This window comes from Caproiciproducens galactitolivorans, from assembly GCF_029266045.1.
In the GTDB taxonomy this organism is placed as follows: Bacteria; Bacillota; Clostridia; order Oscillospirales; family Acutalibacteraceae; genus Caproiciproducens; species Caproiciproducens galactitolivorans.
The window spans coordinates 1-57,671 of record NZ_JAJUFJ010000012.1; the positions used below are offsets into that span (position 1 = coordinate 1).

Annotated in this window: 48 protein-coding genes, 1 tRNA gene and 1 pseudogene (1 of these 50 running past the window's edge); 28 read left to right on the forward strand and 22 right to left on the reverse strand. The window is 47.4% G+C overall.

Annotated features, from left to right (window positions below; genetic code table 11):
* Positions 1-141 precede the first annotated feature (141 nt).
* The 4 genes from P9B68_RS09135 (at position 142) to P9B68_RS09150 (ending at position 3,096) form a co-directional block, all read left to right on the forward strand.
* Positions 142-1,044 (forward strand): type IV secretory system conjugative DNA transfer family protein, encoded by a 903-nt coding sequence (locus P9B68_RS09135; protein ID WP_277668926.1) that lies wholly within the window; start codon positions 142-144, stop codon positions 1,042-1,044.
* Positions 1,045-1,111: 67 nt separating this feature from the next.
* Entirely contained in the window at positions 1,112-2,035 is a 924-nt protein-coding gene (locus P9B68_RS09140) for a helix-turn-helix domain-containing protein (protein ID WP_277668898.1), read from the forward strand.
* A gap of 72 nt (positions 2,036-2,107) precedes the next feature.
* Positions 2,108-2,440: an AbrB/MazE/SpoVT family DNA-binding domain-containing protein gene (locus tag P9B68_RS09145; protein ID WP_135658015.1), complete on the forward strand. Its 333-nt coding sequence runs from the start codon at positions 2,108-2,110 to the stop codon at positions 2,438-2,440.
* Positions 2,437-3,096, forward strand: a complete 660-nt coding sequence (locus P9B68_RS09150) for a hypothetical protein (RefSeq protein WP_135658017.1) — start codon at positions 2,437-2,439, stop codon at positions 3,094-3,096. The genes P9B68_RS09145 and P9B68_RS09150 overlap by 4 nt, the downstream gene beginning before the upstream one ends.
* 1,066 nt (positions 3,097-4,162) lie before the next feature.
* On the opposite strand, the gene P9B68_RS09155 is transcribed toward P9B68_RS09150, so the two are convergent.
* Positions 4,163-4,238 (reverse strand) — tRNA-Val (locus tag P9B68_RS09155).
* Positions 4,239-4,396: 158 nt separating this feature from the next.
* Between P9B68_RS09155 and P9B68_RS09160 the strand changes: the two genes are divergently transcribed.
* From P9B68_RS09160 to P9B68_RS09180, 5 genes are all read left to right on the forward strand, one after another.
* Positions 4,397-5,272 (forward strand): patatin-like phospholipase family protein, encoded by an 876-nt coding sequence (locus P9B68_RS09160; RefSeq protein ID WP_135658019.1) that lies wholly within the window; start codon positions 4,397-4,399, stop codon positions 5,270-5,272.
* Between the two features lie 86 nt (positions 5,273-5,358).
* The gene (locus P9B68_RS09165; RefSeq protein WP_277668899.1) at positions 5,359-6,237 is read left to right on the forward strand and encodes a metal ABC transporter substrate-binding protein; all 879 of its coding nucleotides are present in this window, start codon (positions 5,359-5,361) and stop codon (positions 6,235-6,237) included.
* A 10-nt stretch (positions 6,238-6,247) separates the two neighbouring features.
* On the forward strand, positions 6,248-6,991 hold the full coding sequence (locus tag P9B68_RS09170; protein WP_277668900.1) for a metal ABC transporter ATP-binding protein: 744 nt from the start codon (positions 6,248-6,250) through the stop codon (positions 6,989-6,991).
* Entirely contained in the window at positions 6,988-7,833 is an 846-nt protein-coding gene (locus P9B68_RS09175; RefSeq protein ID WP_135658025.1) for a metal ABC transporter permease, read from the forward strand. The genes P9B68_RS09170 and P9B68_RS09175 overlap by 4 nt, the downstream gene beginning before the upstream one ends.
* A gap of 85 nt (positions 7,834-7,918) precedes the next feature.
* Complete coding sequence (locus P9B68_RS09180) at positions 7,919-9,142, forward strand: DUF1015 domain-containing protein (RefSeq protein WP_135658027.1); 1,224 nt, start codon at positions 7,919-7,921, stop codon at positions 9,140-9,142.
* 114 nt (positions 9,143-9,256) lie between these two features.
* On the opposite strand, the gene P9B68_RS09185 is transcribed toward P9B68_RS09180, so the two are convergent.
* Together P9B68_RS09185 and P9B68_RS09190 are read right to left on the reverse strand one after the other, a co-directional pair.
* On the reverse strand, positions 9,257-9,853 hold the full coding sequence (locus tag P9B68_RS09185) for a hypothetical protein (protein ID WP_277668901.1): 597 nt from the start codon (positions 9,851-9,853) through the stop codon (positions 9,257-9,259).
* 27 nt (positions 9,854-9,880) lie between these two features.
* Positions 9,881-11,164, reverse strand: coding sequence for an amidase domain-containing protein (locus tag P9B68_RS09190; RefSeq protein ID WP_277668902.1), 1,284 nt, complete (start codon positions 11,162-11,164; stop codon positions 9,881-9,883).
* A 353-nt stretch (positions 11,165-11,517) separates the two neighbouring features.
* On the opposite strand from P9B68_RS09190, the gene P9B68_RS09195 reads away from it, so the two are divergent.
* Together P9B68_RS09195 and alr are read left to right on the forward strand one after the other, a co-directional pair.
* On the forward strand, positions 11,518-15,285 hold the full coding sequence (locus P9B68_RS09195) for a phosphoribosylformylglycinamidine synthase (RefSeq protein ID WP_277668903.1): 3,768 nt from the start codon (positions 11,518-11,520) through the stop codon (positions 15,283-15,285).
* A gap of 17 nt (positions 15,286-15,302) precedes the next feature.
* Complete coding sequence (gene alr, locus P9B68_RS09200) at positions 15,303-16,490, forward strand: alanine racemase (RefSeq protein WP_277668904.1); 1,188 nt, start codon at positions 15,303-15,305, stop codon at positions 16,488-16,490.
* 178 nt (positions 16,491-16,668) lie between these two features.
* Here the strand turns inward: alr and P9B68_RS09205 are convergent, their stop codons facing one another.
* The 3 genes from P9B68_RS09205 to P9B68_RS09215 form a co-directional block, all read right to left on the reverse strand.
* Positions 16,669-18,189, reverse strand: a complete 1,521-nt coding sequence (locus tag P9B68_RS09205) for a lipopolysaccharide biosynthesis protein (protein ID WP_135658037.1) — start codon at positions 18,187-18,189, stop codon at positions 16,669-16,671.
* Between the two features lie 171 nt (positions 18,190-18,360).
* A complete protein-coding gene (gene trpS, locus P9B68_RS09210) occupies positions 18,361-19,377 on the reverse strand; it encodes a tryptophan--tRNA ligase (RefSeq protein ID WP_135658040.1) in 1,017 nt (338 codons plus the stop codon).
* A gap of 15 nt (positions 19,378-19,392) precedes the next feature.
* Complete coding sequence (locus P9B68_RS09215) at positions 19,393-20,586, reverse strand: aminotransferase-like domain-containing protein (protein WP_277668905.1); 1,194 nt, start codon at positions 20,584-20,586, stop codon at positions 19,393-19,395.
* 213 nt (positions 20,587-20,799) lie between these two features.
* Between P9B68_RS09215 and P9B68_RS09220 the strand changes: the two genes are divergently transcribed.
* Positions 20,800-23,133 (forward strand): SpoIIE family protein phosphatase, encoded by a 2,334-nt coding sequence (locus P9B68_RS09220; protein WP_277668906.1) that lies wholly within the window; start codon positions 20,800-20,802, stop codon positions 23,131-23,133.
* Between the two features lie 176 nt (positions 23,134-23,309).
* Positions 23,310-23,978, forward strand: a complete 669-nt coding sequence (locus tag P9B68_RS09225; protein WP_135658045.1) for a YjgB family protein — start codon at positions 23,310-23,312, stop codon at positions 23,976-23,978.
* 64 nt (positions 23,979-24,042) lie between these two features.
* On the opposite strand, the gene P9B68_RS09230 is transcribed toward P9B68_RS09225, so the two are convergent.
* Positions 24,043-24,423: a desulfoferrodoxin family protein gene (locus P9B68_RS09230; RefSeq protein WP_135658048.1), complete on the reverse strand. Its 381-nt coding sequence runs from the start codon at positions 24,421-24,423 to the stop codon at positions 24,043-24,045.
* A 211-nt stretch (positions 24,424-24,634) separates the two neighbouring features.
* Here P9B68_RS09230 and P9B68_RS09235 point away from each other — a divergent pair, with 211 nt between their 5' ends.
* Positions 24,635-26,251 (forward strand): peptide ABC transporter substrate-binding protein, encoded by a 1,617-nt coding sequence (locus P9B68_RS09235; RefSeq protein WP_277668907.1) that lies wholly within the window; start codon positions 24,635-24,637, stop codon positions 26,249-26,251.
* A 60-nt stretch (positions 26,252-26,311) separates the two neighbouring features.
* On the opposite strand, the gene P9B68_RS09240 is transcribed toward P9B68_RS09235, so the two are convergent.
* The 5 genes from P9B68_RS09240 to P9B68_RS09260 all read right to left on the reverse strand — a co-directional run bounded on the left by P9B68_RS09240 (position 26,312) and on the right by P9B68_RS09260 (position 30,796).
* A complete protein-coding gene (locus tag P9B68_RS09240; RefSeq protein ID WP_135658052.1) occupies positions 26,312-26,743 on the reverse strand; it encodes an ACT domain-containing protein in 432 nt (143 codons plus the stop codon).
* A 40-nt stretch (positions 26,744-26,783) separates the two neighbouring features.
* Positions 26,784-28,088 carry a phenylacetate--CoA ligase family protein gene (locus P9B68_RS09245; RefSeq protein WP_135658054.1) on the reverse strand — a complete coding sequence of 435 codons (1,305 nt, stop codon included), beginning with the start codon at positions 28,086-28,088 and terminating at the stop codon, positions 26,784-26,786.
* Positions 28,089-28,103: 15 nt separating this feature from the next.
* Positions 28,104-28,688 carry an indolepyruvate oxidoreductase subunit beta gene (locus P9B68_RS09250; RefSeq protein WP_135658056.1) on the reverse strand — a complete coding sequence of 195 codons (585 nt, stop codon included), beginning with the start codon at positions 28,686-28,688 and terminating at the stop codon, positions 28,104-28,106.
* Entirely contained in the window at positions 28,685-30,427 is a 1,743-nt protein-coding gene (iorA, locus tag P9B68_RS09255) for an indolepyruvate ferredoxin oxidoreductase subunit alpha (protein WP_277668908.1), read from the reverse strand. The genes P9B68_RS09250 and iorA overlap by 4 nt, the downstream gene beginning before the upstream one ends.
* Positions 30,428-30,673: 246 nt before the next feature.
* On the reverse strand, positions 30,674-30,796 hold the full coding sequence (locus P9B68_RS09260) for a hypothetical protein (RefSeq protein ID WP_277668909.1): 123 nt from the start codon (positions 30,794-30,796) through the stop codon (positions 30,674-30,676).
* A gap of 284 nt (positions 30,797-31,080) precedes the next feature.
* Here P9B68_RS09260 and P9B68_RS09265 point away from each other — a divergent pair, with 284 nt between their 5' ends.
* From P9B68_RS09265 to P9B68_RS09280, 4 genes are all read left to right on the forward strand, one after another.
* Positions 31,081-31,341, forward strand: a complete 261-nt coding sequence (locus P9B68_RS09265) for a hypothetical protein (protein ID WP_277668910.1) — start codon at positions 31,081-31,083, stop codon at positions 31,339-31,341.
* Positions 31,342-31,480: 139 nt separating this feature from the next.
* Positions 31,481-32,626 (forward strand): LCP family protein, encoded by a 1,146-nt coding sequence (locus P9B68_RS09270; RefSeq protein ID WP_277668911.1) that lies wholly within the window; start codon positions 31,481-31,483, stop codon positions 32,624-32,626.
* A 142-nt stretch (positions 32,627-32,768) separates the two neighbouring features.
* Complete coding sequence (metG, locus tag P9B68_RS09275) at positions 32,769-34,712, forward strand: methionine--tRNA ligase (RefSeq protein ID WP_277668912.1); 1,944 nt, start codon at positions 32,769-32,771, stop codon at positions 34,710-34,712.
* Between the two features lie 5 nt (positions 34,713-34,717).
* Positions 34,718-35,491, forward strand: a complete 774-nt coding sequence (locus P9B68_RS09280; RefSeq protein ID WP_277668927.1) for a TatD family hydrolase — start codon at positions 34,718-34,720, stop codon at positions 35,489-35,491.
* A 312-nt stretch (positions 35,492-35,803) separates the two neighbouring features.
* On the opposite strand, the gene gpmI is transcribed toward P9B68_RS09280, so the two are convergent.
* The 4 genes from gpmI to P9B68_RS09300 form a co-directional block, all read right to left on the reverse strand.
* A complete protein-coding gene (gene gpmI / locus P9B68_RS09285) occupies positions 35,804-37,315 on the reverse strand; it encodes a 2,3-bisphosphoglycerate-independent phosphoglycerate mutase (RefSeq protein ID WP_135658066.1) in 1,512 nt (503 codons plus the stop codon).
* 33 nt (positions 37,316-37,348) lie between these two features.
* Positions 37,349-38,116 carry a triose-phosphate isomerase gene (tpiA, locus tag P9B68_RS09290; RefSeq protein ID WP_135658068.1) on the reverse strand — a complete coding sequence of 256 codons (768 nt, stop codon included), beginning with the start codon at positions 38,114-38,116 and terminating at the stop codon, positions 37,349-37,351.
* A gap of 200 nt (positions 38,117-38,316) precedes the next feature.
* Complete coding sequence (locus tag P9B68_RS09295; RefSeq protein ID WP_277668913.1) at positions 38,317-39,510, reverse strand: phosphoglycerate kinase; 1,194 nt, start codon at positions 39,508-39,510, stop codon at positions 38,317-38,319.
* 119 nt (positions 39,511-39,629) lie between these two features.
* Positions 39,630-40,130 carry a tRNA (cytidine(34)-2'-O)-methyltransferase gene (locus P9B68_RS09300; RefSeq protein ID WP_277668914.1) on the reverse strand — a complete coding sequence of 167 codons (501 nt, stop codon included), beginning with the start codon at positions 40,128-40,130 and terminating at the stop codon, positions 39,630-39,632.
* 117 nt (positions 40,131-40,247) lie between these two features.
* Here P9B68_RS09300 and P9B68_RS09305 point away from each other — a divergent pair, with 117 nt between their 5' ends.
* The 5 genes from P9B68_RS09305 (at position 40,248) to P9B68_RS09325 (ending at position 48,198) form a co-directional block, all read left to right on the forward strand.
* The gene (locus P9B68_RS09305) at positions 40,248-40,430 is read left to right on the forward strand and encodes a hypothetical protein (RefSeq protein WP_135658074.1); all 183 of its coding nucleotides are present in this window, start codon (positions 40,248-40,250) and stop codon (positions 40,428-40,430) included.
* A 545-nt stretch (positions 40,431-40,975) separates the two neighbouring features.
* The gene (locus P9B68_RS09310; RefSeq protein ID WP_277668915.1) at positions 40,976-42,172 is read left to right on the forward strand and encodes a hypothetical protein; all 1,197 of its coding nucleotides are present in this window, start codon (positions 40,976-40,978) and stop codon (positions 42,170-42,172) included.
* Positions 42,173-42,272: 100 nt separating this feature from the next.
* On the forward strand, positions 42,273-43,652 hold the full coding sequence (locus P9B68_RS09315; protein ID WP_135658078.1) for an MORN repeat-containing protein: 1,380 nt from the start codon (positions 42,273-42,275) through the stop codon (positions 43,650-43,652).
* Between the two features lie 23 nt (positions 43,653-43,675).
* Entirely contained in the window at positions 43,676-44,941 is a 1,266-nt protein-coding gene (locus P9B68_RS09320) for a hypothetical protein (RefSeq protein ID WP_135658080.1), read from the forward strand.
* A 347-nt stretch (positions 44,942-45,288) separates the two neighbouring features.
* On the forward strand, positions 45,289-48,198 hold the full coding sequence (locus P9B68_RS09325) for a hypothetical protein (protein ID WP_135658082.1): 2,910 nt from the start codon (positions 45,289-45,291) through the stop codon (positions 48,196-48,198).
* A gap of 168 nt (positions 48,199-48,366) precedes the next feature.
* On the opposite strand, the pseudogene P9B68_RS09330 reads toward P9B68_RS09325, so the two are convergent.
* From P9B68_RS09330 to P9B68_RS11700, 3 genes and pseudogenes are all read right to left on the reverse strand, one after another.
* Positions 48,367-48,561, reverse strand: a pseudogene (locus tag P9B68_RS09330) (manganese catalase family protein); the annotation flags it as partial.
* A complete protein-coding gene (locus P9B68_RS09335) occupies positions 48,561-48,821 on the reverse strand; it encodes a spore coat protein CotJB (RefSeq protein ID WP_135658086.1) in 261 nt (86 codons plus the stop codon). The pseudogene P9B68_RS09330 and the gene P9B68_RS09335, both read right to left, overlap by 1 nt.
* Positions 48,818-49,018, reverse strand: a complete 201-nt coding sequence (locus P9B68_RS11700; protein WP_135658088.1) for a spore coat associated protein CotJA — start codon at positions 49,016-49,018, stop codon at positions 48,818-48,820. The genes P9B68_RS09335 and P9B68_RS11700 overlap by 4 nt, the downstream gene beginning before the upstream one ends.
* Before the next feature lie 480 nt (positions 49,019-49,498).
* On the opposite strand from P9B68_RS11700, the gene P9B68_RS09345 reads away from it, so the two are divergent.
* Positions 49,499-50,539, forward strand: coding sequence for a lysylphosphatidylglycerol synthase transmembrane domain-containing protein (locus P9B68_RS09345; RefSeq protein WP_135658090.1), 1,041 nt, complete (start codon positions 49,499-49,501; stop codon positions 50,537-50,539).
* A gap of 103 nt (positions 50,540-50,642) precedes the next feature.
* On the opposite strand, the gene P9B68_RS09350 is transcribed toward P9B68_RS09345, so the two are convergent.
* Positions 50,643-53,225: a calcium-translocating P-type ATPase, PMCA-type gene (locus tag P9B68_RS09350; RefSeq protein ID WP_277668916.1), complete on the reverse strand. Its 2,583-nt coding sequence runs from the start codon at positions 53,223-53,225 to the stop codon at positions 50,643-50,645.
* A 92-nt stretch (positions 53,226-53,317) separates the two neighbouring features.
* Here P9B68_RS09350 and P9B68_RS09355 point away from each other — a divergent pair, with 92 nt between their 5' ends.
* The 3 genes from P9B68_RS09355 to P9B68_RS09365 all read left to right on the forward strand — a co-directional run bounded on the left by P9B68_RS09355 (position 53,318) and on the right by P9B68_RS09365 (position 54,448).
* Positions 53,318-53,839, forward strand: a complete 522-nt coding sequence (locus tag P9B68_RS09355; protein WP_135658093.1) for a phosphatase PAP2 family protein — start codon at positions 53,318-53,320, stop codon at positions 53,837-53,839.
* Between the two features lie 157 nt (positions 53,840-53,996).
* The gene (locus P9B68_RS09360; protein WP_135658095.1) at positions 53,997-54,248 is read left to right on the forward strand and encodes a DUF6514 family protein; all 252 of its coding nucleotides are present in this window, start codon (positions 53,997-53,999) and stop codon (positions 54,246-54,248) included.
* Between the two features lie 44 nt (positions 54,249-54,292).
* A complete protein-coding gene (locus P9B68_RS09365) occupies positions 54,293-54,448 on the forward strand; it encodes a rubredoxin (RefSeq protein WP_135658098.1) in 156 nt (51 codons plus the stop codon).
* Positions 54,449-54,721: 273 nt separating this feature from the next.
* On the opposite strand, the gene ytvI is transcribed toward P9B68_RS09365, so the two are convergent.
* Positions 54,722-55,843, reverse strand: a complete 1,122-nt coding sequence (ytvI, locus tag P9B68_RS09370) for a sporulation integral membrane protein YtvI (RefSeq protein ID WP_277668917.1) — start codon at positions 55,841-55,843, stop codon at positions 54,722-54,724.
* Between the two features lie 131 nt (positions 55,844-55,974).
* Positions 55,975-56,232 (reverse strand): helix-turn-helix domain-containing protein, encoded by a 258-nt coding sequence (locus P9B68_RS09375; protein ID WP_407932286.1) that lies wholly within the window; start codon positions 56,230-56,232, stop codon positions 55,975-55,977.
* Positions 56,233-56,637: 405 nt separating this feature from the next.
* On the opposite strand from P9B68_RS09375, the gene P9B68_RS09380 reads away from it, so the two are divergent.
* A protein-coding gene (locus tag P9B68_RS09380) for a nicotinate phosphoribosyltransferase (RefSeq protein ID WP_243112930.1) crosses the window boundary here: on the forward strand, positions 56,638-57,671 show its 5' portion. The gene runs 424 nt beyond the window's last position; 1,034 of the gene's 1,458 nt are visible here — the first part of the coding sequence; the start codon lies at positions 56,638-56,640; its stop codon lies off the right edge, out of view.

Consider the following 57,671-nt stretch of genomic DNA (forward strand, 5'->3'; position numbering starts at 1 on the left):
CGAATTTTGTGCAAAAGGCGAGCGCCATATTGTCAGCGTATTCAAAATCATTCAGGAGTTGCTGCAGACGAAGGCAGTAAAGTCAAAGGCAGATAAAAGTGTTAAGCCCAAGAATGAGTATCAAAAACTCATGGAGCTGCTCTGAACACCGCGGAATCCAGTATGCATAGTGTCATGAGTACGGCAATGAGTCGGTTGCTTTCCTTCATTGACAGCGAATTAGAGCAAATCCTTTGCTTTGATTCCTATGTGGATGCAGAGCAGTTCTGCAACGATAAAGTGGCTGTTTTCATTGTATTTCCGGAAGAAGACCCCACGAAGTTTTTTCTCGTCAATTTGTTTGTTTCTGAACTTTACAACGAATGTCTGACCATCGCGAACCAGAATGGAAAAAATAAATTGGACCGGCGTATCCTTTTTTATCTGGACGAAATTGGGACCATGCCGAAATTTGATAATCTGGATCAGATGTTTATGGCCGGGCGGTCCAGAAACATCCTTTTCTTTCCTATGCTGCAATCGGTCGCGCAGTTTGATAAAAAATACGGCCGCGACGGAACAAACATCATTTTGGAAGCCTGCCAGAATGCCTTAGTTGGCGGACAGGCTCCACTATCAAAAAGTGCAAGCGATTTTTCCGATATGCTGGGAAAGATGACGGTTCAGGCGGGAGGCGTTTCCTACAACGGAAACGGGCTGCTTCAGACAAGTTCATCCCAAAATTATCATATGGTATCAAAACCATTGATTAGCGCAAACAAACTTAAAACACTGCCTAAAAATCAATGGGTATTAATGAAAACACATAACCACCCGTTTATAACGACTCTAAAGCGCTATAACGAATGGGGAATTGAACTAAACTGTCCCTATGAAATGCCGGAATTCGCGGCACGCCCTGTGCGCTACGCCAGCAAAGATGAACTATGGGCCGCAGTACTTGCCCAATATCCGCAGAAACGAGAACCGGAACCGGAAGAAATTCCACTTCCAGAGGAACCTCCCGTTGTGCGGAAGACGCACATTTCGGATGAATTGATATAACCTGAATTGATAAAAGAGGGAACCGACTGAACCGGTTCCCTCTAATTTTATATAAGGAGAATATGCCGTGGAAAACTTTTACCTGTGCAACAGTGCCGCCCTGCAGGCCAACCTCTCAAAATCAGCGTTTAAGGTTTACTCTTTTCTTGCCATGAGTGCACACAATCGCACCCGTTCCAGCTTCTACAAACGGAGCAGCATCGCGATGCATTGCCATATGAGCGTATCAACGGTGAACCGTGCGGTTCGGGAACTGTGTGGGAAAGGATTGTTGGAAGTGAAACGCAGATTTTTAGAAAAAGGTCAGCAGACTTCCAATGACTATATTCTGATCGACAATCCCCAGCTCACAACAAACGATATTGTGGCTTCTCAGGCCAATCAAACGCAGCCTAAATTTAACTGCGATAATTACACAAAAAAGGCTCAGAACGGCGTTCAGACAAAACTTTGCCTATTCAAATGTAGCCCTGCCGGATTTCAGGTAAAGCTATCGCCATCTGAAATGAAAGTGTATTCCTGTCTGTTTTTTCATGCCGGCCGGTCCGGTCAATGCAAACCATCGAAGAAACGGATCGCCTCCGACTGCAGTATGAGTGTGGACACGGTTACCAGGGCTATTCGGAAACTGAAAAGCGCAGGCTTAATATCCATTGTCCCGCAGACGCGGATGGAACGTTATGGAAACAATGGAACCAGTGTAAATCTGTACATACTGAATGCTTCAACGGATCGGAAAAAACATTCCAGAAAGCACTTCCCAAGCCTTTGGAAAGTGCTGTTTTATCTTTTTTTCATCCGTTTGACACCCTCCCCCATGTCACTGGTGACACCCCATAGAACTATATCCAGAACAAAGGTTACGTTAAAGCAGAGAAAAGAGTATTTTATCTCTCTATTAGCTAAGTGCTATACAGCGAATATTTATCCGAAATCGTCATGGAAAAACCAGTTAACCGGAAGGCAACGAAAATTCAGTGACTCCGGATAATATCACAGCTGGGCAATTCTTTTTTCCCTGCTTTAGAACATCTTTGCGAAAAATGAGATTGGAGAGGACAACATGAACGAAATTATTGGACTTCCGGTTCTTGTTTCGGAGCGGCACCGGATTGTGATCAACCGGAGCTTTCGGGATTTGCTGAATATTCCAGAAACCGGGTCCGTACAGGTTATCATTAACCGGAACCGTTTGCAGGTATTTCCAGACGTCGTTGAACTAAAGGGAGGAGTCCGAAAAGATATTAGTGCAGGCAGGTTTAATCTGCCGATGGAGTGGGTTCGGGCAAACGGCGTAGAGGTTGGTGACTACGTCTTTTTGATTGCAGCGGAGGATTGTATTCTCGTCTGTCCATCCATCAAATTTTCAACTTTTTCTCAGGAGGGCCAATTATGAATTATAGTGGGATAATTACCATGTTGATTTTACTACTCTATTTTGCTAAAATAGAATATGAAAACAAGGGCATAAAATGGGGTAATTCTTTGGATTATGCAGTACTAGGCTCCCTAATTATTGTAGCGTTAGAATTGGGTTTCGAGATCTGGAGAACCTTTAAGGATAGAAATGATTCTCAGTCAGAACACACAAGGATTCAGGATAATGACGACAAGAATAGGAATCTGCTTATTAAGGACCATGAGCGACTAAGTGATAAAATCGACGCGAGCCAAACTCTCATCAGAGAGGGACAAGGACGCATTTCGCAGACAACATCTGAAATACATGCGGCAGTTTCGTCAATTGATAAACAATTAGCTGTAGAAGAAGCCAGAAGAGAGGAACTAATAAATTCCATGACTTCCAACCAGCGTAATCTGCATGATCAAATTAACGCTATTTATGCATTAAATGAGCAATTACCTATCCTGCAACTTGAAAAGCAGCAGATTACCGAAAAATACGAAGCTCTTCTAAAAGAACATAAAGATCTAGAGCATAACTACCTCATTCTCCAAATGGAACGCGATGAGTTGCAAAAGAAATATGAGTATCTTTTACAAGGCTTCGAGCAGGAGGAAACTGAGAATTTTACACAGAAGATCGAATAAAAATAACAGAACGAAGCGGAGCAGAATTTCCTGCTCCGCCTTTTTATAGAGAGGTTTGATAATCATGAAATACATTGGCAAAATTATTAGCTACCCAACAAAGTTGTTCGTTAACAACCGCATCTACATTCCTAAAGAATATTTACACTTTTATGGAATATCGGAAATCAATGATGAGTTGTTCTTTAAAACATCAGATCGACAACTGTTTTATCAGCCATCTTATCTTTGCAGAAAAGAAGCAATCCATACAAGTCTTGCTCCATTATTGGGGGACTGGTTACTTTACCTATTTCGTGGGTTAGAGAACACCGGCTGAAACATGGGGATATCCTGTTCTTGCTGGGAACAACAGAGGGAATACTGGTTCTTACAAAATAGGAAACAACAAAAAACGTGAAGCAGTTTTGCTCTGCTCCACGTTACCTACGGGTTATTTTCTTTGTTCATGTCAGAATTAATCAGATCAACCACATATGCGTTAAGACTTTTTTCTCTTACATTTTTCGCAAATGCAGCAACCACTTCTTTCTAACCTTTTGGAAGTCGAATTAAAAGCACGCATTTCGGTTACATGTCAAGGTCTGTACCCTTATTGGCTAGTGAGGGTGCAGACTTTTGTTTTTCCACAACACTCCACAATGCGGTTTGCATTGTGTACCTCATAATCCGAATGTAACATTCGCGGCGTGAGGTTGGCGCCCTTTGAGAAATATTTCAATCAATCGGCACCAGCGATTGATGAAATCATAGTGTAACACAAAGACTTTCTTTGTCGGAGCCGGAAACTTGGATACCGCGAAGCCGGCATAACCGCGTTTGCGATCAACTGCATGCTGATATCCAACTGGCAATTGGATGTGCGATAATCCCGGCAAAGTTATAATGATACTTCTGTCCGGCCAACGTTACTGTATTGGGGGCAGCTTCCAGAGAACCTGGAAGAGGAATCTTTATTCCTATGCGATTATGCCAACAATCCTTTGTGATACATAAAAATCTATTTGATAACAAGGGCAAAAAACAACAAGGGCAAAAGCTTTCGCTTTTACCCTTGATCATAATGTGGTGGACGTTATAGAACTCGAATCTATGACCTTTCGCACGTCAAGCGAATGCTCTACCAGCTGAGCTAAACGTCCATATTTTTTAACGCTCGACTATTATAGCGCATATTCGTGGAAAAATCAAGTCTTAATTTTAAAAAATTCCGTATCCTTATCAATTTGCTTGTATTCAAAGTTCTCTTCGGCTATAATAATTTAGAATAAGAAGCTGAATAGAATGTGAGGTGCTAGCTATGTCGATCGGTTTGGTTTTGGAAGGCGGCGGTATGCGCGGGGCATATACAAGCGGCGTGTTGGAGGTTTTATTGGAAGAGAATATCGAGTTTCCAACAGTATACGGCATCTCTGCCGGTGCCTGCAATGCACTAAGCTATATATCCAAGCAGAAAAAACGGAACTTCGATATTTTTTATAACTATATTGCGGATAAGCGATACATTAGTGTGGAAAATTTAAATCAAACTGGATCGCTGTTCGGGTTTGATTTTATTTTCGGTGAGCTTTTTCACAAGCTCCTTCCATTTGATTACCAAACCTTCTTCGATTCCCCGGTTGGATTGAAGGTAGGCGCGACGGATCTGAAAACAGGTGAGGCAGTCTATTTTGACAAAGCGGATCTGGATGAGGATTTTACCGCCGTTAAGGCGTCAAGCTCACTGCCGTTTATTTCCAATATAGTTTCTTACCGCGGGTATGAACTGCTGGACGGCGGCTGTGTTGCGCCGATCCCGATTGAGCGTTCGATTTTTGACGGGAATGAGCGAAATGTGATTGTCTTGACACGTGACCGCACATATCGTAAAAGTTTGCGCCCGGAATTCCCCCGCGCGGTGCTTCGGGTAAAATACGGCGATTATCCGAATTTTGTGAATGCCATGCTTATTCGAGCGGAGGTTTACAATGACGAACTGGAAATCTGCCGCCGACAGGAGGCAGCGGGAAAAGCCGTTATCATACGGCCCAGCAGGCCGATTGAGGCCGGACGTTATGAAAAAAATCCCGAGGTTCTCAAAGCGATTTATGAGATGGGCATGAACGACTGTCGAAACAAGTTGAAAGAATTGCATGCATTTATGGACGCTGATATCGGAGAAAAAAAGGACGGTTAAAATCCGTCCTTTTTTTCTTGACAATGTGAAAAGAGCGGCTTATTATATTTTATATGCAAATGATTTGCATTTGAGGAGGCACGCAAATGAAAAAACTTACTGCCGTAGTTTTGGCGGCTGTTATTTTTTTCTGTACGGCAGGGTGCGCACACCGAACGGAGAAACCGATTCGTTTTCGGGTGGTGACCTCGTTTTATCCCCTGTATATTATGGCGCTCAATATTACCGACGGCGTTTCCGATGTACAGGTTGACAATATGGCGGGGCAGCAAGCCGGCTGCCTGCATGATTATCAGCTGCGGTCGCAGGATATGAAAAATATCGAACAGGCCGACGTGTTTGTTATTAACGGCGCGGGAATGGAAAATTTCATGGATAAGGTAACGGCCCAGCTTCCCAAGCTGCGCGTAATCGATTCCAGCAAGGGGATAACGCTGGCAAAAGACGAAAGCGGGGAGGAAAATCCGCACACCTGGGTTTCCATTACGAATGCCATCCGGCAGGTGTCCAATATTGCGGAAGGCCTTGCGGAAGCCGACCCCGCAAACACCGCTGTTTACCGGAAAAATGCGGAGGAATATGAAGCAAAGCTGAGCCTCCTGCGTAAAAAGATGCATGAGGAACTGAGCAGTATTTCGAACCGGGATATTATCACTTTTCACGAGGCGTTCCCGTATTTCGCCGAAGAGTTCGGATTGAATATTGTGAGGGTGGTCAACCGGGAACCCGACAGCCAGCCGAGCGCACGCGAACTTGCCGAGACGATCCGCCTTGTCCGTGCAAGCGGCATCAAAACGATTTTTGCGGAGCCGCAGTATCCGGAGTCAGCGGCGAATATTATCGCAAAGGAAAGCGGTGCGGCAGTTTATTCGCTTGACCCGGCGGTAACGGGTGAAAACAAGAAAGACGCTTATCTAACCGCAATGGAAAACAATCTTACGGTTCTAAAAAAGGCTTTAAAGTAGGGGGGCACACATGGAAACTTGCAGGTGCAGTACGCAAATACGCAATTTAACGGTAAAAAAACACGATGGAGTGATTCTGCATAACGTATCGCTCGATGTTCACCACGGAGAAATCCTGGCACTAATCGGTCGGAACGGCGCGGGCAAGACAACGCTTTTGAAGGCGCTTCTGGGGCGCATCCCCTACACGGGCAGCGTGGTTTTTTCGAACGCGCGGGGGGAGAAGATTGAGAAACCGCGCATCGGGTATGTGCCGCAAAACTTGGTTTTTGACCGTTCCACGCCGGTTACGGTGGGCGATCTGCTTTGCGCGAATATGGGCGGTTTCCCTGTTTGGCTGGGGCATAAAAAGGAACAAATAGCACGGGCGGAACGCCTGCTCGCACAGGTTGGCGGAAGCCCTTCCCTGTTGAAAAAGCGCATCGGCAGTTTGTCCGGCGGTGAGCTGCAGCGCGTGCTGCTCGTTTTTGCGCTGGAACCGAAGCCGGATCTGCTCCTTTTGGATGAACCGGTTTCTGCGGTGGATCGAAAGGGAATCGGGGCCTTTTACGATCTTGTCACCTCGATGCGTGCGGAGCATCAAATGCCGATCATTCTCGTTTCCCATGACTTAAACCATGTGGAAAAATACGCAACCCGGGCCGCCTTGCTGGACGGTACCATTGTTGTAAGCGGAACTGTGAATGAGGTTATGAAAACTCCGGAAGTCAGGGAAGCCTTCGGACTGAAATTGACCGGAGGGGTGAGGAAATGAGTGTGATTTATTCCTTAATCGGTCTGCTTCTGCCATTTGAATGGACAGAATTTTCCTATATGAAAAACGCGCTGCTGGCGGTTCTGCTCATTACGCCGCTGTTCGGGCTGGTCGGCGTGATGATCGTGAACAACAAAATGTCATTTTTCTCCGACGCGCTTGGCCATTCGGCGCTGACGGGCATTGCAATCGGCGTTTTGATGGGCGTTGACAACTATCTTGTTTCGATGATGGGCTTTTCGCTGCTTTTTGCGCTTTGCATTTCGGCGGTTATGAAGTCCGAAACCTCCTCTGCGGACACGATTATCGGGGTGTTTTCTTCCACCGGGCTTGCCCTGGGCATTGTGCTGCTGTCGGCGTCCGGGGGGTTCGCAAAATATTCCGGCTATTTAATCGGGGATATTTTAACGGTGCAGCCGGAAGAAATCCGCATGCTTGCATTGATTCTGGCAGCCGTTGTCCTTCTTTGGGGCTTCTTTTTCAACAAGCTGATGCTGGTCAGCATGAATACCGATCTTGCCGCGAGCAAGGGAATCCGCGTCCGGCTGGTGGAAAAATTCTTTGTGATTCTGGTTGCGGTGATTGTTACCGTTTCCATTAAGTGGGTCGGCGTGCTGATTATCAATTCCCTGCTGGTGCTTCCTGCGGCCTCGGCCCGCAACCTTGCGAAAAGCATGCGTTCCTATCATTTTACCGCCATCGGGATTTCCCTGTTTTCCGGCGTGAGCGGGCTGATCATCTCCTATTACGCCGGAACTGCGGCGGGTGGGACTATTGTTCTGGTAGCCGCCGTCATCTTCTTTATTACGTATTTTTTGAACCAGGCGCGCGCAAAGTCCTGATTCGGGTTGCATGGGGATAAGGATTTGTGGTACTATTTTAACAAAGTAAATCCGTAAACTGGATAAACGGAACAGGAGATTGAATATGAAGCATCCGTATTTTAAGCCAGCGGATATCCTGCTGCCGAAGAACGTGCCGACCGAAAAATGGTGCGTGGTGGCCTGCGACCAGTACACTTCCCAGCCCGAGTACTGGCAGGAAGTGAAAAAAGCGGCGGGGGATACATCCACATATTATCTGATCTATCCGGAATGTTATCTTGAAACGACCGACACCGAAGCATATGCCGCCGGAATCAATTCCACAATGAAGCGCTATTTGAAGGAGGGCGTGTTCCGGGAGCTGAAGGACAGCTACCTTCTTGTCGAACGCACCCTGGCGGACGGCAGGGTGCGCCGCGGGGTCATAATGGCTCTGGATCTGGAACAGTACCGCTATGAAGCGGGGAGCAAAACGCCGATTCGCGCAACCGAGGGAACGGTTCTGGAACGGATCCCTCCCCGTATGGAAATCCGGCGCGGCGCTCCGCTGGAGCTTCCCCATATCATGATTTTGATTGACGACAAACAGCGCAGCGTGATCGAGTCGATCGAGCCGCAGGATTTAGCGCTGGAATACGAAGGAAAGCTGATGCAGAACAGCGGAAGCATCCGCGGTTTCCGCCTAAACAAAAGGGCGGCCGAGCGGCTGGAAAATGCGCTGGATAACCTTCCGGTCAGGGATAATCTGCTTTTCGCCGTCGGGGATGGGAACCATTCCCTGGCGACCGCGAAGGCCTGCTTTGAAGAACTGAAAAAGACGCTGGCACCAGAAGAGGCCGCGTGTCATCCCGCGCGCTGGGCGCTTGTGGAGGTCGTGAACCTTTACGACGATTCCCTTCGGTTTGAGCCGATTCACCGCGTAGTTTTCCTGACAAAGCCCGAGGAGCTTCTGCGCGAGCTTTCAGAGTATTATGAAATTTCCGAAGTTCCCTGCAAAGGACACCGAATTACTTGTATTACCGGAAAAGAGAAAAAGGATATCTGGGTGAAAAATCCGCCGTCCAATCTTGAGGTGGGTACATTGCAGAAATTCCTTGACACGCGCCTTTCATCGGTAGGTGGAAAAGTCGATTACATACACGGGGAAGATGTTGTTGAAAAGCTCTGCGCTGAAAACGCGGACGCGGTTGGCTTTCTTCTTCCCAATATGGAAAAAAGCAGTTTATTTGAAACCGTAGCCCTTGATGGCGCGCTGCCGCGCAAGACTTTCTCCATGGGTCACGCCTGTGATAAGCGGTTTTATATGGAGTGCAGAAAAATTAAATAAATCTTAAAAGCCGCTCATTGTGGCGGCTTTATTGAGAAATAAATCCGCATAAACAAGAAAGGGAGTTCTCACTCGCGTGAAAGCTCCCTTAATAACTTAAAAATTTTATTCAGACTATGATGGAGAAGCTTCCTGCACCAGAGGGTCATCAAAGGGTAAATTACCAATAATTGGATCCAGTGAAACACGCTGGACAAGTTTTGCTTTAAGCAGATGATTTGCAGAATTTATATACTTTAATGTCTCCTGATTTCCCTCCTCACATTCACAGAATTCTAAAAATTCCTCAACTTCCTGTCGTTGTCCTTCATATTTATCCCCGCCCAAGTCATCCGGTAATTTGCCCATAGTGTATTGCACCAAATGTTGTTTGTAAATTTTCCAGTTAGTAGCATTTAAGTCATCCAAACTCCACTTTTTCTTCATTAACTTCAAGAATTCAGCGTCTCGTTTTTTTAGCGATTGCATGGCTTTTTCCTCATCCTGAAAGGTGCAGACTAATGGGTTTTTCTTACCGTTTATCACCAGAACATTTTTGACTACCACCGGATTCAGATTTTGCATATTGGAGCTAACAGAAGTTTTCAAATTTACGGACAGCACTTCGATGGGTTCGGAAGTGGTGATTTTTCCTTGCAAGCTTACCACCGGAAAACAGACGACAGGGACCAGAGCAACGACTGCAATTAATAGTTTTTGTGTTTTTTTCATATACTACCCTTCTTTTTTATAAAATTGTCATGAAAAGATTGCATATATGGTACCATCCGGTTGGCTTAACCAACCTTTTGCTCGTCCGCTGTTATCTGAGGCCCAACATGCATAATCATCGGAGTGTTGTGTTATGAAAAAATCATAAAAAGTTCTTCCATATCTGGTTTTTTGGTTATTTGCCCGTTGAGTTACATAAGCAAGGTGATGATATACTTTATTACCAGATGTATCCATACCGATAACACTCCCACCTTTTGTATAAAGTTGCTTTGAAAAATCTAAAAAATGCTCTTTTGTTAAACCAGTATACCATCTTGGCTTCCAATATTTTGCAAATTCAGAAGCGACAGTCCATGCTTTTGTCGGTATGGCTCCGGTATAAAAGTAATTACTATGCCAATAACCATCCTGGGGCACGCCGCCTTCTTTACAAATTTGTGAGACAAAATTTGTACAATCTCCACGGTTGTAATAAATGTACTCGGAGTTGGGCGATTCCGCATACTGTAGGGCGTATTCGTTTGCGGCTGTAATATTCGTCAATCCTGAGATCTGGTTAGGAGAAATTTTTCCTGGTTCATTTGTCCGGGTGGAAGTTAAAGAATTTTGCTTTTTTTTAACAAGTGAATCCGTGTCGGGTAAATGTCCTATCATATCATCCAACACGATTTTTGAGATAGTATGATTCCGTAGTTTTGTGTTTGCAAGAGACACAAAGTCTATTACCTCATTATTTAAAATACTGTTTTCATAAGTATCTAAAAAGGCTTCTAAACTTTGAAACTGTTTTAATAAGCTACCCTGTTCATCATACATTTTATTTGAATCGGGGTCACTCATATAATAATCAATTGCAGTTCGATACTCTTTCCGATTATCGTTATTGAGCTCATCAAGACTATACTTTTTTGCTAAAATCTTTAGAATGGTATCGCACTTTGTTTTTGCGAGTTTTAAAGATTCATTCGGATTTTCAAAAGTAAATAACAGTGAATTTTCAACACCGTCGATTACAATGGATTTTTGATATAATATATCTCCGAAGCCACTTAATAGATTGTAATTTGCATCAGCTTTCTTATGGGCTTCAATTACCTGAATAGGCTGGGTGGTGCAGTATTTTCCTTCTTTTAATAGAGCAATCGAATTTTGATCTTCATTCTCATCATTCATTGAAGAATCATGAACGGCTGAGTCTTTTTTATCGTTGAAGTTTGGATCTTGATTAGCTGACGCAGCTAAAGGCACAGATACGAAAAAAGATAGAGCTAAAATAGAGCAAATCAATTTTTGATGTATGAGTTTCATTTTTATTCCTCCTAAATTAATAGGCATTGTTTTACATTTTTAGAAACAATTATAAATGTGCAACGGTATCATCTTCTCAAAACTTTTCTTATTTAAAATTATATTTTCGAATTATTAAAATGTCAACAAAAACAATGGGAAAAATTTCAAGAATTACCAATATTTAAAAATAAGAATAGACTTCAAGTTTATAACGACCGCCGGATGACTCCGACGGTTTATTTTACTATATTGAATAATTTTTTATCGAAAGTGTCAATGTTTTACGAAGCGCTTTATAATGGGGCGGAATTGTGATACTATTAAAGAAATCATGTTCAAACGGCTGCTTTAGGCGGCGGAACGGGGGAAATATGTCTGACGTAATCAGAGTATTTGTAGAAAAGAAACCCGGCTTTGATGTGGAAGCACAGCACATCCGGTCGGACCTTGTCGAAAATCTAGGGTTGACCTCCGTTGAGGAAATCCGGCTGATCAACCGCTACGATGTTTCCGGGCTGACAAAAGAACAGTTTGCCGCGGCGCGGGACACCATTTTTTCAGAACCGAATGTGGACAACGTATATGACGAAGTGTACCCTTTTCCGGAAGGTTACACCGCATTTGCCATGGAGTATCTGCCCGGTCAGTATGACCAGCGCGCCGATTCCGCCGCGCAGTGCGTCCAGCTTTTGACGCAGGGGGAGCGCCCGCAGGTAGCGACCGCCCGCGTAATTGCCGTTAAGGGCAATGTAACGGAAGAAGAACTGAATAAAATCAAGAATTATATGGTGAACCCTGTGGAGAGCCGCCTTGCTTCTATGGAAAAGCCCGAAACTCTCGACACGGCGGCGGAGACGCCTCCCGATGTCGCTCGTGTGTCGGGCTTTATCGATTGGAGCGAACAGGAGCTTCGGGGGTATTATGAATCCATGGGCTTTGCCATGAGCTTTGAAGATCTGGTATTCTGCCGCGACTATTTCCGGAAATCGGAAAAGCGCGACCCGAGCGTGACGGAGCTACGCGTGATCGACACCTACTGGAGCGACCACTGCCGCCACACCACGTTCTCAACCCGTCTGGAAAAGATTGAGATTGAAAAATCCGCTCTCAGCGGTGTGATCGAAGACGCTCTCAAAGCATATTACGACGCGCGCGCCGAAGTGTACGGCGAAACCGACCGCCCGGTTTCCTTAATGGACATGGCGGTGATCGGTATGAAGCTTCTGCGCAAAAGAGGGAAAATCCCGGATTTGGATTTAAGCGAGGAGATTAACGCCTGCTCCATTGAAGTACCCGTTACTGTGGACGGAAAAGAAGAAAGATGGCTGGTGCAGTTTAAGAATGAAACCCACAACCACCCAACGGAAATCGAGCCGTTCGGCGGCGCGGCAACCTGCCTCGGCGGCGCAATCCGCGACCCGCTTTCCGGCAGGGCGTATGTCTATCAAGCTATGCGTGTAACCGGTTCAGGCGACCCGCGCGTTCCGTTCGAGGAAACCCTTCCGGGCAAGCTGCCGACCCGTAAAATTACCACCGGTGCGGCACAGGGCTACAGTTCCTACGGCAACCAGATCGGCCTTGCCACCGGGCAGGTTACCGAGCTTTACGATCCCGGTTATGTTGCGAAGCGTATGGAGATCGGCGCGGTTATCGGCGCGTCCCCGAAGGAGAATGTTGCCCGTTTAACGCCGGAGGAGGGCGACTTGATCGTGCTTCTCGGCGGCAGCACCGGGCGCGACGGCTGCGGCGGGGCGACTGGCTCGAGCAAGGCGCATACCGAGCAGTCCATCGAAGTCTGCGGCGCGGAGGTACAGAAGGGAAATCCGCCTACCGAGCGGAAGATACAGCGGTTGTTCCGCAAACCGGAGGTTGCAAAGCTTATTAAACGTTGCAACGACTTCGGCGCGGGCGGCGTGTGCGTAGCCATCGGCGAGCTTGCCGATGGGCTGAAAATTGATTTGAATAAGGTGCCGAAAAAATACGAGGGGCTTGACGGAACGGAGCTTGCGATTTCAGAGTCGCAGGAACGAATGGCGGTTGTGCTTTCCCCGCAGGATGTAGATTCCTTTATCGCGGCGGCGAACCAGGAAAACCTCAACGCGCAGGTTGTCGCTGTGGTCACGGGCGAACCGCGCCTGCGCATGAAATGGCGCGAGGACATTATTGTCGACATCAGCCGTGCATTTTTGGATACGAACGGCGTCATACAGAAAAACAATGTTGTCATCGAAGCAGTAGATTCCGAACGCGACTACCGGAAACTCGTTCCGGATTGTTTGAAGGGGAAACCGGTGGAAAAAGCGTTCCAGGAAAACCTGTCCCGGCTGGAGGTCTGCGGGCAGAAAGGGCTTTCCGAGCGCTTTGACTCCAGCATCGGCGCCGCGACGGTGCTGATGCCGTTTGCTGGTACCTATCAGCTTACGCCGGAAGAGGCAATGGTGGCCAAAATCCCGGCTGTTCGCGGAGAAACCGACGACGCGACCGCAATGTCCTACGGTTATATTCCGGGAATTGCCCGTTTCAGCCCGTTCCACGGGGCTGCTTACGCCGTTGTGGAAAGCCTTTCCAAGCTTGCCGCCGTCGGCGCGAACCCGATGAAAGCAAGGCTGACGTTTCAGGAGTATTTTGGAAGGCTGAAAAAAGCCCCGAAGCGTTGGGGAAAACCGACTGCCGCGCTTTTGGGCGCGCTGAGCGCACAGCTTGGCTTAGGCCTGCCGGCGATCGGCGGCAAGGACAGTATGAGTGGAAGCTTTGAAGAGCTTGACGTTCCGCCGACATTGGTCAGCTTTGCTGTCGCAATGACGAAAGCAAGCACGACGATTTCCGCGGCGTTTAAAAAGCCCGGGGCAAAAGTGGTTTTGTTCCCGCTGCCAGAGAATCCGGAGACCCTGCTGCCCGACTGGGAAAAGCTGGAAGAATATTACAGCAGCATTCATAATATGATACAGAGCGGCACCATTCTCTCTGCTTCTGTTGTAAAAGAAGGCGGCGCGGCGGCCGCGGTTGCGAAGATGTGTTTCGGCAATCGGCTCGGCTTCATTTTTGAGCCATCGGTTCTGGATGAAAAGACCCTCTTTGCGCCGGCTTCCGGTTCCATTCTTGCCGAACTTGCGTATGGCGTGGAAGTTCCGGACGGGTTCCCCGCGGTTGAACTGGGCAAGGTGTCCGTCATGCCGCAGGTTGTTCTTGGCAGGGAAAGACTGGACCTCGATGCGCTGATTTCCGCATGGAACGGTACGTTGGAAAAAATCTTCCCGAATCAGGCGGAAGAACAACCGGTTGCGCGAGATATTCCTTTCTATAGCCAGCGTTTTGAAAAGGCTCCGGCGGTAAAGGCCGCGAAACCGCGCGTCTTTATTCCGGTGTTCCCAGGTACAAACTGTGAATACGACAGCGCGCGCGCCTTTGAGAGGGCGGGTGCGCAGCCGGAAGTCCTTGTTGTACGCAATCTGACCCCTTCCGATATTGAAGTGACGATTGAGCGTATGGAAAAAGCAATCCGCGCGTCGCAGATAATTATGCTTCCGGGCGGATTCTCCGGCGGTGACGAACCGGACGGCTCCGGCAAGTTTATTGCGACCACCTTCCGCAATCCCAAAATTGCAGAGGCAGTAAATGATCTTCTGAAAAACCGCGATGGGCTGATGCTTGGAATCTGCAACGGGTTCCAGGCCCTGATTAAGCTGGGGCTTGTGCCCTACGGCGAAATTATGCACCCGGATGAAAAGGCGCCGACGCTGACCTTCAATACGCTGGGACGCCATGTTTCCCGCATGGTATACACCCGGGTAACCTCTGTGAAATCCCCGTGGTTTGCCGGGGTGGACGTGGGAGATGTATTCGCGGTGCCTGTCTCCCACGGAGAAGGCCGCTTTGTGGCAAGCAATGCGGTTCTGGAGAAGCTGATTGCAAACGGTCAGGTCGCAACCCAGTACACCACTCCGGACGGCAAGCCGAGCGGCAGAATCGAGTGGAACCCGAACGGCTCCGTCTGCGCAATTGAGGGCATTACCAGTCCGGACGGGCGTATCCTTGGAAAAATGGCGCACTCAGAACGCATGGGTGTAAATCTGTACAAGAACGTTCCTGGCGAAAAGGACCAGAAGATTTTTGAATCGGGAGTAAAATACTTCAAATAATTCAGGTGAAAAATAGAATGAGTGAATTTTTCAGACGGACTTGGGCCGAGGTCAGCTTGGATGCAATCGACTATAATTTTAAAGTGATCCGGGATCAGGTGAAGACGGGGACGATGATCTGCTGTGTAATCAAAGCGGACGCTTACGGCCATGGTGCGGAGACCCTAGCGCGGGAATATGAAAAGCTGGGCGCGGACTGGGTTGCCGTTTCCAACTTGGAAGAGGCTATGCAGATCCGCAATGCGGACGTGAAGCTACCCATTTTGATTTTGGGCTACACGCCGCCCTGCATGGCCGCCCAGCTAAGTGAGCTGAATATCTCGCAGACGGTGCTTTCTGCGGGCTATGGCGAATCCCTTTCGCAGGAAGCGCAAAAAGCAGGCGTTACGGTGAAGGTGCATATCAAGGTCGATACCGGTATGAGCCGTATTGGGTTTATGTATCAGGATCCGGTGCGCGACGCCGGGGAAATCGATGACATGGAACGGGTTTGCAGGCTCCCTGCGCTTGACGCCGAGGGGATCTTTACCCATTTTGCTGTTGCGGACGAAGGCGAAGACGGACGCGATTTCACGATGACGCAGTATGGAAACCTGATGAAGGCGGTGGAACTGCTTCGGAAACGCGGCATTACATTCCGTATCCGCCACTGCGCGAATTCTGCGGCAATCTTCGATTACCCGGAGACGCAGTTGGACATGGTGCGCCCCGGCGTAGTCCTTTACGGGCTGAAGCCGTCCGGGAAAATACAGCATGTAATGAACCTTATTCCCGCCATGGAGCTGAAGAGCATTGTGTCGCTTGTCAAAACCGTTGAGGCCAAGACCAGCGTCAGCTACGGAAGGGAATTTACCACGACCGCGCCTACAAAGATCGCTACGGTGCCGATCGGATATGCCGACGGCTATCTCCGGCATTTGTATGTGCAGGGGAGTATGCTTGTGCGCGGCCGGAAGGCAAAGATTATCGGCCGCGTCTGCATGGATCAGCTCATGCTGGACGTAACCTCTGTTCCGGATGTGAAGGAGGGCGACGTTGTTACGGTGTTCGGCCGCGACGGGGATGCTTGTATTACGCTTGACGAGCTGGCCAGCTATAACCAGACCATCAATTATGAGCTCGCCTGCATGATTTCAAAGCGCGTGCCGCGTATTTACTATAAGGGCGGCAAAGAAGTCGGCGAACTGAATTATATCTGTAAATAATTTTCGCGCGCGAAACCGTTCGGCGGACTGTTTTTGCACGGAATTCCATGTGCGGCAAAATTAAATATATTTTTATGAATAAAACAGAAACTCCCGGAAAACCGGGAGTTTTTCTATTCAGGAAGCAAATTTTATACAATCCGATATGTTAGCAGTTAATTGTACAAATAGGAAACGATTAAGTCCTGTGAAGCGCCGGGATCTTTACAAATCCTTTCAGATACTGGAATTCCTTTGTGTTCCAAAACACAAGAAGGTAAGCTGTGTTTGGCAGCAGTAGGCAAATAAAACATTTGGCTATAAAGCTGAAAAAGCCCTTGCCCGGAACAAAGGTGCAGCAGGAATAGGTCAGAAAACCAACGGCAAAGGTCATTGCGGCATAAAGTGCATACCGGCGAAAATAAGCGCTTACGGAACGTTGGAAGCCATGCCGGAACAGAACTAGTGGTTCGACCCAGAAGTCGATGGTCATGGTGCTGATCAAGGTGCCGATAAAAACGCCGGCAACGCCTAAATGCTGCACAAGCAGAACGGAAGCGATCAGATTTACAGCAGCCTCGAAAACCGCCTTGTACCGGTCGTACCAGAACAGCCCGAACGCGTCCCGGAACGTCAGGGTTGCCTGCCGCATTCCGGAGGTGTAAAAATTCAAGACAATGACAAAAACAATGGGCAGGGAAAACAAAAGGTTTTGCTTGCCTGTAAAAAGCAGCATGAACGGGTTAAACAGGCTGAACAGGGAGATGGCGCAGAAGCTGAAAATCCAGAAACAGGCGAAATTGATTGCCAGATAGACCTCGTAGGATTTTTTCTGCTCCTCCACCGCGCCAAGGTTTCCGACGCTCGCCGTAATTCCGCTGAAAATCTGTTTCGTTACATTCATAAGGGTATTCGTAATCAGGTAATAGTTCGAGTAAATTCCCACGCTGACAATGCCGACAAACTTGGAAAGAACCAGGGTATCGGTGCCGTTTACCACAACACTCCCGATCCGGTGCATGAACATTGCTTTTATATTTTTTACAATGGCGGCCCTGTCTTCCTCACTCAGCCTTTCCTTTTCATATTTTTTCAGGAAGGGGTACATTTTCACCGCTTTCCGTGCGAGAAAATAATTTGTGAAAAAGCTGAATAAAATCTGTGTGCATAAATAGCAGATGAAGTTTTGCGTCAGGATGAGAATAAAGACTTGGACGACATTCTGAGCAATTGCGAATCCGTATTGGAACAGCGAACAGATATACACTTTTTGGTCGGCGATAATAATCTGCTGCTTGTAGGAGTAAAAATATGTGACAACCGAATTGAAAAGGAATAATAAATAAATTAAGGTTAGGTTCGGGATATCTGGAACCTCTTTAATAAAATATTGATAGAACGGAACAAAAGCCAAGCCCACAACGGCAATGACAATTCCGATAGTGTGGTATGCCCGCTTATAAAGCCCCATTAGTGCGCCAAGCTTTTTATAATTGTTTTCGGCTAGCGGCTTATACATACTGAACGTAATGGCGGTACCGACTCCCAGTTCGGCGAGGGAGAAAATCGTAAAGATATTGCTGAATAAACCGCTTACACCCAGATAGGCTTCGTTTAGAAAACGAATAAAGACAAGCCGGCAAAGGAAGGAGAGGAAAATATACAGAAGCTGGCTGCCGATATTTACAATTACATTTCGGATTGAATTTTTACTGCGCATGTATCTACTGCCTTTCAAAAACAATATATGCAATCATAGCATATTTCACAGGCTTCGTCTATTGGATTAAAAACAAAAACGGCCCCGAAAAATTGGAGCCATAAATTGGTTTGGTAAACAGGAAAGGGGAGGCTCCTTCATCTTTAGAGCCTCCCCGTGTTCTGTTTTTAATTAAAATGCTTTTGAGACAAATCCGACTTTTTTCATTACTTTATTGAGGGTGCGGCTTGAAATGGCAAGCGCTTTCTGCGCACCTTCCGTATAGCATTTCTCAAGGTAATCCTTATTTTTAATGTAGTCGGCATAACGCTCCTGAATCGGGCGCAGGTGCTCCACGACGGCTTCACCGACGGCGGCCTTGAAATCGCCGTAGCCCTTGCCTTCAAAGTCCTTCTCAATCTGCTCATAGGAAAGGCCGGTCACGACGGAGTAAATGCCCATCAGATTGTTTATGCCGTCCTTGCCCTCGGCGTAACGGACGCAGGCGTCGCTGTCGGTGACGGCGCGCTTGAATTTCCGCAGGATAACCTCGGGTTTATCCAGCACGGCAACGTAGCCGTTTACGTTTTCATCGGATTTGCTCATCTTCTTGGACGGATCCTGCAGGGACATGATGCGTGCACCCTTCTTCGGGATATAGCCGTCTGGCACAGTAAAGGTGGGGCTGTAAATACCGTTAAAACGTTCCGCAATGTTGCGGGCAAGCTCCAGATGCTGCTTCTGGTCAGCGCCCACGGGAACGAGGTCCGCCTGGTACAGCAGGATGTCCGCCGCCATCAGGCTCGGGTAAGTGAACAGGCCCGCGTTGACGTTGTCGGCATGCTTTGCGGCTTTATCTTTAAACTGCGTCATGCGCTGTAATTCGCCAAACTGGGTGTAGCAGTTTAAAATCCAGGCAAGCTGGGCGTGCGTGCAAACCTGGCTCTGAATAAAGAACGGGCTTTTTTCGGGGTCTAGGCCGCAGGCCAAAAGAAGCGCGTAGGCCTCGAGCGTATTATGACGGAACTTTGCCGGATCCTGGCGCACGGTAATGGTGTGCAGATCCGCCAGGGCATAAATGCAGTTGTATTCGTCTTGTAAACTGATCCAGTTCTTGAGCGCTCCCAGATAATTGCCGAGGGTAATCGTCCCGCTTGGCTGAATGGCGCTGAAAATTACCTTTTTGCGCTCGGTATTCGCTGTTTCCATATTGTTTTCCTCCAGTTAATTTGTGATCATTTCATTTGCGAGCGTGCCCAGAATTTGAATGCCCTTCAGAAGCTGGCCGTCGGTTGGCGTGGAGAAGTTGATGCGGAAGGACTGGCTGGGGGCGCTGTCGTCCGTCAGAAAGGCATTGCCGGGAACCACGCATACTTTGCGTAGTACGGCCTGCTTGCAGAAATCCAGCATATCCACGCCGTCTGGCAGGGTGCACCAGAGGAACAGCCCACCCTCGATCGGATTGTAAGTAACCTTCGGAATCAGATATTTGTCAAGAGCGCCGGTTGCAATTGCGGACTTTTTTAAATAGATTTCCTGCAGCTTTTTCAGGTGCTCGTCAAAATTATAGCGGGTCATGAATTCGTGGCAGACCATTTGCGACCAGATATTCGTGTGAACATCCTGCCCCTGCTTGCAAACAATCATTTTTTGCAGCAGCTCCTTCGAGCCGATCGCGTACCCGACGCGCATGCCGGGGGAGATGATCTTGGAGAAGGTGCCGGCGTAAAGGACAAGGCCCGCGTCGTCCAGCGATTTGACCGCTTCAATATGTTCGCCGTGGAAGCGCAGGTCGCCGTAGGGGTTGTCCTCCAAAATCAGAACATGGTATTTCTTGGCGAGCGCATACAATTGCTTGCGCTTTGCCCAGCTCATCGTTATTCCGGACGGATTCTGAAAATTGGGTATGGTGTAGATGAATTTTACATTCGATTCTTCTTTCAGAGCCTTTTCCAGCTCCTCCATGTTCATGCCGTCGCTGTCCATCGGGATCCCGCGCAGGCGCGTGTTGTAGGAGCGGAAGGTATTCAGCGAACCGATAAAGCTCGGAGCTTCGCAGATAACCACGTCGCCCTCGTTGCACAGCGATTTCGCCGCTAGATCCATGACTTGCTGCGCGCCGCTTGTAATCAGAATATTATCGAAATCACGGCCGATGCCGTGCATTTTTTTCATGTAATCTGTCAGGTATTCGCGCAGAGGCTCGTAGCCTTCCGTAATGCTGTACTGGAGCGCGTCGATCGGGCGCTGCGCCAGAATCCTTTCGGATATCTCAGCAATTTCCTTTGACGGGAAAGCTTCCGGAGCGGGGTTCCCTGCGGAGAGCGAGATGACGCTCGGATCACTAGCGTATTTAAAGATTTCCCGTATGGCGGACGGTTTCAGCTTTAAAACGCGGTTGGAAAATTGGAATTCCATTATATCACCCTCTAGTATATATTCTTTATTATTTTATCACAGAAGTGCGGCAATGACTATAAAAACCCTTCTAATTTATAAAAATACTTATAATCTGATTTTATACGTCAAAATATTACGGCAAGTTATGACAATAGCATCTAAATACATATAGTATAATGATTTTTAGCAAAAAATGGACATGCTTCCAAATATTGTATGGCGGTGATAAAAATGATAAAAGCAAAGACGGAGCGGATCAGCTTCCCGGCGGTTGCTGCGGATCCTACAAAAGCAGTTGCCAGGCAGCTTGTTTATTTTACGGCGGCGCTGCTCTGTTCCCGCGGGCTTGTGTTCGGCCATTATGCGCCGTTTGGGGTAGCGGCGGTTGCGGCGTTTCCTTATGCAGGGCTGTGGAGCGCTGTGCTGGGAAGCGCGGCGGGGTACCTTTTGCCTTCCTCGGTAAACGTACCGGTACATTATTTGGCCGCGGTATTGGCCGCCGCGGCGATTCGCTGGACGCTCAATGACATGATGAAGCTGAAAATGCACGCGATTTTCGCGCCGATGGTCGCCTTTCTGCCCATGCTTGCAACGGCAATGGCGATTATCTTTGTAAACGGTTCCGGTTCGGAAGCCGTTGCCATGTATATTGCGGAAGCTTTTCTTGCGGGCGGCGTAGCCTATTTTTTTACCCGAACGTCGGAAGTGATCATTGCCGGCAGGAGCGCGGACGAAATGAATGCGCAGGAAATTACCTGCGCGGCGCTGTCGGTGGGCGCCCTGCTGCTGCCGCTTTCCAATCTTGCCATCGGCCCGGTTTCCCTCGGCAGGGTTCTGGCGGTGATTGCCGTCCTGTTTGCCGCGTATTACGGCGGGGTTTCCGGCGGAAGCGTGACAGGGATTGCCGCAGGCATTGTTTTCAGCCTTTCCACCTCCGGGCTGAATTATCTTTCCGGCGCCTATGCGCTGGGCGGACTGATGGCTGGCGTGTTTTCACCGGTTGGGCGGCTCGCTTCGGTTGTCGCATTCATCATCTCCAATGCGGTGGCTTCCCTGCAGGTCGGCAATCAGGAGAAGGTGATCGGGGGGCTGTACGAGGTTATGGTGGCGACCGTCCTTTATATGCTGATTCCGCAGAAGGCCGGCGCCCCGATGATTGGCCTTTTCTCCTGCCCGGACGATACCTCTCGGATGGACGGGTTGCGCCGGTCCGTGATTATGAAGCTGGACTACGCAGCAAAGGCGCTGGGTAGCGTTTCGGATTCGGTGGAAGAGGTTTCGAAAAAACTGTATTCCACCTGTGCGCCCGACATCAATGGCGTGTACAAGCGTACCATTGACGACGTATGCAGCAACTGCGGGTTGAAGGTCTATTGCTGGGAACGGAATTATAATGACAGCATGAATTCCTTTAATGATCTTACGGAAAAGCTGCGTAGCAAGGGGGAAGTGGACCGGAACGATTTTAACGCGCAATTTGCGTCCCATTGCAGCCGGCTTGCTGCCATAGCCGATTCCGTAAACAGCCATTACCGCGAGTTTTCCATTAAGGATGCGGCAGAAAGCCGCGCGCAGCAGGTGCGAAGTATGGTTGCCGACCAGTTTGCAACGACCAGCAACCTGCTGGAGGATATGGCCGCTGAGTTGGAGCTTTACGAGCAGTTTGATTTTAACGCCGCGCAGAAGGTTGGTGAAGTTTTGCGCGGGGCAGGCATCCTGCCGATTGATATTAGCTGCCGCGTAGATCGTTTTGACCGCATGTCGATTGAAATTATCGCCGCGCAGGCGGAGAGCGTGCGCATGAACAAGGCGGAACTGACCGATGAAATTTCCCGTGTCTGCGGACGTGTGTTCCAACACCCCTGCGTCAGCGTGGTGAAGGGGAAATGCCGCCTGCAGATGGCGGAGCGTCCGTTCTTCCGCGTGCAGACGGGCTGCGCGCAGCATACGTGTGCCAATAAACAGGTCTGCGGCGACAGCTGGGATTGCTTTCCCGACGGGAACGGCCGCCAAATTTTGTTGATCAGCGACGGTATGGGAACGGGCGGACGCGCGGCGGTGGACGGCGCGATGGCCACCGGCATTTTATCCCGCCTTATCAAAGCGGGAATTGGGTTTGATGCCGCGCTGAAAATTGTAAATTCCGCATTGATGGTGAAATCGGGCGACGAGTCGCTTGCCACGATTGATTTGGCCGCGCTCGACCTTTTCAACGGCAATCTTGAGTTTATGAAAGCGGGAGCGCCCATCAGTATTTTGCGAAAATCTGGTTGTGCGGTTGTGATTGATGCCCCCAGTCTGCCGATCGGCATTTTGAATGATATTAACTTTACCAAGTCCTCCGATAGCCTTGGCGACGGCGACCTGCTGGTGCTCCTTTCTGATGGTGCACTTGCAGCCGGCGACGATTGGATTTGTGATACGGTGGAAAAATGGAAAGGACAGGTTCCGCAGGAGCTTGCCGAAGAAATCGTAACACAGGCAATCGCTCGCCGCGCCGACGGCCATGACGACGATATTACTGTTCTAGTTATGAAGGTGAAGGAAAGTGACAGCTCGTTTTGAGCCCCAAAAATACAGTAGGACGCAGGGCGGATCGAAACTGAAATAAATTAAAAAATTGATAGAATACTTGATTATTCTACCATACTAGTGTAAGATAGTGCTACTTTCAAACCCTTTTCCTGGTAACCGGGAGAAGGGGGGAAGATTTATCCCTTTTAAACTACGGGAGGTGCTATATGACTACTCAATTCAAAAAAATGCTTGCATCCTTGACAGCCTTGGCGTTGTTGTCCGCTTCTTTCGCCGGCTGCACGCACTCGCAGGCAACCGGAAGCCAGAATCCGGTTTCAACGGGTTCCACGCCAGCTTCTTCTGTTTCGGCTGATTCCACCGTTACGTCAGACGTTTCGTCGGCCCCGCAGGATTCTTCACAGGTGGATGAGCAGACCGCCTTACTGCAGGACATACAGAAAGCGGCCAAAGAGGGAAAGGTAATCGATATCCCATTTTCCGTAAATACGAACGTTATTGAAGATGTTCAGGAGAAATGGGGAAAAGAAGACAAATCCGAATATATTGCGTCCGCGAAGGGAATCTACAATACCTATTCCAAACACAACGCGGTTTTTGCCTTCAACAAAGGCGAACAGATTTTTGAGGTTCGCACGCTTGACGGAAAATGGAAGGAACTTACGCTGTCTAAGGTCAAAGCAGTCCTTGGCAAACCGGACTACGATGTAACGTCCGGAAAGGATCACATTATTGGTTATGTTGCCAGCAAGGATTATAAAATTTTAATGGTATTCCCGAAAGACGGGGATGACCCGAAGCTAGACCATTATTCGGTTCTGTATCCGCAGGGCACGATCAATTCCATGGCGGGCGACCCGGGCAGGCAATGGTAAAAATAACAGGGATATAAAAGAGAAAAGCCCTTTCCCAAACGGGAAAGGGCTTTTCTGCTGCCGGTTAAGAAATGTCCGCCGCCCAAAGTCCGTGGAGATTGCAATACGAATACGCTGTAACGGGTTCATCTTGTTCCAGAATAAAGGTTGCTTCCGGCTTGTCCCCCGGATGAAGGACTTTGCGCTGGCCGCCGTTTTTGGTCTCAAGATAAATCCATTCAATGTAGTGCTCGTTCACCATCGGGTGCTCAACACTACCAACTTTAACGGTTACGGTATTGCCAGAGACACTTACGACGGGAATGTGCTTCTCGTGCGCGGCTTCTACTGTGTTCGGAACAACTTCCGTCATCGGATCCCCGCAGCAGATCATTTTGACGCCGCTGCTGCGAATCATGCTGACGAAATTCCCGCAGTGTTTGCAGAGATAAAATTTCATAGCCATAATACAATCTCCTTTATCCTGATTTTTCCTACATTATAACACAACTTTATAATTTTGAATACAGATTTTAAACATTTTTTACAATAATTGTGGAATTTAGTGTTTTAATATTAAAAAAGGAATAAATAACAATTATGTTAACCTCATTGCATTGGGTGCGGAAAAATGATAAGATAATTCTATCCCGAAAAACCTAGAGGGTGAATATGAAATGCTAAAACGATTAACAGCAGGGTTTCTCTGCCTTTTTATACTGTTTTCTTTTTCCGCGTGCGGCGGGAAATCGCCCAAAAACGCGAATAAAAAGATTAACTATTTCCTGTCGGCGGAGCCAAGAACGCTCGACCCGCAGATTGCCGCGGACAACTCGTCCATCATTGCGGTGGAAGCGCTGTTCGAGGGGCTTGTGCGCCTTGATGAGAACAACCAGCCCTATCCCGGCGTTGCCCAAAAATGGGTGAGCAGTAACAATGACACCGTTTTTACGTTCACTTTGCGCAGCAACGCAAAATGGTCGGACGGAAAAACGCCTGTGACCGCCCATGATTTTGTATATGCGTTTCAGCGCGCGCTTTCACCGCAGACAGGTTCCACTACCTGTTCCCGGATGTTTTGTATTCAAAATGCTAAGGAAGTCAATGACGGAACGCTTTCGCCGGACCGCCTTGGCGTGACGGCGGCGGACGACCACACACTGGTTGTGCGGCTGAACTATTCTTATCCGAATTTTCCGGCGCTTACCGCCTTCGCCGTTTTTATGCCCTGTAATCAGAAGTTTTTTCAAAGCACATCCGGCCGCTATGGGTTGGAGAACCGGTATCTGCTCGGGAACGGGCCGTTTGAAATCGATGGGAAATACGGCTGGGATCACGGGAATTATCTGAATTTGATTCGCTCCAGCAGTTATACGGGGAGTATAAAACCGCTGCCATCCAACATAAAGTTTACAATTTCCAATAAAGAGAATACCATTTCCGACCCGGTTGCCGCATTAAAAGACGGCACGGTGGATGCGATTGCCATTACTTCCTCTCAGGTGGAGGCGGCCAAGGCGGCCGGCTGTACCATTACATCCTTTGAGGACACAACCTGGGGTCTATGCTTTAATATGCAATCGGATATTATGAAAAATAAGAATATCCGCTGCGCGTTTTTGCAAGCGTTTGACCGGAGCAAGATTTTAAAGCATCTTCCGCAGAACACAAATCCCGCCGAAGATATCATTGCCCCGTCTACCACCTTGCTGGGAAAAAATTACCGCAGTCTGGCCGGGAGCGGTTCTTTCTATCTGAAGCAAAGCAGCAACGCTGCGTCGTTGTGGAACACAGGCATCAGCCAGCTTTCCAAACCGGATGTAAAGAGTATCAGCATTCTTTGTCCGAATGATCCGAATGTCAAATTAATGCTGAATGATATGATCGCTGCGTGGAACGCAAAATTCAACAACTATTTTAATATGGAACCGCTTGACGAAGCGCAACTTGCGGCGCGGATCGCGTCCGGCAACTATCAGATTGCGTTGTGCCCGATCTGCCCGAGCAGCGAGGGTCCGCTGGCGGTACTGTCCATATTTAAGAGCGGCGCCAAAGAGAACCCGGCTGGCTTAAGCGATTCGACTTACGATGCGATGCTTGCGGATGCGGAAAAAAGCGGGGGAAGCGCTTCCGCCGCCGCTTTTGCAGCCGCTGAGAAGTACTTGAACGAGCTCGGCGTCTTTTATCCTTTATATTATCAGAAACACTACTATGCATCTGCAAAGGGCGTTTCCGGTATTGTTTTCCATCCGTATAACACCGGTGTGGATTTTATCCGTGCGGGGAAAAAATAAAAAACAAATAAAAAAGAAGCTTCAGTCCGTGGGCTGGAGCTTCCTTTTATCTGTTTGAGATTACATGCCGTAAAACTCTTCGGCGGTTAAAATTTGGATTCCGTTTGAAGAAAGGGCATTCACCGCTTTTTTACTGTCTTTTACGCGAAGGATAACATACGCTTTGCCGCTTTTGCGGCTGATAAAGGCATACATATATTCCACGTCAATCCCGATGTCCGCGAGAATCCGCATGGCTTTGGAAAATGCGCCCGGAACATCGTCTATGCCCATCGCAATCACATTGGTGAGGGAAACGGTAAGCCCCGCCTTTTTCAGCGCGGCAACCGCTTCGTCGGGTTTATTTACAATCAGGCGCAGAATCCCAAAATCACTGGTGTCCGCAACCGATATCGCGCGGATATCAATGCGTGCCGCCGCAAGAACCTCGGTGATTTCTGCAAGGCGGCCCGATTTATTCTCGACAAATATGGAAAGCTGCTGAATTTGCATGGCAATTCCTCCCTATTGTTTCTTTATTCTATTATAAGCCTCAAACTTTCCGGTTATCAATGACCCTTTTCGCCTTGCCGTCGGTGCGGGGGATGGACTTAGGCTCCAGCAGCCGCACTTTTGCGACCACGTTGAGCGTGGATTGCAATGCGTTCGAAATCTTGCGGCTCATATCCTCAAGGTCTCGAACCGTATCGGAGAACATATCCTCGTTTATTTCAACCTGTACTTCCAATGTGTCAAGATTATTGACGCGGTCAATGACAAGCTGGTAATTCGGGGCCATGCCGAGGCTTAGGAGAACGCTTTCAATCTGGGAGGGGAATACGTTTATGCCGCGGATAATCAGCATGTCGTCCGTTCTTCCGCGCGGTTTTTCCATACGCACAAAGGTGCGCCCGCACTCGCAGGCGGTGTGATTCAGGCAGCAGATGTCTTTTGTGCGGTAGCGCAGGAGCGGCAGCGCTTCCTTGCCGATGCAGGTGAATACCAGTTCGCCGTATTCGCCGTCCGGAAGCGGTTTGCCTGTTTCGGGGTCGATCACTTCGGGGTAGAACATATCCTCGTTAATATGCATTCCATGCTGCATTACACATTCGCTTGCAACGCCCGGACCGGCAATTTCCGAAAGTCCGTAAATATCGTATGCCTTAATGGAGAGAAGGCGCTCGATTTCCTTGCGCATATTTTCCGTCCACGGCTCCGCGCCGAAAATGCCCGCGCGAAGCTTCAAGCTTTTGGGGTCCACTCCCATATCGCGCATGGTTTCACCGATATACATGGCGTAAGAGGGGGTGCAGCAAAGAATGTCGGAGCCGAAATCTTGCATAATCATGATCTGGCGCTTCGTATTGCCGGTGGATACCGGAATAGCGGTCGCGCCGAGCTTTTCCGCGCCGTAATGAATGCCCATTCCGCCGGTGAAAAGCCCGTATCCATAGGAAATATGGATGTAGTCGGACTTCGTACCGCCTGCTGCGGTGATACAGCGGGCGGCACAGCGCGCCCAGACGTCGATATCGCCCTTTGTGTAGCCGACGACCGTCTGCTTTCCGGTGGTGCCGGAAGAAGCGTGTACGCGCACCAGCTCTTCCTTTGGTACGGCAAACATACCGAAGGGATAGGTGTCGCGCAGGTCGGTTTTATAAGTAAACGGGAGCTTGCGGATGTCGTCAATCGAACGGATATCCCCCGGCAAAAGCCCCATTTCATCGAAGCGCTTTTTATAGGTTGGAACGTGCTTGTAGCAGCGCTCCACCATCTTTACCAGCTTTTTTGACTGAATATAATGCAGCACTTCGCGTGAAGCGCATTCCAGCTCCGGCTCAAAATAGTTTCCTTGCATTTTTTCAATCCCCCATTAGATTTCCTGTGCGTTATAGCCCAGTTCGAACGCTTTCAGATTCATGTCCATAAATTTCGCGGGTACAGTTTCCTTGATCGTGTCGATCCAGACCTGCTTGTCAATCGAGAGCCGTTTGGCAACGGCGCCGATCAGAACAATGTTGACCGCCCTGACGGAACCCGCCTGTTCGGCAAGCTTCAGCGCGTCAAATGCCACGACCTTTGCCCCTTCCGCTTTTACGGAACCGATGATGTTTTCGGGGTAGGCGGCCGATCCGGTGACAACGGGCATGGGGTCGATCTGCTGCGTATTTACAACAATGGTACCGTCTGTTTTCAGCCACGGCAGAAAACGTGCCGCTTCAAGCGCTTCAAACGCCATCAGGACGTCTGCTTCCCCTTTATCAATCACCGGGGAATAGACTTTATCCCCATAGCGGACATAGGTAACAACCGAACCGCCGCGCTGGCTCATTCCGTGTACTTCCGAAACCTTTACATCTGCTCCGCAGTGCAGCATGGCGCTTCCGAGAACGCGGCTGGCGAGCAGGGTGCCCTGGCCGCCCACGCCGACAATCATTACGCTTTTTACCTGACTCATGCTTTCGCCTCCTCTGATGTTATCGCACTCTTGGCACAAAGGCTTGTGCAGACGCCGCAGCCGACGCACTGTGTGCGGTCAATGGCTGCCTTGCCGTTTTTCATGCTGATCGCGGGACAGCCGATGGACAGGCATGCGCGGCATCCGATACATTTTTCCTCTCTAATGGCGAGTGGTGGCTTATGCTTGACATATTTCAAAAGGGCGCAGGGCCTGCGGCTGATAATAACCGACGGGCCGTCCGCTTCCAGTTCTTCCTTCAATGCGCTCTGTACATCCTGAAGATTATAGGGATCGCAGACACGAACGCGCGGAATCCCGACGGATTTGCACAGCGCCTCCAAGTCAACGGCGCTGGTCGGGTCGCCCTTAATGGTATAGCCGGTAGACGGATTCTGCTGGTGCCCGGTCATTCCGGTGATGGAGTTGTCCAGAATAATCACAACGGAATTGCTCCGGTTGTAGGCAATGTCAATCAGTCCGGTTATGCCGGAATGGATAAAGGTGGAATCGCCGATGACGGCCACGCTCTTCTTTTCCGATTCCGCGCCGCGCGCTTTGTTAAAGCCGTGCAGCCCCGAAACGGAAGCGCCCATGCAGACGCATGTGTCGATAGCGCTCAGCGGAGCGGAAGCACCTAGTGTGTAACAGCCGATATCGCCGCTGACAAAGACCTTGGCTCTTTTTAAAGTATAGAACAGTCCCCGGTGCGGGCAGCCGCAGCACATAACGGGAGGACGGACGGGAATGTCGTCTTTCACGGACAGCACCGCCGGTTCTTTGCCCAGGATGCACTTGCGGATAAGGTTCTGCGAAAATTCTCCGCAGCGGGGGAATACGTCCTTTCCCGTTACCGTAATGCCGTTTTTGCGGCAGAAACTCTCAATTATATCGTCGAGTTCCTCAATGACGTAAAGCTTATCTACGCTTGCCGCGAATTTTTTAATCAGCTCTACTGGAAGGGGGTGGACCATACCCAGTTTTAGGTAGGAAACGGTGTCGCCCAACGCTTCCTTCGCGTATTGGTAAACAATTCCGGCACAGATAACGCCGGTTTTGGAATGGTTATCTTCGATCCGGTTGATCGCGCAGGTTTCCGCCCAGGCGGCGAGTTTTTTGGTTCGTTCTTCAACGCTTACATGCTTTGGCTTTGCAAAAGCGGGGAGCATTACGTTTTTGGCCGGATTTTTTATGTAAGGCTTTAACTCCAATTCCTGCCTGCTCCCAAGTTCCACAACGCTGCGGGAATGCGCAACGCGGGTGGTAAGGCGAAGGATGACCGGTGTGTCGAATTCCTCGGAAAGGGAATAGGCCAGCTTGGTGAAATCACGGCATTCGCCGGAGTCGGAGGGTTCCAGCATCGGCAGCTTTGCGGCGATGGCATAGTTGCGGGAATCCTGTTCGTTCTGCGAGGAATGAAGCCCCGGATCGTCGGCAACGCCGAAAACCATGCCGCCGTTTACCCCTATGTAAGACATTGTAAAGAGGGGGTCGGCCGCGACATTCAGCCCGACATGCTTCATGCCGCAGAAAGAGCGCGCACCGCCGAAGGAAGCGCCCGCGGCGACCTCGGCTGCCACTTTTTCGTTTGGCGCCCATTCGCAGAATATTTCATCAAATTTTGAGGCAGCCTCGGTGATTTCTGTGCTCGGCGTGCCCGGGTAGCTTGAAACCACCTTCACGCCGGCTTCGTAAAGCCCCTGAGCGACCGCTTCGTTGCCCAGCAGAAGTTCTTTCATATGTGTTTCCTCCTAAGATTATTTTTGAAACCATGAAATTAAAACGCACCGCATCAGAGGAAGATCCTGATGCGGTTCATACCATACTGTATTATTTTATCAGTTTAAATCGATTAAGTTCATCTCCATTTTAACTCATTTTTATCCCATATGCAACCGGCTGAAATAAAAAATGCAGAATCCGTATAAAAAATCAGGCAGAAGCCATCTCCGCCTGGTTTTGTACCATATTAAAATTGGTTTACCTCAGCTAAAAAACGCGGCTGCAAATGCAGAACCGAGAATCAGCACAGCGCAGAGCAATGCAACAATGCGGATAATCAGTTTGCGATAATTCACTCCATGGCTTACCATCTTCTGTTCTTTCATTTTCATTCCTCCTGTAACCATTCTATTATATCAAATATTTATAAAGAAAACCGTGAATACATTATGAATTTTACCAGTTTTCTTGTCGAGTTAAACGAACAATTTGGTCCCTGTATAGAACATATACAAATTAGAAAATTTTTCCATCCTCTTTTTACGCACAGTAACAGAATTAGACAAAATACTCAATATTCTGTTGACTATGTCGGATAATGTAACTATAATTAATTATTAGGAAAATTGGAATAGGCATATTAACCAGTCATTAAGAAAGGTGGATTAGTATGAGCGAAAAGATGGTGGAATATCTTGCGGAAGCATGCAATTTGTATATTTCCGATATTCGCCTGTCCAAAAGCAGCGCCACTATTTTACCTGTTGTCAGCCGTTTAAACCCCAACCTGTTTTCTTCAGAAGATTGGAGTACTAGCCTGTCCTATATTTTTATGAAGTCCCTGCATTTTGATACACCGGAGGATGCCAAAAATTATTATATTGAAAGGTTAATGAAGTTTGCCGACGCAGAAGCGGAAAACGAGGAATAATGCTGGAGGCTTCACGAGGATTCTCGGTATTTCCCTCAAACAGCGTAAAAGCGCAAATTAGGTTTACATAACTATTGACATCAACTGGAAATTGCAATAAAATAAGACTGTTTTCTGTATTAAAATATTGAGGTGAAATATGAATAAACAAAGCCGTGGCTTCCGGCCTCAGAGAAGAAGTACAGGCTCTAGGCCGCAGGGCGCGGTTCGGAGGATGAACTACGATACTGAGGAATTTGACCGCTACAATTATGTTGACCGGGATATTTACAGCAGCAGCCGTTCAGCCTCCAGAAGAAGCTCACGCAACGGAAGAAGAAAAAAGCGGGGCGGAGGTTTGAAAAAGTTTTTTCTTACTGTGTTTTTTATTCTTCTTGCTCTATTTGCGGGTGTTTTCGCATACGGGAAATATATGTTTAACCGCCTGGATCGCTCGGAGAAAATCGATACTTCGAAATATATTGAACAGCCCAGCGCTGCGCCGGCGTGGGATGTTATGTCCGATCAAAAGGTAATGAATATTTTGCTGATTGGGACGGACAAAGGGGATGACGGAAACAGCAGCCGAAGCGATACCACGATGCTGGTTTCCATTGATAACGATCGAAAAGAGCTTCATTTGGTGTCTTTCTTGCGCGATTTATATGTTGAAATCCCAACAATGAAGAAGCAGAAGCTGAACGCGGCCTATGCGAAGGGCGGCGCGGCGCTTACCATGCAGACACTGGAAAATAATTTCCGTATCAATATTGATCATTATATATCGGTTGACTTTGAAAATTTCGCCACCATCATCGACAAAATGGGTGGATTGGATATCAAGATGGATAAAAAGCTGTGCGATGCGGAAAACCGCAACATGGGGAGCCATTTAAAGCCCGGCGTCAATCATCTGGACGGGCGTCTTGCCGTTTATTACGCGCGTATTCGTGAAACGGATAGCGACTTTGGCCGGACCGGCCGCCAGCGCGAGGTTCTGGAGCTGATGATCGAAAAGATGAAAAGCATGAACCCTCTGCAGATCAATGCGATGATGAATGATTTTCTTCCTCTTGTAAAAACGAATCTTAGCGATTCGGAATTGATTTACCTTGCTTCTATTGCAAATTCGGTTTCGCATTACCCGATTAAAACCATGCATGTGCCAAACCCGAACACCTACAGGGATGTAAACATCAAGAGGATCGGCGCGGTGTTAGACCCGGATTTGCCGGAAAACTGCCGCTTGTTGAGAGAACTCCTTTATCATGAAAGCGCCGGCGTTTCTTCTTTGGATTTCGAATAAAGTCTTAAAATCTCCCGTCCCGAAGTAATTCGGGGCGGTTTTTCTGTAACTTCGCGTTCTCTGTTCACTATTCGTGAAAAAAATGGTATAATATTTTAATTAAACACTTTATTAGAGATTTCATTCTCTTGGAGGTTGAACAATGGACAAAAAAACTTTCTACATTACCACGCCAATTTATTACCCTTCCGGCAAGGCGCATATCGGCCACAGCTACTGCACCGTCGCCAGCGACGCCATCGCCCGCTATAAACGAATGCAGGGCTACGACGTCATGTTCCTCACCGGTACGGATGAGCACGGTCAGAAGATCGAGATCAACGCCGAAAAAGAAGGGGTAACCCCCAAGGAATATGTCGATAAAATCGTTGCAGGGTTCCAGGATCTGTGGAAGCTTTTAAACATTTCCAACGACCGCTTTATCCGGACGACGGATGATTACCATGTAAAGGCCGTACAGAAAATATTTAAAACCTTATATGACAAAGGGGAAATCTACAAGGGCAAATATGAAGGCTGGTACTGTACCCCCTGTGAAGCCTTCTGGACGGAGACACAGCTCAAAGACGGGAAATGCCCGGACTGTGGGCGCGAGGTGAAAATGGCGAACGAAGAAGCCTATTTTTTCCGCCTTTCCAAATATGCAGACAGGCTCCTGAAGCTCTATGAGGATCAGCCCGATTTCATCCAGCCGGACAGCCGGAAAAACGAGATGATCAATTTTATCAAGCAGGGGCTGAACGACCTCTGCGTTTCGCGGACAAGCTTTACTTGGGGCATTCCGGTCGACTTTGACCCGAAGCATGTTGTCTACGTCTGGCTTGATGCGCTTACGAACTATATTACCGCAATGGGCTACGGCTCTGACGATGATTCCGATTATAAAAAATACTGGCCGGCGGACGTGCATTTTGTCGGCAAAGAGATTGTACGCTTCCACACCATCATCTGGCCCGCCATGCTGATGGCGCTGGATCTTCCGCTTCCAAAGCAGGTTTACGGTCACGGCTGGCTCCTGTTCGGCGACGGAACCAAGATGAGTAAATCAAAGGGAAACGTGGTGGATCCGGTCATCCTGTGCAGCCGCTACGGCGTGGACGCGATCCGCTACTTCCTTCTCCGTGAAATTCCCTTCGGCGCGGACGGCGTGTTTACAAATGAAGCGCTGATTAACCGCATTAATTCCGACCTTGCGAATGATTTAGGCAACCTTCTCTCCCGCAGCACTGCAATGGCGCAGAAATACTTCGGCGGGAAGATTCCGGCGGAGCGGGAAAGCGCGCCTGTCGACGACGAGCTGATTCAAATGGCCTTGGAGCTTCGCCAGAAATGCGACGATGCCATCGAAGGGTATCAGTTCAGCAACGCGCTGGCGGAAATCTGGAAGCTGATTGCCCGCACGAATAAATATATTGATGAAACTATGCCTTGGGTGCTGGGCAAGGACGAGTCCAAGCGCGCCCGCCTGGCGACGGTTATTTATAATCTCTGCGAAAGCCTGCGGATCGTCTCCGTTCTGCTTACGCCGTTCCTGCCGGAGACCGCTCCGAAGATTCAGGCGCAGATCGGCGCGAAGCCGGAGGAACTGACCTACGATTCCGCTGCAAAATGGGGTGTCCTCTCCAATGACGCGGTCATTACCAAGGGAGAAACCCTGTATCCGCGCATTGATGTGGATAAGGAGATTGAGGAGCTTAATAAGCTGATTCCGAATCCCGCGGAATCGAGCGAGGAAAAAACAGCCGCTGCGAAGATCGAAGGCCTTGCGCAGATCGGCATCGACGATTTTAATAAAGTGGAGCTTCGCGTTGGAAAAGTCAAGGCGTGCGAACCGGTTAAGCGCGCCAAGAAGCTTTTAAAGCTGACCATTGAGGACGGAGTGGGGGAAAGGACGATTGTGTCCGGTATTGCGAAATGGTACAAGCCGGAAGATTTAACAGGGCACAGCATTATTTTCGTTGCCAATTTGAAACCCGCGACCCTTTGCGGCGTGGAGAGCCAGGGCATGGTTCTTTCCGCCGATTCGGGGGAAGACGTCAAGGTTATTTTTGTTGACGGGATCCCGTCCGGGAGCAAGGTTTGCTGATGGAAATGACAGGTTCTATTTTTGATTCACATGCACATTTCGATGATGAGTCGTTTGACTCCGACCGCGACACACTTTTGGCAGAGCTGCCGAACCGGGGCATCTGTAACGTAATTAACTGCGGGTCGGATTTAAACTCCTCGCGCGCTTCCGTTGAGCTGGCGGTGAAGTATCCGTATATCTACGCCGCGGTGGGGATTCATCCGGAATGCGTGAAGGATGCTCCCCCGGACTATATAAAGCAGTTGGAGGAATTGGTTACCAAGGAAAAGGTTGTTGCTGTTGGAGAGATCGGCCTTGATTACCATTTCAAGGAGAACGCGCCAAAAGAGGTTCAGAAAGCCGTCTTTGAAGAACAGGTTTCATTGGCGCATAAGGTTGGGCTCCCGATTATTGTGCATGACCGCGATGCACATGGCGATACCATGGAGCTTTTGCGCAAATGGAAGCCGAAGGGTGTGGTGCATTGTTTTTCCGGTAGCGTGGAAATGGCGGAGGAATGTATCCGGCTCGGTATGTATATCGGTCTTGGCGGCGCGGTAACGTTCAAGAACGCGCGTGTGCCGGTTGAGGTTGCGGAGGCCATTCCTTTGGATCGTATGCTGATGGAAACGGACTGCCCCTATATGGCACCGGTTCCGTTCCGCGGGAAACGGAACGATTCCACGCTGATCGTGTATACGGCCGCCCGGATTGCAGAAATCCGCGGCACAACCGCCGAGGAAATTCTAAAGTTTTCGCGCCGCAATGCGGAGACATTGTTTTCTATTAATGGCTAATGAAAGGCCGGGAGGTATCTCCCGGCCTTTCATTTTTCGAATCATATGACGTAAAGCTGGGTGAGAGCTTTCACCGGGCATTTTAAAAACCTGCGGAGTTTTGCAGTTAGAGTCCCAGTTTCCTTTGCTTTTTCTCACGGAGGCACGGAACCAATCCCCAGGACGGGTTGAAGGAAGCCCGCCGGGGGCGAGGATGATTATACTCGCTTCACAGTCGGAGTCCGGGAAATTTCCCCGAACTTTTTCTATAATAAACAAACGGTGGGAAATACAAAGAGACTGCCTTCGAACAAGGCAGTCTCAGTATTATTGTTATTCAATTATGCTTACACCGGTCATTTCAGGCGGCTGGGGAAGCCCCATAATTTTAAGCATGGTTGGCGCGATGTCTGCAAGGCGCCCGCCGGAGCGGAGTTTGCAGGGATAACCGACAACGCAGAACGGAACCAGATTCGTCGTATGAGCGGTGAACGGAGAACCGTCCTCCTCGTACATCTTGTCCGCGTTGCCGTGGTCTGCTGTAATCAAAGCAACGCCGCCCATTTCCGTAATGGCGTGAACAATTCTTCCGACGCACTTGTCAACTGCCTCCACAGCGGCTTTCGCGGCGCTGAAAACGCCTGTGTGGCCAACCATATCGCAGTTTGCAAAGTTCAAAATAATCACGTCGTATTTCCCGCTCTTAATGCGTTCCATTAAAGCGTCCGTAACTTCATAGGCGCTCATTTCGGGCTGAAGGTCATAGGTCGCTACCTTCGGGGAGTGGATCAATACGCGATCCTCGCCGGGATATTGTGTTTCAACACCGCCGTTGAAGAAAAATGTAACATGGGCGTATTTTTCCGTTTCGGCAATCCGAAGCTGGGTAAGGCCCTTCTCCGAAATATATTCGCCGAACGTGTTTTTCAGCGACTGGGGTTTAAACGCAACCTCCACATTCGGCATGGTCGCATCGTACTGCGTCATGCAGACATAGGTGAGAGGGAAGAAGCCTTTTTTGCGCTCAAAGCCTTTGAAATCCGGGTCAACCAGCGTGCGGGTAAGTTCGCGCGCGCGGTCTGGACGGAAATTGAAGAAAATGACGGAATCGTTCGGCTGAATTTTCGCGTTTTCCGCACAGACAACCGGTACGACGAACTCGTCGGTAACATTCTGCTTGTAGGAATCCTCCACCGCTTTTACCGGATCGGCGCACTGTACGCCTTCCCCGTAAACCATCGCGGCATAGGCCTTTTCAACGCGTTCCCAGCGATTGTCGCGGTCCATGGCGTAATAACGGCCCATAACGGTGGCAATTTTGCCAACGCCGATTTTCTTTATCTTTTGCTCGCATTCTTCAATATAGCCCTTGCCGGAATCCGGCGGAACATCGCGGCCGTCGAGCAAAGCGTGTACAAATACTTTTTTGCAGCCGCGTCTCTTTGCAAGCTCGAGCAGAGCATACAGGTGCGAATTGTGGCTGTGTACGCCGCCCGCGGAAAGCAGGCCGATTAAGTGCAAAGCGCCGTCGTGGGTAAGAACATTGTCAACGGCGGACAACAGCGCGGGGTTTTCAAAGAAGTCGCCGTCTTCAATGGATTTTGTAATCCGGGTCAGTTCCTGATAGACAATCCGGCCCGCTCCGATGTTAGTGTGGCCAACCTCGGAGTTGCCCATCTGACCATCCGGCAGACCGACGTCCATGCCGGAAGCGCCGATTTGTGTAAGGGGATTGTTTGCGAAAAGACGGTCGATATTGGGTTTATTGGCGGCCTTAATCGCGTTGCCGCTTTCCGGACCGATACCGAACCCGTCGAGGATCATTAGTATTAATGGTTTTTTCATGTTTTTTAACCAGACCTGCCTTTCGGGAATAATTTACCTGCTTGCTGCCTTTACGATTTCTGCAAAATCAGCAGGCTTTAAAGAAGCGCCGCCGATCAGGCCTCCGTCAACGTCAGGCTGGTCAAGCAGTTCCGCCGCATTCTTCGCGTTCATGGAACCGCCGTACTGAATGGTGAATGCGTCTGCGCTTGCTGCATCGTAGAGCTTTTTGATTGTTTCGCGAATAACCGAGCAAACCTCGTTCGCCTGTTGTGCGGTAGCGGTTTTGCCGGTTCCGATCGCCCAGATCGGCTCATAAGCAATAATGACTTTTTTCAGATCGTCCTTGGAAACGCCGCCGAGCGCAATTTTTGTCTGCATGGCGACAAGCTCTTCCGTAATGCCCTGCTCACGCTGCTCAAGGGACTCACCTACGCAGAGAATCACGGAGAGGCCGCTGTCCAAAGCCGCGCGAAGGCGCTTATTAACGGTTACGTCGGTTTCACCAAAATAGGTTCTGCGTTCGCTGTGGCCGATGATGACATACTGTACACCCATGGAAGCAAGCATGTCCGCAGAAACCTCGCCGGTGAACGCGCCGCTCTTTTCCCAGTGGCAGTTTTCTGCGCCGACACCGATATTGGAGCCTTTTGTTGCTTCCAATGCTGCGGAAAGATCCACATAGGGGGTGCAGACGATCACGTCACAGTCCGCGTCTTTTACCAGGGGTTTTATTTCTTCAATCAGTTTGGTCGCCTCTGCCGGCGTTTTGTTCATTTTCCAGTTTCCGGCAATTACTGCTTTTCTAAGCTTCTTATTCATAATCCATTCTCCTTTGCTCGGCCTTGTCTGTTGCCTAAGCATAAATCGGTTTCGGTGAAAATTGCTGCCCGTATAAATATATCCGGAAGGATTCCTGTGGTCACAATTTTCCCGGAATCCGCTTAAGTTTATTATACAGGCAAGACCTGAAATCATAATTTTAATGCGGCAGCAGGGCTGCCGCATTCGTGTTCAAAGAATTATTTTTCGTTCAGGCATGCGATACCGGGCAATTCAAGGCCCTCAAGGAATTCAAGGGAAGCGCCGCCGCCGGTGGAAATATGGGTCATTTTATCCGCGAAGCCGAGCTTCTCAACCGCAGCGGCGGAGTCGCCGCCGCCGATAATGGAAATAGCGCCGCTGTCTGCAACCGCTTTTGCAACAGCAATTGTGCCGGCTGCGAAATTATCCCATTCGGAAACGCCCATCGGCCCGTTCCAGACAACCGTGCCGGAGCCTTTGATCGCGTCGGCAAACAGAGCGGAGGTTTTCGGTCCGATGTCAAGGCCCATCCAGCCTTCGGGAATTTTATCAGAGTCAACAACCTTATGCTCTGCGTCCGCTTTGTATTCGGTCGCGACAACGTTGTCGATCGGGATCAGAAATTTAACGCCCTTATCCTTGGCTTTTGCCATCATATCCTTTGCAAGTTCGACTTTGTCGCTCTCGCAGATGGAGGTACCGATGGAGTAACCGAGCGCATTCATAAAGGTGTAGGCCATGCCGCCGCCGATGATGAGGGTGTCGACCTTGTCGAGCAGGTTGGTGATAACGCCGATTTTATCGGAAACCTTTGCGCCGCCAAGAATAGCGGTGAACGGACGCTTCGGATTGGTAAGCGCGCCGCCCATGATTGTGATTTCCTTCTGGATCAGGTAGCCGCACACAGCCGGAAGGTATGCCGCAACGCCCGCTGTAGAGGCATGCGCACGGTGGGCGGTGCCGAATGCGTCGTTTACATAGATTTCGGCCAGAGAGGCAAGCTGCTTTGCAAATTCGGGATCGTTCTTTTCCTCTTCCTTATGGAAGCGGACGTTTTCAATCAGCTCGACTTCGCCGTCCTTTAAGGAAGCAGCAATGCTCTTTGCGCTGTCGCCGACAACGTCTGTTGCCATTTTGACTTCCTGTCCCAGCGCCTTCGAGAGGTATTTGCCAACAGGGGCAAGGGAAAATTTCATGTTGAACTCGCCCTTCGGACGGCCCAGGTGCGAGCAGAGGATTACTTTTGCCTTATGGTCTACCAGGTAACGGATGGTTTTCAGTGCTTCATCAATACGCTTTGAATCCGTGATATTGCCTTCCGCATCGAAAGGTACATTGAAATCGCAGCGGACCAATACTTTTTTGCCCGCGACATCAATATCTTCTACGGTCTTTTTGTTAAGATAGTTCATGCTTACCGCTCCTTTATATTATGATTTCGGAAATTTCAAAACACTTTCGTTATTATACAATAATTTGTAAAAGATTTCAAGCAAATTGGGGCGTTTCAGACAAGTTTGTTAAAAAATAATCACCATTTGTATTCCCGAAGCTGTCCTTTGCAAAGCAGATTCGGATATCCCCATTGCCGCAGCACCTCATATACGCCGATCGCCACAGAATTCGATAAATTTAAGCTCCGTGCGTCCGGGTTGTTCAGCATGGGAATACGCACGCAGTGGTCGGGATTTTCATATAAAAGTTTTTCCGGCAGGCCCGCGGTTTCTTTTCCGAAAAACAGGTAGCAGTTGTCGGGGTAGTGCATATCTGAGTGAATATGTGTTGCCTTTGTGGAAAAGAAAAAGAAATTGCCTGTATTTTGGCTGAAAAAATCGGAAAGGCTATCGTAATAGGCGATATCAAGCAGGTGCCAGTAATCAAGCCCGGCGCGCTTGAGTTTTTTATCGTCAATTCGAAAGCCCATCGGCCCTACCAGATGAAGCCGAGCGCCCGTTGCGGCGCAGGTGCGCGCCACGTTGCCGGTATTCTGCGGAATTTCCGGTTCAACCATTACGATGTTCAGTGTTGGCATGATAAACTCCTTTATTCATTCATAATTTGGTATTTATTTTCAACAATAAACTGAAAGAAAGAGGGGAAGATATTGAAAGGCCTTATGATTTTATTTTCAATGTGGAGGTTTTGGATTATGTATCGAGAAACCATGGGATTTGTCCGAGGAATGGGCGCCGGTATGCTCGCTGGAATTACAGCCATTGCGATCGGAAGCAGAATGATGAAGGACAACAGGCAGTTCAGACGCAATGCAAATAAGGCCATGCGTGCGGTGAACGGCATGTTTGGTAACGTGCAGAGCATGTTTCGAATGTAATTTCAAAAGGACATATCCGGTAAAACCCTCGGCGGGATTTCCCCGCCGAGGGTTTGTTATTTTAACGGAAGGACACGATACATAAAACGCACTCTTTCGTTTCTTAATATATTATAATAACTTAGAAAAGCGAAAACAAGGATAAATCAGGATTAAGAAAATCAACGCCACTTTTGTATTAATGGCGAACCCCTGCTGTACACCGAATTTTTGCGCTAAGCGAAATTCAGTTGTGCGTTTGGTCACTAATTGCTGATTTTCATACAAATTGAAAAGAAAACTTACGAATTTCTATTTCCCAACCAGATGGAATATGCTATAATATGGTAAATTATGCCAAATGTTTGGTGAACTTCTACTAATTGAATTATAACGTTGGGAGCGAAAACATGAATCTAAGGAATGCAAAAAAAGCGTTGTTATTTAATGATTTTTTATCCTTACTGGCCGGAGAACCTTTGGAAATAAAATATAAAAATATAGCCCGTTTTTTGCATATATCGGAATCTACGCTTTCAAAGCTTAGACATGGAAAGCTGAATAAGATGCCCTCTGGTCTGCACCCGGAAAATATAGGGTCCGAATTTGCGGCGGCCCTGACACGCTCCTTTGCACCTACGGTCAGTACGGTTCGGCGTTTTTCCACTTTTGCGCGGATTGTTAGTGAAAATTACCTCATATCGAATACTTTGGAAAAGGCGGCGGCTTCCTTAACCGTTCCAATGAACAACGTGAATCTGAAAAGGGCTTGCGCAAGCGAAATTTCGAAATTTATCAAGCGATGCTATGAGGAATCCTATGCCAATTCCGAAATGGATTTCGCCAGCCATGTGTCTTCGCGCTGTACAGCTCAGTGCGAGATTATTTTTCAAAAAATCTGTGATACTATAAACTGCGACACCTTCGATTCGGAAAAGCTGAGGCAGCTTTTGAATGTTGTTTACGCGGCAAATATCCGTCATCAAATCGCCACTTATGTGGGAAACCGATCTGTTATCGACTTGGTTGAGCGGTTTGTACGAAGTCAGGCGGATGAGCCTTTTTATAACTATATACACCGGTCGGAGGTTATCTCAATCTCGGAGGATTCTTCCCTCCTTATGCGAACGATTAAAGGCCAGCAGCAGATTGTTTTTCAGACCACGAAGCCACGGGAAATTATCATGTGTCAGCCGCTGAACCATTTTGTGGATATACCCGATCAGGAAACTATTAAGAAAATACTGCCGCATATAAGCTGTACGGTGAACCACATTCCTTTAATAAAATATATCAATATCCATGAAAACTCGAATTACAGCGACTTGACGAGTTTTTTTACTGTACGGCAGGTATACGACAATGTCAGCGGTACCGTTATGACCGAGCTTGCTTTCCGTTTCAAACTGTATCCGGGCGTGGCGGGGGAAACCATTAATATAGCTTACGAATGCAATCTTATCACTCCGTTTATCAATAATATTTCCTGTAACTACAGTTTTTCTCTTCACTATCCCTGTAAATTCCTTGAGCACGAATTTGCCCTTGACGCCAAGACAAAAAACAAGTGGGGCGTTCAGGTGAGGCTGTTTACGCCTATGACCACCAGCGCCTGCACAGTAGAGCATCCGGATGAATCCGTAGTACAGATCGGCGGCACTACGGATTTGAAAAGAATCACCTTTTACGACTGGGCCATGCCGGGCACCGGCTATTTCAGAAATATTTACGAACTGAAGTATGCGGAGCAAATACATAATTAAACATTAAACCACTTTATTCATTCACATCTATTGCAAGTTTTCCATAATATCCTATATAATAGTAAGAAAATAGTTTGTATTTGAGGAAGGAGGCCCCGACATGCCTGTGCAAGATTCGAATCTTGCGCCTGTTTTTTATATGGTTTGTTACAGGCCCTTTGATGGCAATGCGCAAAATAGTGCGATTTTAACCGGGGTAAGACGCGATTATCTGACGACCCGCAAAAGCTCCTCCGGAAAATATAAAAAATGTTTGGCAGGAACCAATATTTCGATCCATTATAAAATCGGGAAAGGGAAGTTCCTCTGGAGGAAAAGCAGCGGCAAAATCCTTTTGCAGGAATCTTACCCGGAGGTTTATGGTTACTGTATATGGACAAGGAGTCTGGCAGGGGAAACCATAAGCAAAGCCCGCTATGCGAAAGATCATAGCTGGCTTCAGACCGCGTATTACCAGGGCGACACAAAACGCCCCGTCGCCTTTCTAAAACCCGTGCAGGGCAGTAAGGAATTGCTTCTTCTCGAGCTGGATGCCAAGACGGGGAAGTACGAGGCCGTAAGGCTGTTCCCCTTTGAGAACAACGAGGGAACGGCGCAGCAGAGCCTAATAAATACGCTTGCGGGCGAGCCGCAGGTTTACGCCGAAACGGATGAAGGCAGTTTTTGCTACTGCACAAAGGAAGAACTTGAGAGCCGGATATCGGTTTTGAACGATTTGAATACGGGAAAAGAGAGCTTGATCCCCAAATGGCCGTATGTGGAAGAAGAATCAATAACATTCACCTATATTATGAATGACGGTTCAGCAAAACCCGCGCAGCCGGAATCGGTTCTGGAATCGCAGGCAGAGCAGCAGACGGAAAATCCTTCGGGGCAAACCGCACAGGAAGCGGACTATGCGGCGGATCATGAAATTTTCAGTACCGATGAACCGGTAAAGCCTGCGCGTTACACGGTTGCGGCAAAAGGGCTGAATGGCGAAACACAGATTAGTGATTATCTGCCTCTGCATCTGGAAAAGGCGACAAAACGCATTGTTATCAGCGCGGAAGAAAGCTACCTTTACTTTGGAAAGGTGATTAACGGCCTGCGCCAGGGGCGCGGCCGAACGCAGATGCAGAATGGCTATACCGCTTACGAAGGCGACTATGTGGATGATAAGCGGGATGGCTTCGGCGCGTATTATTATAAATCGGGGAAAATCTGTTATGTAGGCGACTGGAAGGCGAATAGACGCGATGGCCTTGGGATTTCTTACAGTTCCCGGGACGGCACCATATTCTTCGGAAGATGGAAGAACAATATCCCCACAGGAAACGGCGCCGCGTTCGACGCGGAGGGGAATTTAATCTATACGGGCGAATGGAAAAACGGGATGCGCCATGGACACGGTACGGAATATAAAAACGGGGAAATCGTGTTTACAGGGGAATTTCGGGAGGATAAATATTACTCAGGATACAAACGGATTCAGAAATAGGTGAACGGATAGAGGGTGGAAATATGCAGAGCATGGAATTACATAATGTAAGCAGCGGCGAATGCATTGTGCTGCGCGGAGCAAATAAAGATCTATTGATGGTTGACTGTGGTGAGCCTGGGACGGGCAGTATTTCCGATATCATGAAGCGGTATGCCGGTGCGGTGTACCGCGATTTTTTGCTTACGCACTATCATGAAGCGGAAATCTGCGGGTTTCAGAAGCTTTTGAAAATCAATCCGAATACCTTTGACCGGATTTTTTTGCCTGCTTCTCCCTGCGATAAGCGCGGCAGGGCGCTTTTATTGGAATTTGCCCTTTTTACTTATGCTTTTTCCAATAAAAAGGATGATTTCTATTTGGAAAGCATATTCTTGCTTCGCATCTTTAGCGTTTTGTTAAAGAAATCGGACAGCCGGATTTTTGCGCTGAAAATGGGTTCGACTTTCCAGTTTGACGGCGTTGTTTACGACGTTTTGTGGCCAGCCGCAACAGATTATCCATTTTCAGACCTGTTTTCCGCGGCGGTGGAAGATATGAACGTCTGTCTTTCATCCCCGTTCCTTCCGGAGGAGGCGGGGCAGTTTCTGAAGCTGAAGGAGCAGTTTTGCGCCGCTTATCTTGCCTGCTGCGGAACCTCCCCTGTAAATCCGAAGGATATCAGCCGTATGAGTACGATATTTAATAGTATCGAAAATTTATGGCTGCGGCTGAAATCCCTGCCTTCTGCCCCGGATATTGCGGAAATTCTGGATCGGCCGACGACCCGGGAGGCATACAAAAGGGAACAGCAGGCCGCAAGCATTATTTTTCAGAACCGGCGCAAAAGCGAGGCCAGCACGGATGATATCCTGATGACCGGTTCCGCCGCGCCGGAAAGTATGGATGCCATTTCAGACAAACTATATGACGGCTACTATATTTTGAAAGCCCCGCAGCATGGCGCGGCGGGGGCATGGAGCCATCTGTTCAACGAAATCAGCGCTTCGCATATTCTGATCAGTAATGGGAATAATAGGAAACCGGAGCCGGTTGCCGGCGAATATCTTGACCTGCCCTCAATAAAGCACTGCACGGACTGTTCTGCCTGCGCATGGTTCCAAAACAGCGGATACTCCTGTAATCGGATGAATTGCTGCTATGAGCTGCATGAACCGGGACTGACAATCAAATGCCCGTATTGCCATAGCCAGGATGGACCGGCGCCTTGCGGAATTTACCAGATTAACCGGGATGTTCCCCGTTCCTGTTTATGCGATAACAAGCCGATTTATATGAGTAAATTGTAAAGAAGAACGCAATAAAAAGGAATTATTTTTCATTCAACTTCTACATACATTGCCATAATGGATAAATATGGATTTATTGCTGGAAGATATTAAAATTAAAACCAAATTTTATATAAAAATATATCCAATATATACTTGACAATGCCTGCCAAATATCTTATAATCCAATTAAACATATGAGTGGTGGTTGTGGCTGCGGCTATGCCAAACGCATTATTGGCAGAGTTCCCACGAAACCATTGCAAGTCAGGGGGAGAATATCTTAACACCCATGGCGAACATGTATGTTAAATTCTCATAGCACACGCAAATACGCAAAACGAACTATTTTAAGGAGGACAAAAAGGATGAAAAAAATCACGGGAAAAGTGGTTTCTCTTGTGCTTGCTTTAGCACTTGTAGTATCCAGCTTTTCGGCAAACTTTGCTTTCGCCGCGACAAAGTCGATGGCGGGAGTTGTTACTGATACCGCAGAAGATGATATCTATCTCTGCAACGGTGGAACTGGCGACAGAGAAATCGATCTTAATGATTTTCTCGCAGCCAACGGTTCAGGCTTCAATATGGAAACAAAGAACCACAAGGATGTTGACAATGTAAAGGTTTCGTCAATTTCCCATATTTCTGGCGATAGGCTGGTTTCCTTAAAGCTTAGAAATAATGATGACGATGCATATCTTAGATTAAAGAGCAGCACGAAAACTGGTACAGAAGTTATTTCCGTTTTGTTCAAGGCTGATTACACAGATGATGACGGAAATGAGTATACTGTAAAAGCTTCTCAGAAGTTGACCGTTCATGTTTATGACAAGGATCAGCTTGTATTAGGCAAAAAAGATTCGAACGGTGTTGGCAAAGGTGTAGATGAATTAGACGATATACCGATGACTGCAGGCGCAACAGTTGAGATTGGTGCTTTCGTTGCACAACCTGAGAGTGAAGATAGTTGCTATGCTGTGCTCACCCCTGCACATAAGATCTTCTTGTCAAAAGATAAGAAGGATTATAAAGACAGCGGTTTTACACTTGAGGTAACAAGCGGTTCAAGTGATATCCACTTCTTGACCGAAGCTACTGTGAACGGTAAGAAAGTATTCCAAGATCAGTTTGATGATGCTCATATGAGGGCAAAAGATGTAGCGCAAGATGTCAATGGCGTTCTGTATGCAGTAGTTGGTAAACTAAACAGCCAAAATCAGATTACCGGTGATGCAAGCACAGGCAATATTACGCTTACCGCCAAAAAGCTTGTGCAAGATGGTGCTACTTATAAAGCTTCTACAGATTCCGATGAAAAGTATACCTTAAAAGCCAAAATTGCAAAGAAAATTGATATTGAAGCATTAAAGAGCTATAATTCAACGGACTCTTCCGATGCTCGGTATCTCTTTAAGAAAACCGTCAATAATGCTGGAAAAGCTAGCGATATAAACTACACAATCAGAAAAGACGGTAAGAGCATTTTAGATGGATTTACACAGTTTGACGGCAATGATGTAAATCTTACTGACAAGGAAATCAAATTCCCGACTGATACTGATACTGTTACCGTTAATGAAGATGTTAACATCAAGAAGATTTCCGGTAAAATGAACAAGTTGACGATCGGCGATTGCAATGTAGGCGAAGTTGACATCGATAATGGTGAAGTTACTATTGATGAAGGTAAAGTCGGCGATGTTACCATTGGCGATGACGATTCAACTAAAGCAAAGCTGACGATCACAAATGGAGCAAAAGTTGGTAATATTGATACAACAGATGCGAATGATAATGAAGAGTCGATTAACATTGATGGTGCAACAGTTGGCAACATCAAGACTGACGGTGATGTAGAAATTGAAACAAATGATGATGATCATACAGTAACTGTTGGTGAGATTGCTGCTGCTGGTAAAGTAACTGTCAACGCTGATGAAGCGAAAGTTTCTATCTCCGCTCTGAAAGCTGCAGATGAAGATGCAGAATTTACTCTGTACAATACCGACAATATGGAATTAAAGGTTGGCAAGATTGATTTCGACTACTATGATGATGTTAAACTCAATCTTGGCAATGAAGATGACGAAGACGATATCTTCACCGGCACAATTCCGGCTCCGATTAATGCGGCAGACGGTAGCATTGAAACTAAGAACGAAGACACAAATGTTACTGTAACAGGTAAAGTGGATGTAGATACAATTTCTGTTGATTCTGATTCTACAATCACTTTCAAGGATGATGTTAAAGCTGGTACGGTTGATGGCGACGGCACAATGGTCGTTGTTCCTGGAAAGCTTTATGTAAAAGAAAGTGCTTCCAGCACGAAGTTAAAGCTCGATGGTAATTTTGCCGCTGGTACAGTTGCATTCAAGGCTGATGCTGGCAATGTAGATGTTGATGATTTCGATTGCTATGGCTTTACACTTGAAAAGTCCACAGCGAGCAATGTAGATACCTTCAAGGTTAAGAGTGTAAGCTTTGCTGGCATTCAGATCAACAAGACTTCTGCAAACATTGCGAAGGGTTATTCCGAGACATTCACAGCTACTGCTTATCCGAACGGTACTACCATTCCGGCCGGTTACACAGTTAAGTGGGATCTCGATGGCGGCAGCAGCGATGTGTTCTCTATGACTACAAATGGCAATACTGCTACAGTTAAGGTCAATAGCATTGATTCTACTTTCGCAAGCCAGAACCATGCAACTCTGACCGCTACACTTTATGATGCAGACGGTTATGAAGTTGAAGATTACAGCGCTGCAAAGTGCGAGATCACAGCAATAGCTGTTCCGGAAGCAAAGATTGACACAACAAATGACTTCTCTCTTGCTCAGGGCGCTTCCTATCAGTTCAAAGTTACTTCTACAACTGCTCCTTCCTTTACGGTTGGTACACCGGGTGCCTTCAATGTAGCTCTTGCTTCTAAGAATGGCAACGATTACTTCTACAAGATCACCGCAGTTGGTAAGGTAGGTTCTTCCGCTGGTATTTACCTCAACGGTGCAAAGGTTTGTGTTGTTACAATTAAAGCTCCGGCTTTCACTTGTGACACAACAAAGGATGTAACCGTTAAAGGTTCTTACCAAGTAAAGGTTACTGCTACAACTACACCGACATTTTCTGTTGGTACAGCAGGTGTTTTCAAGGCTTCTTTCGTGAAGAAAGTTGGTAACGACTACTTCTACAAGCTCACATCTGTTGGCAAAGTTGGCGCAAAATCTGGCGTTTATGTAAACGGCGTTAAGGTTTTTGTTGCAACTGTTGGCTAAGTAATCCTTAAAAATAGGCAATTTCTTAATTAAATTATTACTATCTCAACAAAATAAGTTATAGTTGTATTTGCGTAGCGGCGGTTTGAGCGACAGCTCAGGCCGCCGCTTTGTGCTGCATTTTTAAAAATGTATGTATGAATTCGGTTGATAACCCGGTGGATCCTGTTCTTCGGTTCCAATATCAGTTAAAATTGCTTTCAGTTCCGGGTACGGCATGTTGTAGCGTTGGCTCAAGTAGCGAAGGGAGGCACCAAGCTCGCCATCCGGTCCGCCATATTGCGCTATAATCATTTGCGCAAGTTTTGGGTTTGTATTTTTTATATTAATGGGATACTGTAAATGTTTAACATAATTCCACATTAAGCTTTCCCCCCTTCGGTTACATCCCAGGGCCATGGATCGGAAATCCATGCCCAACGGCTGGTCGTCGCGCTGGTTTCATTCATCGGGCCGTAAGCGGCTTCATATTTCGCAATGAGATCAGTCGTTATTTTGCGGTATTCCTCCAGCTTTTGCGCTGCTGTGCAATCGCCTGGGTGGGTGTCTAAGAAAATGTGAAGCTCCCACATTGTGAATTGATAGGAACGAATTCTTCTTAACATCATTTCCTGCTCATTCATTTCGAAGCACCTCTTCCCCCAAGAAATGGTTTGTCAAGGTCTGGGAATATCGTGCCACTGCGTAGTCCTTTTTCCGGATCATATATCGTACCAAATTGCTGGAAAGGTACGTAAGCCATTGCAACGACGGTTACAGCCGGTAGCGGGGTCCGTGTAATCAGACAGGCATCCCCTTCCAGAATATTCATATTCTCCATTGATTTTCTCCTTTCTTATTTATTGGGCTTAACCTAATCCTATATTATGCAAATTTTGGACAGCATGTGAAATAGGGGTACTTTTGGGGAAGTATTTAGAAAAAGAAAAACACAGAAGGAAATGTTCCTCCTGTGTTTTTCGCTATTTTTTAGCAAGTTCCGCAAACACCTTTAATGCAGCGAAGTAAATCCTCCAATGTGCAAATATCTTCACCACAGCCCGAAACTACATTTTGGACATTTGCAGGTAATGAAGCGAAGTATTGATTTATGTCTGCATTTGATGCTAAAAGATCGCTTAATCCGTTTGCCATATTCTCACCTCGCTCCTAGTTTATGAAGAATGAGAGGAAATATTAAGGGAAATAATTCCCGTTAGTTTATTCTTCATTTTGTAAATACGAGTATTTATGATATAATATATAATATTAAATTATTATTCATCGAACAGATGGACAATTTATAGTAATTGGAGAAAATATGGCTACTTTGAAAAAGACAATACAAAAGAACCTACTTGTCATTATAACGTTAGCACTTTCAACGGGTGTTTTATTGTACTTTTTCTTTACTACGGAAGGAATTGTTACATTAGGGGAAATCATAACAAAGCTTAGACTGCGCTGGTTATTCATGGCGATTGCAAGCGCTGTATTATGCTGGATTTGTGAAGGTTGTGCTTTAAATTTACTGTGCGTTCATCTTTACCCGAATTGGAACTATAATCGTTCTTTTTGCGTTGGAATGATCGGTCTGCTGTATAGTGCGTTGACGCCGTTTTCAACAGGCGGCCAGCCTATGCAGATTTATTCTATGCGCAAAATGGGGATGGATACTGGGAAAGCAGGTTCCATCATTGCGGTAAAAACACTTACTTATCAGGTCATTATGGTTGGCTACTCTCTTGTATTGGTTGCATGGAAATTCCGCTTTTTCCAAACCAGCGTCAGTAATTTTTCTTTTGTTACGATCATTGGGTTAATTTCAAACAGCGCATTTATCTTTCTGGTGGCATTGTTCATGATTAGTGCAACAACAACGAACAAGCTTGTAAATGCGGTTATTCAGTTCCTCCACCGTATAAAACTTTGCCGTCATCCCGCGGAACGCTATGAAAAAATTCACGGCCAACTTGAAGTTTTTCACAATGCGTCCAAACTGATGGGGAATTCCATCAAGCTATATATTCCGGTTCTGGTTATTACCGTTTTTCAAATTACTTTAAACAGCTTGATTCCGTATTTTATTTATCGCAGCTTTAGTATGCACGAGGTTCCCGTTACGACCATGGTTGCCGCGCAGGTGTTTGTGGCGATGGTAAGTGCCTTTGTTCCGCTTCCGGGGGCTTCTGGTGGCGCAGAAGGCAGTTTTTATATTTTCTTCGGAATGTTTTTTGGCTCTGCAATCTTGCCCGCAATTCTGCTCTGGCGCATTATCAGCTATTATTCGAATATTTTATTTGGCGCAGTTTTCGCTTATATTGGAAAACGGTATAATGTACCGGATAAGATCGTTGAATAAAATAAGTCTTTACAGGAACGTAAAAGACCTCCTGCCGCAATTGATTTTACGGCAGAAGGTCTTTATGTTATTTTGCGACAGGTGTTTGACTTTGGATTCGTTTTTATAACCTATGGTTGCTATTTCGAAATGTAATTGCCTTTTCGATTTCCACAACGGCGAGGGGGATAAAGGAAAGCGATGCGACAATCAGCCACTGATAGCCTGTGAGCATCGATGTTTTGAATATGACGGAAAGCGGTTTGATTACAATGACCGCCAATTGCAGGGCAACGCAGGCAATTGCGGCTAGCACCAGCTTTGGATTGGCAAAGATACCCGCTTCAAAGATGGAGCGGGTAGACCGCATATTAAACGTATGAACTACCTGGGAAAGGCTGAGAACGGCAAAAGCCATCGTGCGCCCGATAACCGGCGCGGATGGGTCAAGATCGAAATAAATACGGCCGATACTGTAAGCTAAAAGGGACAATGTTCCGATCAGACAGCCTTCAACGATGATGTTATAGCCCATCCCTCCGGAAAAAATGCTTTCATTGAGCTTTAGCGGCTTTCGGTTCATAATATTCTTATCAATCGGCTCTACGCCCAGCGCAAGCGCGGGGAGGGAATCGGTAACTAGATTTACCCATAAAAGCTGGATTGCCAGTAGTGGAGTGGGCAAACGCAGAAGGAAGCCGACGAACACCGTCAGGATTTCACCGATGTTGCAGCTAAGCAAAAAATGAACGGTTTTCTTAATGTTTTCATAAATGCCCCTGCCTTCGCGTACAGCAGCGACAATTGTGGCAAAGTTATCATCTGTCAAAATCACATCGGACGCCGCCTTGGCCACGTCAGTACCCGAAATACCCATTGCGCAGCCGATGTCCGCGGCGCGCAGGGCAGGGGCGTCGTTTACGCCGTCACCGGTCATAGCGACCACTTCTCCATGGGCTTGAAAAGCCTTTACAATCCTGACCTTATGTTCCGGCGAGACACGCGCAAATACGGTATAATCGTAGATGTTTTTTTCCAGTTCCTTTTGGCTGAGCGCGTCAAGGGCGGATCCCGTAATTACCCGTTTTTTTCCTTCGAGAATGCCAAGCTGCTTTGCAATTGCCGCAGCTGTGGCTGCGTGGTCCCCGGTAATCATGACGGGAAGAATCCCCGCTTTTTTACAGAGTTCCACTGCGGACTTTACCTGTGGGCGTGGCGGGTCAATCATTCCGATCAGGCCGCAAAAAATAAGGTTCTGCTCAATTTCTTCCGGCTTCTCGGGCAAAACGTCAACGTCCCGGTAAGCGACGCCGATTACTCGCAGCGCGCGTGAGGCCATTTCTTCGTTTTGCCGGGCTGCCCCGCTTGTGCAGTGGGTAAACAAAATATCCGGTGCGCCTTTTGCAATGATACGGAAGCGCCCTCCGCTCAAACGATGTACTGTCGTCATCATTTTCCGCTCGGAACTGAACGGGATTTCCCGTATACGGGGAAATTGGGCATCGAGTCTATTTTTTTCCGTTGGAGCCACCGCCACAATGGCGACTTCCGTAGGGTCGCCGTGAATCGTTTTGCCGCTGACAGTACAGTTGCAGCACAGGGAGGCAAGATCCAGAATCTGCCTGCCCTTTTCCGTCTGTATTTCAACCGGGCCGCTTGCATCTCTCAGTTCAACCACGCTCATCCGGTTTTGCGTAAGGGTTCCCGTTTTATCGGAACAGATCACGCTGGCGCTTCCAAGCGCCTCCACAGCAGGCATACGCCGCACGATTCCCCGGTTTGCCGCCATACGCCTAACGCCGATCGCAAGGACGATTGTAACAACGGCGGGCAGCCCCTCCGGAATGGCCGCGACGGCAAGGCTGATTGAAATGAGGAACATTTCAATGGGCGGGATATGCTGAAACAGGCCCATGATAAAGATGATGAGGCATATGACGAGAGCACCGCTGCCAAGCCAGTGCCCCGTTTGCGCCAGCTTCTTCTGCAGCGGGGTCTGGGGGGCAGACTGGTTAGTAATCATATGTGCAATTTTCCCCACATGCGTGTCCATTCCCGTAGCCGTAACGATGCCTTTGCCGTGGCCTGCGGCAATGGAACTGGTGGAATATAAAAGATTGTAGCGGTCGCCAAGCGGGGTATCGGCAGCACAGATGCAATCGGCGCGCTTTTCACTCGGAAGGCTTTCTCCGGTAAGTGCGCTTTCCTCTGCTTTTAAATTAACCGCTTCAATTAGGCGCAAATCGGCAGGAACCAGATCACCTTCGCGAAGAATGACCAGATCGCCGGGAACCAGTTCGGATGCCGAGATCCGTTGTTCTTCTCCGCCGCGAATAACATGCGCGTGGGGGCTGGAAAGCTTTTTCAAGGCTTCGATTGCTTTTTCCGCCCGGCTTTCCTGTACCAGACCGATAATTGCATTCATGGTTACAATAAATAGGATAATAATGGAGTCTATGTAGTCATTGTTATGTTCCAGGAAGGAAGTTATAAAGGAAATTCCTGCGGCAATTAAAAGGACGATGACCATAAAATCCGAAAACTGAGCGAGGAAACGAAGCAGCAAGCTCCTCCGTTTTGGCTGCTGTAGTTCATTCCTGCCGTGTTTTTTCAGCCGCTCGGCTGCTTGACCGGAAGAAAGGCCGGTTTTCATGTTTGTACCAAGTTTTTTTGCGCAATCCTCTTTTGTAAGGCTTTGCCATTCCAATTTTATCAACCCCCGTTTCTGTTTTAAAGTATATTCGAAAGGGGGCTAAAATATGGTATAATAAAACAACGAAACAGAAAGAGGTAGAAATATTGGATATTACAATTTTTAACTTTATCCAAAATCATTTTCATAATGAATTTACAGACTGGATTTTTCCTTACATTACCAGAATGGGCGATCGCGGGCTGATCTGGGTAATGGCCGCCTTTTGCATGGTTATTTCCAAAAAGTATCGGAAGAACGGAATCCTTCTTTTGGGAATCCTTGTGGTAACGCATATTTTAGGGGAAATGATGCTGAAGCCTTTGCTTGCAAGGCCCCGCCCTTTCGTAACGTATCCCGGTCACCAGCTATTAATCCCGGCGCCGGAAGGCTATTCCCTTCCCTCCGGCCATGCGGCATCCTCCTTTGCCGCCGCGTTTACCTTATGGAAAGCCAATAAGAATTTTGGGATTCCAGCTTTTTTCCTTGCTTTTCTTATTGCATTTTCCCGGACGTTTTTATTCGTACATTACCCTTCGGATATTCTTTGCGGCGCAATACTTGGAGTATTATGTTCGTATATTTTTATAAAATTTTCAGCTTTTTACGAAAAAAAGTCGAAAATTTGACTACTAAATATGGTTTTTGTTTACGTGATTTTTTGAATATATTGCGAAAATAAAATTTTGGTAATTAAATACGTTGATTCATATTGAATATTTTCGGTTCATGCATTATGATACAAGTAAAGTGTGATGTTCATTCACACAATAAAGGAGGAATGGGATGAAAAAATGCATAGGAAATATTGCGTTGAAAAACTGTACGCTTAAGTACTATGTCTTCGGAAACCGCAGCACGGGGTACGGAATCGAAATAAAGGTAACCCGTGTGGAAAAAGCAGTCCAGATCGTATCTTATGATTTTGGAAAGGTTATGGATGTAGCAAAAAAGCTGCGTTGCGGTTCAGTTTTTCCTACAAACCTAAGCGAAATTATTGAAGATGAAAATTTCGACGATTTCCAAAGCCCAAATTGATTGTGCTGACAATTGTCGAAAATTGATCGGGGAGGGGGAGAAAATTGAAATACATTTGCATTTCATGCGGCTATGTATACGCCCCCGATGCCGGGGCTCCTGAGAATGGAATTGTACCCGGGCTTTCATTTCAAGACCTGCCGGAAAACTGGACCTGCCTGGTTTGCGGGATGGGGATTGATATGTTCTCCGAAGAATAGTCCGGAGATCATTTTATGCGTACATTTTTAAGGCGATGTTTTTTCTAAACGCAGAACGGCTATGTAAGAGCCAAGAGAATTAGTGGGGTTGTAAAGGTCATTGAACGAAATTCATTTGAGAAAGTATTGGAAAGAATCTAATGTTATGAAAAAGTTGATAAGCGCGAAAAAAAGGGTAGTCGACTTTTGCCGGCCGCCCTTTCTTTGTTGTAATAAGTCACTCCATGGCGAAGCCAAGGAGCGAGGCTTTTCTTTCATAATTTTCGGGGAATTTCAGAATTGAATATTTTCATGGGTGTGATGTTCCGTCGGTTCTGTGGGAGCGGATTCCTGCTCTTCAAACAGGCTCGGAAGAATTTCCAGATGTGTCAGGATTTTGTAAAGAATCAGCAGTACGGAAAAGTAGATCAGCAGCCAGAAATTTTGGGCAACCAAAGAAAAATAAATAGCGGCGAGCATGGTCAAAGGATGAATATTGATGGAGGAAGAAATTATTTTCGGCTCGATCACCTGACGGATTGCAATAATCAAAAACCAGCATAAAAGCAAGGCTCCTGCCTTCAGGAAGCTGCCTTTTATCACATAGAAGAACGCCAGGGGGATATAAATCGTGCCGGGCCCCAAAACCGGCAGAACGTCCGCAATGCCGGTAATAATGCTCAGGACGAGGGGATACGGAATACCCAAGGCGAAAAAGATGATCAGGGTTTCAATAAATGTTATAAAGTAGATAAAAAGATAGGAGCAAATGTATTTTCCGCTTAAGCTTACACCATGCTGCGAAGCGGACCGGATATTAAATGCGGCGCTTCTCGAAAACAGGGACATAATATGCGATTTAATCCTGGTCATATCTTTCGAGAAGAAGTATGTTGACAAGATCATCACGATGAACATAGTGATGATGGCAGGCAGCGAGGTTAAAAAAGCAAGTATGCTGCCGAATATCGTTTTAATAATGCCTGCGCCGGATTGGGCGATGTTTATAATCTGCTGCTGATTTTGCTGTACGTATCTTGGATTGATTTTACTCAAATATTCGCTGGCTGTGCGGATCATCTGGTTGATTGGTTCGGTTACGGACCCGACGTCGGCAGAGATGTTGTTGAGCAGATGGCTGATTTCATTGATCAGCCAATAACCGATTAAAAACAGAATGCCGAACACAACACAGAAAGCAATCAGCGTTGCCACCGCGGCGGCCGCACCGGGCTTGAAATGCAGGCGCTCCTTTAAAGCATTTACAAGGGGCTGTACGGCAAGCGCCAGTAAAAATCCTGCGAAAAAAGGAAAGGTATATTTTAACGTTATCGCAAACAGAAAAAATACCACAGTATATTGGATAAAAAAGTAAAGAAGCGGCTTTAACCTGGTAAGCTGACGCTTTTCGAACAAATGAAAACCTCCTTGTTATTCACGGCATGAAATAGTATTATAATTATAATCGATCCGTGACAAAAAAGGAAGTAGAAAAAGAGCGCCCCGCAATTTGCGAAGCGCTTCATATCTTGCTTTCAAGAAAGCAATTATTTTTCTCTGCCCAGGAGCCAGTCAACGGACACGTTGAGGATGTCTGCCAAGGCGGCAAGCTCAAAATCTGTTACATACCGGATTTGCCCTTCTAATTTGGACAAGCCCGATGCATTCATATCAACACCGTTGACCTGAAGCTGAGCTAACAGTTCCTTTTGCTTCATACCCTGGTTTTTACGCGCCATCTCCACACGCGCACCGACCAAATTACGTGTACCAAGTGCTTGTTTGCGTAATCTCACTGAGTTCATCTCCCCCCGCATTAATTTTAAATTTACGCACAGTTATTATTCCATTTGCACAGCGCCATAACAAAATTTCCTGAAAATTTACATTGGTATGGAAATTTATCAGTATAAATTCTGTTAATATCTAATAGTATAATATTTTATTGTTTAAAATGCAATAAAATATTAAAAAAATTCACAAATAAAATCAATTATTTTTAAATTATTAATATTTTAAAGAAATTCTTATATCTTATTTGTTATTTTGCCTTAAGATTGATATAATATTCTTTAGAAATGGTTATAATTTTGTTAAAATTGTGCGCGAAAATCAATATTGTTATTATTTTAATTTGCTGTTGTTCTATAATATGACGAGGCGATAAGGTAGAGTTACAGCAAATTAATAATTTTATGGAGCTGAATAATATGAAAAACCAGAATGATTTGAAAACCAATCTGACCATGCTGACAGATTTCTACGAAATTACCATGGCCAACGGCTATTTTACAAACGGATATGCGGACACGATCGTCTATTTCGACATGTTTTTCCGGCGCGTTCCGGACGACGGCGGATATGCGATTATGGCGGGCGTCCAGCAGCTTATCGAATATCTTGAAAATCTTACCTTTACAAAAGAAGATATTGAATATTTGAGAGACTGCAAAATTTTTAATGAAGATTTTATCCGTTATCTAGAAAACTTTAAATTTAGCTGTGACGTATGGGCTGTTCCGGAAGGAACCCCCATATTCCCTGTTGAACCGATCATTACCGTGCGCGGGCCGGTAATTCAGGCACAGTTTATTGAAACCATGCTCCTGCTTACAATCAATCATCAAAGCCTGATCGCTACAAAGGCCAACAGAATTGTCCGAGCGGCGCAGGGAAGGGCGGTAATGGAATTTGGTTCCCGGCGCGCGCAAGGCGCCGACGGGGCGATTCTGGGCGCAAGAGCGGCCTATATCGGCGGCTGCTGCGGAACAGCGTGTACAATTTGCGACCGGGACTACGGCGTTAAGGCGCTGGGTACTATGGCGCACAGTTGGATTCAGCTTTTTGACAGCGAGCTGGAGGCGTTTCGCGCTTATGCGAGGGAATACCCAAGCCAGTGTACTTTGCTGGTTGACACCTACAATGTTTTAAAATCCGGGGTGCCCAATGCGATTAAAGTATTCAACGAGGAACTGGTTCCGCGCGGCTTCCGCCCGGCGGGAATCCGGATCGACAGCGGGGATATTACATATCTTTCCCGTAAAGCACGCAAGATGCTCGACTCGGCCGGATTTGAGGATTGTAAAATCTGCGCTTCCAATTCTCTCGACGAGTATATAATACGGGATATGCTTATGCAAGGTGCGTGCGTCGACAGCTTCGGTGTCGGCGAAAGGCTGATCACATCTTCCAGCGAGCCGGTTTTCGGCGGGGTTTACAAGCTCAGCGGGGTGGAAGATGCGCA

What these genes read in the sequence shown, in the direction of transcription:
- P9B68_RS09145 (WP_135658015.1), top strand. Translation starts at nt 2,108, where the DNA reads ATGAACGAAATTATTGGACTTCCGGTTCTTGTTTCGGAGCGGCACCGG.
- P9B68_RS09150 (WP_135658017.1), top strand. Translation starts at nt 2,437, where the DNA reads ATGAATTATAGTGGGATAATTACCATGTTGATTTTACTACTCTATTTT.
- P9B68_RS09160 (WP_135658019.1), top strand. Translation starts at nt 4,397, where the DNA reads ATGTCGATCGGTTTGGTTTTGGAAGGCGGCGGTATGCGCGGGGCATAT.
- P9B68_RS09165 (WP_277668899.1), top strand. Translation starts at nt 5,359, where the DNA reads ATGAAAAAACTTACTGCCGTAGTTTTGGCGGCTGTTATTTTTTTCTGT.
- P9B68_RS09170 (WP_277668900.1), top strand. Translation starts at nt 6,248, where the DNA reads ATGGAAACTTGCAGGTGCAGTACGCAAATACGCAATTTAACGGTAAAA.
- P9B68_RS09175 (WP_135658025.1), top strand. Translation starts at nt 6,988, where the DNA reads ATGAGTGTGATTTATTCCTTAATCGGTCTGCTTCTGCCATTTGAATGG.
- P9B68_RS09180 (WP_135658027.1), top strand. Translation starts at nt 7,919, where the DNA reads ATGAAGCATCCGTATTTTAAGCCAGCGGATATCCTGCTGCCGAAGAAC.
- P9B68_RS09185 (WP_277668901.1), bottom strand. Translation starts at nt 9,853, where the DNA reads ATGAAAAAAACACAAAAACTATTAATTGCAGTCGTTGCTCTGGTCCCT.
- P9B68_RS09190 (WP_277668902.1), bottom strand. Translation starts at nt 11,164, where the DNA reads ATGAAACTCATACATCAAAAATTGATTTGCTCTATTTTAGCTCTATCT.
- P9B68_RS09195 (WP_277668903.1), top strand. Translation starts at nt 11,518, where the DNA reads ATGTCTGACGTAATCAGAGTATTTGTAGAAAAGAAACCCGGCTTTGAT.
- alr (WP_277668904.1), top strand. Translation starts at nt 15,303, where the DNA reads ATGAGTGAATTTTTCAGACGGACTTGGGCCGAGGTCAGCTTGGATGCA.
- P9B68_RS09205 (WP_135658037.1), bottom strand. Translation starts at nt 18,189, where the DNA reads ATGCGCAGTAAAAATTCAATCCGAAATGTAATTGTAAATATCGGCAGC.
- trpS (WP_135658040.1), bottom strand. Translation starts at nt 19,377, where the DNA reads ATGGAAACAGCGAATACCGAGCGCAAAAAGGTAATTTTCAGCGCCATT.
- P9B68_RS09215 (WP_277668905.1), bottom strand. Translation starts at nt 20,586, where the DNA reads ATGGAATTCCAATTTTCCAACCGCGTTTTAAAGCTGAAACCGTCCGCC.
- P9B68_RS09220 (WP_277668906.1), top strand. Translation starts at nt 20,800, where the DNA reads ATGATAAAAGCAAAGACGGAGCGGATCAGCTTCCCGGCGGTTGCTGCG.
- P9B68_RS09225 (WP_135658045.1), top strand. Translation starts at nt 23,310, where the DNA reads ATGACTACTCAATTCAAAAAAATGCTTGCATCCTTGACAGCCTTGGCG.
- P9B68_RS09230 (WP_135658048.1), bottom strand. Translation starts at nt 24,423, where the DNA reads ATGGCTATGAAATTTTATCTCTGCAAACACTGCGGGAATTTCGTCAGC.
- P9B68_RS09235 (WP_277668907.1), top strand. Translation starts at nt 24,635, where the DNA reads ATGCTAAAACGATTAACAGCAGGGTTTCTCTGCCTTTTTATACTGTTT.
- P9B68_RS09240 (WP_135658052.1), bottom strand. Translation starts at nt 26,743, where the DNA reads ATGCAAATTCAGCAGCTTTCCATATTTGTCGAGAATAAATCGGGCCGC.
- P9B68_RS09245 (WP_135658054.1), bottom strand. Translation starts at nt 28,088, where the DNA reads ATGCAAGGAAACTATTTTGAGCCGGAGCTGGAATGCGCTTCACGCGAA.
- P9B68_RS09250 (WP_135658056.1), bottom strand. Translation starts at nt 28,688, where the DNA reads ATGAGTCAGGTAAAAAGCGTAATGATTGTCGGCGTGGGCGGCCAGGGC.
- iorA (WP_277668908.1), bottom strand. Translation starts at nt 30,427, where the DNA reads ATGAAAGAACTTCTGCTGGGCAACGAAGCGGTCGCTCAGGGGCTTTAC.
- P9B68_RS09260 (WP_277668909.1), bottom strand. Translation starts at nt 30,796, where the DNA reads ATGAAAGAACAGAAGATGGTAAGCCATGGAGTGAATTATCGCAAACTG.
- P9B68_RS09265 (WP_277668910.1), top strand. Translation starts at nt 31,081, where the DNA reads ATGAGCGAAAAGATGGTGGAATATCTTGCGGAAGCATGCAATTTGTAT.
- P9B68_RS09270 (WP_277668911.1), top strand. Translation starts at nt 31,481, where the DNA reads ATGAATAAACAAAGCCGTGGCTTCCGGCCTCAGAGAAGAAGTACAGGC.
- metG (WP_277668912.1), top strand. Translation starts at nt 32,769, where the DNA reads ATGGACAAAAAAACTTTCTACATTACCACGCCAATTTATTACCCTTCC.
- P9B68_RS09280 (WP_277668927.1), top strand. Translation starts at nt 34,718, where the DNA reads ATGACAGGTTCTATTTTTGATTCACATGCACATTTCGATGATGAGTCG.
- gpmI (WP_135658066.1), bottom strand. Translation starts at nt 37,315, where the DNA reads ATGAAAAAACCATTAATACTAATGATCCTCGACGGGTTCGGTATCGGT.
- tpiA (WP_135658068.1), bottom strand. Translation starts at nt 38,116, where the DNA reads ATGAATAAGAAGCTTAGAAAAGCAGTAATTGCCGGAAACTGGAAAATG.
- P9B68_RS09295 (WP_277668913.1), bottom strand. Translation starts at nt 39,510, where the DNA reads ATGAACTATCTTAACAAAAAGACCGTAGAAGATATTGATGTCGCGGGC.
- P9B68_RS09300 (WP_277668914.1), bottom strand. Translation starts at nt 40,130, where the DNA reads ATGCCAACACTGAACATCGTAATGGTTGAACCGGAAATTCCGCAGAAT.
- P9B68_RS09305 (WP_135658074.1), top strand. Translation starts at nt 40,248, where the DNA reads ATGTATCGAGAAACCATGGGATTTGTCCGAGGAATGGGCGCCGGTATG.
- P9B68_RS09310 (WP_277668915.1), top strand. Translation starts at nt 40,976, where the DNA reads ATGCCCTCTGGTCTGCACCCGGAAAATATAGGGTCCGAATTTGCGGCG.
- P9B68_RS09315 (WP_135658078.1), top strand. Translation starts at nt 42,273, where the DNA reads ATGCCTGTGCAAGATTCGAATCTTGCGCCTGTTTTTTATATGGTTTGT.
- P9B68_RS09320 (WP_135658080.1), top strand. Translation starts at nt 43,676, where the DNA reads ATGCAGAGCATGGAATTACATAATGTAAGCAGCGGCGAATGCATTGTG.
- P9B68_RS09325 (WP_135658082.1), top strand. Translation starts at nt 45,289, where the DNA reads ATGAAAAAAATCACGGGAAAAGTGGTTTCTCTTGTGCTTGCTTTAGCA.
- P9B68_RS09335 (WP_135658086.1), bottom strand. Translation starts at nt 48,821, where the DNA reads ATGAATGAGCAGGAAATGATGTTAAGAAGAATTCGTTCCTATCAATTC.
- P9B68_RS11700 (WP_135658088.1), bottom strand. Translation starts at nt 49,018, where the DNA reads ATGGAGAATATGAATATTCTGGAAGGGGATGCCTGTCTGATTACACGG.
- P9B68_RS09345 (WP_135658090.1), top strand. Translation starts at nt 49,499, where the DNA reads ATGGCTACTTTGAAAAAGACAATACAAAAGAACCTACTTGTCATTATA.
- P9B68_RS09360 (WP_135658095.1), top strand. Translation starts at nt 53,997, where the DNA reads ATGAAAAAATGCATAGGAAATATTGCGTTGAAAAACTGTACGCTTAAG.
- P9B68_RS09375 (WP_407932286.1), bottom strand. Translation starts at nt 56,232, where the DNA reads ATGAACTCAGTGAGATTACGCAAACAAGCACTTGGTACACGTAATTTG.